This is a genomic window from Chitinophaga jiangningensis (assembly GCF_900142605.1).
In the GTDB taxonomy this organism is placed as follows: Bacteria; Bacteroidota; Bacteroidia; order Chitinophagales; family Chitinophagaceae; genus Chitinophaga; species Chitinophaga jiangningensis.
Genome location: NZ_FRBL01000008.1, coordinates 1 through 57,671 on the forward strand (window position 1 = coordinate 1; position 57,671 = coordinate 57,671).

Genomic DNA, 57,671 nt, shown 5'->3' on the forward strand with positions numbered 1-57,671 from the left:
TTTTAACCATAGCCGCCGTTGTAAGAAACGGAGTTCCTTACAACGAAGACCATCAATACAATATAAATAATTTGGTAAAACCATAGAAAACGCCTCGCAGGCGTCTATTCGCAGATAAATATAGCACCAGAAGCGCTACGCACTACTGGTGCTATATCAGCTCAACTTCTACGCTTCGTGCTTCAGCACTAAATTAATCATCAGTTCCAGCTGATCTTCATTGCTACCGTCGATACGGAAGTTTTTGAAAATAATCCTTCCCTGCTGATCCAGCAGGAAGTTGACCGGCGCAGCCTGACCATTGTTGAGGTTACCTTTGTTTCTGCCTTCCTGGTCTTCCAGCGGTGTGAAACTGTAGCCACTGCCCTTCATAAATGGCAGCACATAATCGTTTTGCGAAGAAACGATGTTGATGCCGACGTAGTCCACCGGCTGACCTTTATATTTCCTGATCACATTTTCGAAATGCGGAAATTCGCCCCTGCAAGGGCCGCAACCCGGAAACCAATAGGTAAGTAATACCACCTTCCCCTTGTAATCGGCAATGCTGGCAGGTTTGTTGGTGAAGTAGTTTCTCAGGCTGAACTCAGTAGCCTGTTTGGAAGAATCCTGCAGTAGTTTCCAGGTTTCATTACCTACCTGCGTAGCGGATTTACCTAACTGCTGACCGTAGCTGAGCATACCTGCAAACAGCTTGGTACCAGGCGTTTTCAGGAACTGCATCCTCAAACTATCGTATGCAGCGCTTTTGCTGGTAAGTGCGATCGCAGCCGCCTTCAGCAGTTGCACACCATCGCGGGCGGAGCTATACCAGGGCAGGTTCACCGTTTTCAATTGCGCAAGCGCCCCATTTGCATCGCCTGCTGCAACCAGACTTTTAGCTGCTACCAAGGCCTTTGCCATGCTTTCATTTTTTTCCCATGACTGGCTTTGCTCTCCCATTTTTGCGGCCATTTCACCCGCCAGCGTCACCGCCTTTTCAGGATTTTCGTCCAGCAACAGGTTGTAGTAACTGCTCATACCACTGGACGACCAACTGAACTTAGCCGGGTCATAACTGTTTTTCAGGAGCTCAAAAATTTTCATTTGATATGCGGCCCCTTTACCTCGTACTGCCAGCCAGTACAGGGCTTGCGCACCCCGCTCATGATCCGGAAAGCGCTTAGCCACATCCAGGATCATCGCCTCATGCTTTGCCGCATCTTTATCCCGCATACCTTCTGCGTAGTAAAATGCATACTGCGCATTCTTAGGATCCGCTTCGGTGGCTTTACGTAAATACTCCGTTCCTTCTTCAAATTTACCCCAGCGCTGGGCATCCGTCCACAGCCCTCCCCAGCCCTCTACATAGGTAGAATCAAGGGCTACTGTTTTTTCCAGGTACGGCTTAGCTTTAGGACTTTCTTCCTCCAGATAAGTGGCGGCCAATGCATAAGGGACATTTGCATTTTTAGGAAATTGCTTCATCCATTGCTGGTATTGTACTACTACAGCGGGGTTATCGATCCCGATGGCTTTGATGAATTCCTCATGGTATGAGAGACTATCAGGATGAGCCGCCACCGCAGCAGCCAGCTTTTTCAGTTCCGCGGCACTTACTTCCGGCTTGTCCTTTTTCTTCTGCCCAAAAACAATTCCGGGTAATACGAGGCTACCTGCGAATGCGAGTGCAAATATTTTATTCATGGTTGTTATTTTTGTAATTATTAATAAGGGTTTTGGAGAATCTGACCGTTGCTGCTGTTAATTTCTACCGTGTTAATCGGCACCACCATGCGCTTCGCATCCAGGATGTAGGTCTGCGGCGTATTTACATCGATGCCAGTGGCCGTCATGTTATAAAACTCACGCACCACTTTAATTTCATCACCTGTATAGTCGTTCACGCTAAAGCGGCGTATATCGTACCAGCGCATAGCAAAAGGCAGTTCCCTCCTGCGCTCCGCCAGTACCTGCTTTATCGCATCTTCCTTACCGCTGGCGGTAAGCGGCACATAGGTACTCATGCGACTCGCACGCAGTAAGTTCACGGCCGCCAGCGCATCGCTGCTGTTACCCTGTCGCGCCAATGCTTCCGCCTTATTCAGCAATACTTCGGCCCTGGTAAAACCTGCAGGTATATAGTAGCCGGTGTTAAAGAAGGTATAGCGTGTAGTCGCCGGCGTTACAATGGAAAACTCCCGGCCACCATTGGGAATGTACAGCAGTTTATAACGGAGGTCGTTAGCCGTATCGTAACTATTGATCAACGCAGTACTTGGGACATACCAGGATTTGTTATAGGTATATCGACAATAATACATCTCCTTCCAATACAGGTAGTTCAGGGCAGTCCAGGTAAACAGCTCGCTGTATTTCAGCGTGGCCGCCGGGTTGCTGTAATTCCTGGAGATACCGGGCTTGATAGTTTTAAAATCCACCAGCTGCGCGGTGGAGGATTGCAGCGCAACGTTTGCCTGCTCTACGGTTTTAGCATAATCCCCGATAAACAGGAAATACCTGCTTTTGAAAGCTGCGATGGCTTTTTTGCTTACCCGCCAGGCCCTGCGCGGGTCTACATCGTCGTAGGCCACTTTCTCGGCTTCAGTAATATCTCCCCAGATAAAATCATAGGTTTCTTTGAGTGTGGCACGCTTTAAACTCTCTGTATATTCAATTGTTTTCTTTAGCGGCAGGCCCGGCGATTGCAGATTCGCTTCGCTGTAGGGCGCACAGTAGTGGTTAGCGAGCACCCAGTAAGCCATGGCCCTGATGAAATATGCATCCGCCTTTACCCTGGCGCGGGTAGCATCGTCGCCGGTTACTTTGTCGATATTGTCGAGCACCAGGTTGGCAGTGAAGATTTTCTTATATTCTCCATTCCACAAATCATCGCTGGCTAAACTGGCTACCCCCTCCACACTGTTGATATAATATTGCAGGCCGTTGAAGTAAAAGGCGCCGGGATTCAGCCTGTATAACTCTCTGCTGATCTCATAGTCATCCGTAGAGTACACGGCGGTTTGATTGGTTTCATTGGCAAACTGGGTGGCATTGTCCACCAGTGCTTCCAGCTGCGAAACCGTTTTGATGCTTACCTGCTTATTCGGCTCTTCTGCCAGGTATTTTTTACAGCCGGCCAGCGAAATTGCTGCGGCAATGATCCATGCAGTTTTTTTCATCTTCATCATCATTTCAGGTTAGAATTGAAGGTTTACGCCAATGGTGTACGATTGCAGCGGCCTGTTTGTTCCCGGCAACCAGTCAGGGTTATAGCCGTTTTTATTGTCGGCCCAAATTAACCCGAGGTCACGGGACTGGATAAACGCTTTTGCATTAGCCAGGTGGATGGCGTTTGCCACTTTGCGGGAAAGGGCATACTCCAGCGTGAGCTCCTTACATTCGATATACGACGAACTTTCTACCAGCGAACTGAGGTAAGGCGCGTAGCGATCCCACAGGTACAGCTTAGGTTCACTGGGCAGTGCAAAACCAGGGATGGTCGGATCACCGTTCAGCACATCCTTTACCCAGCGGTTCACCGACAGTTTACCGGAACCTACCATCGAAGGATAATAGAATGTTTCATTACGGAACACACCTCCCATTTTACCCACGAAGATGGCGGTGAGGGTAAAGTTTTTGACCTGGAAGGTATTTACCCAGCCGAGTGTATGCGGTGGCGTAGTAGTTCCTTCATAATTCAGGAAAGGCAGGCCGAGGGCGGTGTTATACAACGACACATCGTTGAAACTAAACGGTGCGCCCTTAGGACCTGTTACATGAGGCACCCCATTGATCATACCTGCGTAGGTAAACGAATAGAGTGAATTAACCGGACGGCCTTCTACGAAAGCACCGCCCAGTATCTGGTAGGTATACAACAATGGATTATATAAGCTGTTAATACGGTTACGGTTATACGCATAAGTAACAGTAGTAGAATAACGTATAGGCGTACGCGGTATCTCCACATTTGCACCCAGACTCACTTCTATACCCCTGTTGGTGATGCCTGCGTTGTTAAACTTCTGGAGCGTGGTACCTGTGGCGGCCGGCAGGGCAATGTTACCGATGATACCGTCCCCTACTTTATTGTACACATCCACTGAACCGAAGATTTTATTACCAAACAGGGCGTAGTCGACTCCCAGGTTGGTGGTCGTCGTTTTTTCCCAGCGCAGGCCCGGATTGCCGTTATTGGCTACTGTGGCGGTAATGGTGCCGGTACTCGTATTCAAACTGCTGCCTACATTGAGCAGGGCCTGTGTGGAGGTAGAGCGTTCCACATTACCATTTTTACCGTAGGTGAGTCGGAGCTCCAGCCGGTCAATATTTTTGCTGCCGGCAACAAAATTCTCTTCCTTCATATTCCATTTGGCACCCAGCGACCACAGTGGAGACCAGCGCAACCGCGGATTATCCGTGATGAAATTGGAGGCATCACTGCGGATACTTCCCGACACGGAGTACTTGTAATTATAAGTATAGGAGGCATTACTATAGAAAGAGACATATTTGTCCTTCTGCCAGCCGAAGACTGGATTAGCACCTGCAATGACGGTTGGGTAACCGGTAAAATCCGTTATGGGCGACAGTGAGCCTCCGTAGCCATATGGCGGCACGGTAGCCTGCAGCTTATCCGCGAAATATCCATAAGTATACGGGTTAGCTACGGTGTTGGTGGTATACTGGGATAGTTCCATACCCGCTATCGCGGAGATGGCATGCCTGCGGTTAAACGTTCTGTCGAAATTGATTTGATTACGCAGCAGAAAACTTTCAAGATCGGATCGACTCACATCCTTATCTCCTACCTTATGGGGTTTGAGTACACCACCCTTAGGGATATACGATTTACCGATGGTACCGGTATTGGGATTGTATTCCGTCATACTGTTAACCAGGCTGCGTACATAGAAGGTGGATTCATCGTAGTAATCTGCATAATCGATCCTGTTACGTTCGTATTGTACACGGGAGTCGAAGGTGAGTCCCTGCATCAGCCGCAGTTTAAGCCCCGCCTGTATCCTGGCATTCAGGCTTTCGTTGGTAAGCTTTCGGCCACGTACTTCCTGCAGCAGGTTGTACGACCAGTCGCTATAAGGAAACTTTGCAGACGGAATAGCTTTCAGCTGTTCCCGGTTATAGCCGTTCAGGTTCACGCTGTAATGGCCATCGGGATTCAGCAGGGTTTCGTAAGGCGAGAGTCCGTCCAGCTCATCAATGGTAGCGCCGCTGGTTTCTGCTTTGCGGTATTGCAAATTAGCACCGATGCTGAACTCCGCGAATTTTGCCAGCTTAAAATCATTCTGCAGGTTGAGTATGTACCTGTCGTAACTATTTTTCTGAAAGTTCCCTTTATTGTTTTCATATAACATGGAGGCGTAGGTTTTAGCCCTTTCGCCGCCGCTGCGAATACTTACGTTGTATTGATTAAGTACGGCCCGTTGCATGAGGAGGTCGCGGATCTGCGGGCGGTTATTGATTTTACTGAGACTATCAAGTCCTGCGTTCATGGCCTGCTCGCTGATCAGTCCATCTCTATGGCCATAGATCAGTTCTTCCGCCAGGGTGAGTGAGTTGTTGATATCACTGAAGCCACCTGCATACGGATAAAACACCCAGTTATTTTTATAGGCGAGTTTTTCGTAAGCTACAAGGTCCGCTGCGCTGGCCTGGGTGGAGAGCTGGTTTAGATCGGCCATACGGGAAATGCGGGTAAAGGCGGAAGCGTCTACCTGTAGTTTGCCGGCGCTTTTTGATTTTTTGGTGGTGACCACAATCACGCCGTTGGCGGACCGGGCGCCCCAGATGCTGGCAGCGGCGGCATCTTTCAGTACGGTGACTGATTCCACATCATTGGGGTTGATATCTGCAAAATTGCTGCTGGATACCGGGAAGCCGTCTACTACCACGAGTGGGCGGCGGTCCCCGTAGAGGGAGGTGTTACCGCGAATAAGCAGGTCCATGGTACCGTCCTCGTTTTCTTTGGCCTGCATGCCAGCCACGAGGCCCTGCAAGGCGCTGGAGAGGTTGGATACCGGGCGGCGACTAAGGATATCATTGTTCACCGTGGTAAAAGCGCCGGTGGCTCTTTCCCGGGAGATGGTCTGGTAGCCCGTTACCATTACCTGGTTCAGTGCAGCTGCAGCCGGTTCCATGCGAACGTTCACGGAACTACCGTCAGGCGTTATTTCCAGGGGTTTGTACCCGATATAGGTGATGATGAGCACCGCATTTGCCGGTGCATTTTTCAGGGTAAATTCTCCGTTACCGTCTGTACTGGCAGTGGCATTGCCTCCTTTTACGCGGATGGTGGCGCCGGGGAGGGGATTACCATTTTCGTCCATGACTTTCCCTTTGATGATGGCGGCAATCGCTTCCGGGAGCAATAGCATCGGCTTGCGGGAGAAGATGATATCTTTTCCGTCTATCCTGAAGTTCAAAGGCTGGTCTTTCATGACGTTGGCCAGGAACTCGCCCAGTGGCTGGTTTTGTGCATGTACGGTTACCGGCCTGGTTTCTGCCAGCAACTCCTGATTATAAAATACAACGTAGCCTGTTTGTTGCTTGATCACCGAAAAAAGGCGCTGAATAGGCACGTTGTTGGCCGAAAAACTGATGGACTGGCTATAGCCCATCGCCTGGGCGCTCATAAAAGCGGCGGTCAGAAAAATGGAAGCGGTTAGTTTCATGACTAACGATTTTTTTAAGTAAGGCTTCCGGAATTTCGCTGCTGATGCCGGCCATGGGTGATGGCCGGGCATAGCATTCCCTCGCCACATAGCAGATTTTTGCATAACTTGCATTGTGTGGTTGATAATTAAATGACTTCCTCAAACGGTCAGAAAGTGTCTGCCACGTCAGGGCCTGGGTGCTGCAAACACCTGCGGCCTTTTTTTATTGGCAACACGCATGTAATAGTTGGTGATTATTTCATATTACCCTCCTGGATTTTGGTTAGTATTAAGCAAAAAGGTTCCTGACCGGCTACCTGCCGGCGTTGCGTGCTGTAAGTAATAAATAGAATTATGTTGGCCCTTATGGCAAAACTGTCAATTTGTTGCCTTCCAACCGGAAGTGCACTTCGTTATCTTTCAGCGCTGTAATGATCTGGTCCAGTCGTTTGCTCCTGCTTAATTCGCCGCCAAAGCGGATATCTTTTACGTTTCCTTCATATACTACCTCTATATCGTACCATCGTTGTAATTCATTTAATACCTGGTGCAGCGTGGCGCCCTCGAAATTGAAGTAGCCTTTTTTCCAGGCCAGGGTCTTTTCCAGGTCGGCATGTTCCACCACGGAGTGCGTGTTGGTTAGTCTGGATTCCTGACCTGGCCGGAGCACTACCGGGCGGATACCTGTCCGGATGCCGCTTACCCTTACTGCCCCGTCCAGCAAGGTGGTGCTGATCTGGCTTTCAGGCTCGTAGGCGTTGATGTTAAAGCTGGTGCCCAGCACCTCCACTACGGACCCGGCAGTGGCTACCACAAAGGGTTGTTGCGGATTGGCGGCCACTTCAAAATAGGCCTCACCTGCAACAGTAACTTTTCTTTGCGGGCCGGTGAATGTCGTAGGATAGCTGAGTGAGCTGGCGGCGTTTAGCCATACCCGTGTGCCATCCGGCAGTTTTACCTGGAACTGCCGCCCTCTTGGCGTGGAGAGCGTATTCATGCTGTTGGTGCTGCTGTTACCACCGGCATATACCAGCTCGTTGCCGGTTTTGCTGATGAGGGCACCCTGCTGCCGGATGGTTTGGTTACCTAAGCTATCTACTGCTACCCTGCTGCCGTCGGCCAGGGTGAGTGTAACCATTCCCGTTGCCGGCAAAATGGGCTGCTGCTTGGCCGTGGTGGGCGGCGTGTGCAGCGGGCGTTGCGTTGTTTGGTAATACAGGTAAGTACCTGCGCTTACCAGTAAAAGCATGGCAGCGGCATATTGTATCGCTTTTTTCCAGTTAATTGTTACTACTTTTCCTGCCGGCTTCAGGTTCCGGTAAAGGGCCGCCAGTTGATCCGGACTACTCCGGGGGCCAGTATAAGGCGCCTGCAGTATGCTTTCCCAAAGCTCATCTATAACGGCTGCGGGATAATGCGATTCTAACCGGCGTTGCAATTGCTGCATTTCTTCCGGTGTAATGGCATCATCCAGGTATTTTTGAAATAATATTTTGAAGTCCGTATCGTTCATGGTGGCTTAGATTTCAACTTCTATCAGTACAATGACGGAAGTGCAGGAAAAAGGAGAACATTATTTCTCAAAAAAAATTATGCGCGCAAAAAATAAACGGAAAGACAGAACAGTAAAGGACCTCCGCGTTCCATGATGTATTTGCGGAGGGCGGCCAGTGCACGAACCATATATACTTTTGACGACATAGGTGTGATATCGAGTGCTTTGGCGATGGCTTCATGACGCATTCCCTGGAGTCGCGCCATGGTAAATACCTGTTTCAGTTGCGTTGGCAGGCTGTCGATCGCTTCCTGCAGCAGGTGTTGCAGCTCTTTATTTTCCAGGAGGTGTTGTGGTGTAGACTCATGATAGGCCGCGTAGGTTTCCAGGTAACCGGCATTATCTTCCCTAAACACTTTATTTCTAAGGTGGTCATGAATCAGGTTACGGGAGATGGTAAACAGGAAGGCAGGAAAATTTTGCACGTCCCTGAGTTGTGTTCTCCTGGCCCATATTCTCGCAAAAGTTTCCTGGGCGATGTCGGTAGCCAGCTCCGTAGATTTGGTCAATCGAAGTGCAGCATGGTAGAGTTGATCCCAGTAATGATAAAACAATTCCTGGAACGCAGCCTCGTCATCTTCCGACAAGCGCCGGAGCAGTTCTTTTTCATTTACTAAATGTTCCATACAAGTCAGCCACTACACACAATTGGTTGGTTGAAAGCGTTAAAATTAGTAAAAAAAGGGTGGTTTTAAAATTAGTAAACTCCCGATGTGTAATTACAAAGGATTTTGTATTTTCATCCGGTAATAATCGACTATGAAAGGATTCTCATTTTTTTTCCTGTTACTTTTCAGTGTGGCGGCGTTCGCACAGAACTCTGTCAACAACTATAAGTATGTGCTGGTACCTGAAAAATTCAGTTTTCAGAAAGAAGCGCACCAGTATGGTTTAAATACCACTACCCAGATGGTGCTCAATGGTATGGGTTTCGAAGCCCTGATCGATGACAAGGAACTGCCTACCGACCTGGCAGGCAACAAGTGCAATGCACTGATTGCCGATGTGGAGCAGCGCAAAGCCGTATTTGTAACCAACCTGACGCTTACGTTGAAGGATTGTCGCGGTAACGTGCTGTTCAAAAGCAAGGAAGGTAAAAGCCGGGAAAAAGATTATGGCGCAGCTTATAATGAAGCCCTCAGAGATGCTTTGAGCTCCCTCACCACGCTGAACTATGCCTATAACGGCACCGTGCAGCCATCAGCGGCGCCGGCAGCGGCACCTGTGGCTACTGCGCCTGCGGCCACCACTTCCGCCGCCACCGTTACCACTGCTTCCTCCACCACTACGCCTGTAGCCACCGAACCCGCAGCTACTGTTCCGGTAGCAGCAGCTACAGCTGAAACCAAAAGTAATGGCCTCACGCTGTATGCCCAGCCCACTGAAACCGGCTACCAGCTGATTGACACTACGCCAAAAAAAGTATTAAGTCTCTATAAAACTACTGTAGCGGAATATTTCATTGCCGACAATGGTACCGATAAGGGTATTTTGTTTAAACGCAATGGGGACTGGCAGTTTGAGTATTATAAAAATGGGAAGCTGGTATCAGAAAAGATGCAAATTAAATTTTAATAGCTCCAATTCCCCGGCGCCTTCGGCGCCGGGGAATTGGAGAAAGGGGTAAAGGGCCATCGGCCCTTTACCCCTTTCTCCATTATAGAACAGCCTATTTATTAGTAAAATTGCTCTAATTTTGGCCGGATTCAATCTAAGAACGACAAAATGGGGTATAATAGCTTACAAGACTGCATCAATGATCTGGAACGGCACGGGCATCTGATCCGTATAAAACAGGAAGTAGACCCTTACCTGGAAATGGCGTCCATACATTTACGTGTATACGATAATGGCGGGCCTGCGCTGCTTTTTGAAAATATTAAGGGCAGTAAATTCCCGGCAGTATCCAATCTTTTCGGTACGCTGGACCGCTCTAAATTCATGTTCAGGGACACGCTGGAAAAGATCAAAACGCTTGTAGATATTAAGGGCGACCCCGTAAAAGCTTTCAAACATCCGTTCCGCTACCTCAACGTAGCCGCTACGGCCATTTCAGCCCTACCCATGAAAACGGGCAAAAATGCCCCTATCTCCTATGGCCGTACTAAAATCAGCGAACTGCCGCAGATCGTGAACTGGCCAATGGATGGCGGCCCTTTTGTGACAATGCCACAGGTATATACCGAGGATGCAGACAAGCCCGGCATCATGAATGCCAACCTGGGCATGTACCGTATTCAGTTGGCAGGCAACGATTACATCCAGGACCAGGAAATAGGCCTCCACTATCAGCTGCACCGCGGCATTGGCATCCATCAAACCAAGGCTAACGCTAAAGGACAGCCGCTAAAAGTGAGCATTTTTGTAGGTGGGCCTCCCTCCCATCCATTATCGGCCGTAATGCCACTGCCGGAAGGCTTGTCGGAAATGACTTTCGCCGGAGCGCTCGGCAACCGCCGCTTCCGCTATTTCTACGATGACGAAGGCTACTGCATATCTGCGGATGCTGATTTCGTGATTACCGGTACCGTGATGCCGCACGAAAACAAGCCTGAAGGCCCTTTCGGCGATCACCTGGGGTATTATAGTCTTACCCATCCCTTCCCGCTAATGAAAGTGAGCAGGGTATATCATAAAAAGAATCCTACCTGGTCGTTTACGGTGGTGGGGCGCCCGCCGCAGGAAGATACCAGCTTCGGGGCACTGATCCATGAGATCACCGGCAACGCTATCCCACAGGAGATTCCGGGCGTGCATGAAATTCATGCAGTGGACGCAGCGGGTGTACATCCCCTGCTGTTTGCCATTGGCAGCGAACGTTACACACCTTACCTGAAGGAACGCAAGCCACAGGAAATACTTACCATCGCCAATCATATCCTTGGCAGCAACCAGCTGAGCCTGGCCAAATATCTGTTCATCTGTGCCAGGGAAGATGATCCTTCACTGCATACCCATGATATCAGCAAGTTCATGGTGCATATGCTGGAACGTATAGACACTACACGTGATCTGCATTTTTATACCAATACCACCATTGATACGCTGGACTATTCCGGCAGCGACCTCAATGCCGGCAGTAAAGTTGCTATTGCCGCCGCTGGCGAAAAACGCCGGGAGCTCTGGCAGGAAATACCGGCCAGATTCAGCGTACCCAGGCCTTTCGGCGCCTTTAAACTGGCGATGCCTGGTGTGCTGGCGCTGGATGCACCTGCCTACGGCAGCGAAGCCGAAGCCGCAGCAGCAATAGCCATCCTCAATGATCACCTGAAAAATGAACAACTGGATGGGTTGCCCCTGATCGTTTTATGCGACGACGCCGGCTTTACCGCTGCCACTATCAATAACTTCGTTTGGGTTACATTTACCCGCAGCAACCCATCCCATGACATTCACGGGATCAATAGCTTTATCCGCCATAAACACTGGGGCTGCAAAGGGCCGCTGATCATTGATGCACGCATTAAGCCGCATCATGCACCCCCATTGATCCTGGACCCTGCCGTGGAAGCAAGGGTGGATGAAATGGGAAAAAAAGGTGGTGTGCTGCACGGGATTATTTAATATCATTTCCAGGATGCCGAAGGCATCCTGGAAAACATAAATTGGTGACGGCTACAGACCGTCACCAATTTATCTACTTAATATCTGGTATTGGAAATAGATACCCTCCAAACAATATCCACGCCCACAACAGCGTCCACAAAATATTAAACACCTGTGCGCCGATAAACGCAATCGCCGGGCGGCCCCCTTCAATCTTCACCAGGTCACCGAAACGAGCCTCCAACCCAATGGATACAAACGCAAGCGCAAACCAGATCGTCTGTAAGCTTTTCAGTATATCCTTTACCTGACCAATGGTTTCACCGGGTACTGCAAAGGAAAATAAGAGCGATGCTGCAATAAAACCCAGTACAAATTTCGGGAAGCGCTCCCATACAATGCCAAGTCCGGGCGACTTCGTTTGTTCATTACCGTTACCTTCCGCTTTTCCTCTGTAGCTCCACCAGATAGCAATGAAAAATGCCGCAATTCCAATGAGCACATTCTGCGAGAACTTGATGATCACGCCGGCTTTCACCGCCGCAGGCCCCACCAGCTGCGCTGCCGCAGCCACGGAAGCAGTAGTATCCAGCGTACCGCCAAGCCACGCACCACCTATAATTTCAGGGATATGAAACTCCCGGATCAGCCAGGGTTGCAGTACTAACATTGGAATAGCTACCAGCAGCACCAGCGTTGTGATATAGGAGAGTTTCTTCTTATCCCCCTGGATAGCACCGCTCGCCACAATCGCCGCCGCTACGCCACAGATAGAGACTGCGGACGCCAGAATAACGCCAAACTCGTCGTCTACCTTTAACTTCCTGCTCAGCCAGAGCGCAAAAAACCATACAGCCGCCACTACCAGTAACGCCTGTACGATTCCCGGTAAACCAGCTTTTATAATATCTGTAAAAAGAATACTACTACCTAAAATCACTAACCCTGTTTTGATGAAAAACTCAGAGCGGGCAGCCTTCTTCAGCCACTCAGGGGTAGCCCTGATGTTTCCTAATATAAGGCCGAGTACCAGTGCAAACACCACGTATTCGAGCCCGTAGTACGACAATGTTTTATTCCCTGCAATGATCAGGGAAGTTACTGCCAGCAGGTATAGCACGCTGAAACCTGCGGTATAGCGACTCATATCATCGCCCATCGACTTTACCGCGATGGCAGACAATACAAAAAAGATAACGCCGGTAAGTAAGATCAGCAGCAGGTTAGCGGGTGCAAGTACTTGGCCTGTGAGTTCGCCAGCATTGCTCCAGCCGTAGGCCGGCAGCGAAAATTTAAAGTCCGGCAACGCCAGCGCTATTCCAAGAATAGCAAGGATAATAAAGCCGCCGGTCAGCACGGCCCACCAGTCTTCCGTGAGGTTTTCCAGCCATGATTTTTGCAATGGTGCGATTGATAAAGGTTGTTGGCTCATCTGTATGCTTGTATTAGAAATGATCAATGAATTACTTTAATATCCTTTAATGCACGGATGGCCGCATGATAGCCACACATGCCGTGTACGCCGCCGCCCGGCGGTGTGCTGGCAGAACAGAGGTAAATGCCCTTTGCGCTGGTGCGGTAGGGTGATACGCTCATCACCGGCCTGGTAAATAACTGGGAGATGTCGATGGCGCCGCCATTAATATCTCCCCCTATATAATTCGCATTATAGGTTTCCATCGCGGTGGCGTTCATCACATGGCGACCAATAATACGCTCTTTAAACCCTGGCGCAAAGCGCTCCACCTGGTTTTCAATGATGCGTGTCATATCCGTAGTGTTGCCGTTAGGCACATGGCAATATCCCCAGGCTGTGTGCTGCCCCTGCGGTGCCCGCGTGCCATCAAATAAACTTTGTTGTGCCAGCAGTACAAAAGGTTTTTCGGATAACTGCCCCATCCAGGTGCCTGCTTCCGCAGCGGCAATTTCCTCGTAGGTGTTGCCGATATGCACTGTTCCTGCATGCCGACAATCCTCATTTATAAACGGAATAGGGCCATCCAGGGCCCAGTCCACTTTAAATACTCCGGGGCCATAACGGTAACGGCTCAACTTTTTTACGTAATTATCGCTCAGGCGATCACCGGCTATTTGCACTAATTGCTTCGGTGAAACATCCAGCAGCACTAGTTTTGCGGATGGCAACTGCGACAAATCATCAATAGGCACACCGGTTTCTATATCACCCCCGAAGGCGGTAAACAGCGCTGCCAGCGCGTCGGCAATGCCCTGCGATCCTCCTTTTACCAGTGGCCAGCCGGCCACATGGCCGGCGGTGCATAACACTGTACCAATTGCAGCACTGGAGAGGTAATCGAACGGCAGCATGGAATGTGCTGCCATACCGGCCCAGAGGCCACGCGCCTGCCGGGTGCGAAATCGTTTAACAATAGCATCTGCGGAGCGCAGGGCGGTAAGGCCAAAGGCTGCCAGCTGCAACGGGTGTCTGGGAAAATGCAAAGGCCCCAGGATATCCGGCCCCAGCTCCTGCCAGTGTTGTACCAGCGAGGATACAAGGCGGGTATAGGCGGGGCCGTCCGCACCCAGCAGGGCAGCCGTGTCTTCCACGCTGCCTTTGAGCACAGCGGCGCTGCCATCATCAAATGGATGGGCCGCCGCCACCGGCGGGTAGATCAATTCCAGACCGTAATCCTTCAGTTGCAGCTGTTGAAAAAAAGGCGACATGATCAGCATGGGATGTATAGCGGAGCATACATCATGACGAAAACCGGGTAATGTCAGTTGTTTGGTGCGGGTACCGCCGCCTATAGTATCCTTAGCCTCCAGCAACAGCACCTGTAAACCGTGCTGCTGCAAGGTGATAGCGGCTGCCAGCCCGTTAGGGCCGGCGCCCACTACAATGGCATCATAATCATTCGTGCTCCTGCTCATCTGAATTTTTCCGGTTTAAAAAGTACGGTACCATCGCGTTGGATGATCCAGGCAGTTACGGGGTTCAGGTGATACCCTCCCATATCTGTGCCACGCGCGTTTACCAACTGCTGAAGGGTGGGCTGTGTATAGCCCGTATCGTCCACTGCCCTGCTCATAATTTCTGTATTTTGTCCGTCCCAATACCAGCCGTAACGAAAAGCCGTATGCGCCTTGTCCAGCACCGGCTCCTGCAGGGTAGCCACATGCCAGTGTTTGCCGGCATCGGTACTTACTTCTACGCTGGTAATCTTACCACGGCCGCTCCAGGCAAGCCCACGAATCTCTATCCAACCCTTCTCCACAGTTTGCGGATAGCTGGGATAGGTGATAATGGAACGTGCATCCATGTCGAAACTGAACTGCCGGATCTTACCGTCTTTGATAGTTTCTGTGTATTTGGATGTTTCTTCACGGGTCATAAATGGCTGGTCCGACAGCTCAATCCGCCGTATCCACTTCACATTAGTATTGCCTTCCCATCCTGGTAAAAACAAGCGGGCAGGGTATCCTTGTTCAGGGCGGATGGCTTCGCCGTTTTGCGCGTAGGCGATCATGGCATCTTCCCAGCCTTTGCGCACAGGTATGCTCCTGGTCATCACAGCGGCATCGGAGCCTTCAGCGAGGAACCAGGTGGCTTTGGGACTCACCCCTACTTCCCGGAACAGGGTGCTCAGCATAACGCCGGTCCACTCGCTCTGGCTGGTGAGCCCACATATTTCCTGCGGCGTCATGGTGGTTTTGCCGGACCTGAAATTACCGGAGCACTCAATAAACGCGATGCGCGAGAGTGCCGGAAAACGTTTGAGGTCCTTTAAAGTGAACACCATCGGGCGCTCCACCATACCATGAATCAGCAACTCATACTTTTGGGGATCAATGCGCGGTACGCCGTTATGACTCCGCTCAAAGTGAAGGTCCGACGGCGTAATGATGCCGTAAAAATCCTGCAGGGGTGAGCGGGCGGAGATGTCGGAGGCCTTCTTTTGCGGTTGCTCGAAAGGTGACCTGGTCCCCAGCCTGCCCACGGGTGTACCCGGCACTTTCGTGGGGTCTTCCGGAGCGGCCTCCGGCATCTGCCGGGCCGAAAGGCCCGGTACTAAAGACCCTAACGCAGTAACTGCTGCGGCGCGCAATAATGTTCTTCGTTTTATCTGATCCTGCTTCATTTGATGCTGTTTAAAATCACCTGACCTCATTACCTCCGTGCCGGTCGTCGTTTACATACCACTTCCGCGCCGGCATAACAATATTGGGTAAGGTGCGTGCACTGATCACCCTATTGCTGTCGATCAGCTGATTGCTGTACAACAGAAAAGCAGTGAGGTGATATACTTCCACATTACTCAGCGAGCCGGGGGCGTTAAACGGCATGGCTCTGCGGATGTAGTCGTACAGCGTGGTGGCGTATGGCCAGTAGTTACCAATGGCTTTCGCATGCGTGGTATCATTGGGTGTGGCCACCAGCCTGTATTGCGGCACTTCCGTACCGGTAGGACCATGGCAGGGCGCGCATTTAGCAATAAACAGCGCCTTGCCTTCGGCTACATGGCCCACACCCGGCGGCAGTCCTTTTCCATCCGGCGTAATAGAAATATTAACTGAATCTATTTCCCGCTGTGTGGCCGGCCTGCCAAAGCTAAATCGCTCCGGTGGCCGGTTACAGCAAATTATTATGACTAACAGGCATGGTAACACGCTAATATTTACCCGCCTGCAGTTTACTAGGTTCCAGCGCATAATGTTTGTCTACCCGATCAAGCACCACATAAATTCGATTTTTCTTTTCATCGGTGCCGGTGAGGATGATATGATTGCCATCGGTGGTGTTGTATTGCACCACGAAGCGGTTACGTTTTTCATTTTTCTTTGCTGCGGCATAATCGCGGGCCCTGCGTGTAGAAAGTGCGATAGGCTCAATTTTCAGCGATTCGTCGCCAATGTTTTTCAAGGCAGCAGCGGGTATCCACTCTTCCTGTTTTTCATTTTCCTTCTCAGCTGTAACAGCAGTATCCGCACCAAAGTTGGCAGCAGTACCACCATCGCCGCCTACGCCGGCAGTCCTGTTTCTACGATCGGGAATAGCCTTGTATTTATCTTCGAGGTAGAGTGTATGATTGGTTTCATCCGCAAAGTAATGGAAGGCGCGCTGCCCGCCGGCCACACCGGTGATTTCAAAAGTCCGGTTTACATCCCGCTGCGGATCTCCGCCACCATTGGATAAATCCAGCGGATGCGGCTTATTGACCCGGTAGGTAAATGTGGACCAGTTTTCAAAAGTAGCTTCCTGCCAGCGTACCGTATCCAGCGGATTGTATGGAATCAGCTGGTCGTTGATCCGGAATTCGGTTACGTTATAGTTCCCGCGCAATTCCTTCACACCCGCTACAGCAGGCTGTTTGTACGGGTCATATAAAAAATTAATTAACTGGAGATAAAAGAGCACGCCGAGGAACAGGAAGATCGTCCCTGTTTTAAGGCTTACCCGCAGTACCTGCCCCGCTTTGTTTAACGTGGGATAGTAATGGAATGGTACAGTATATTTTTCCTGTATCAGCAGGCGATAAATTTTCGGCACATCATTCACGAGCAGGAAGGCCGCCAGCAATACAAAGTAGCTGCTATATACGTGTACACCGCCATCATACGCGAAGTTCACATACACAATATCCCCCAAAGCCGCCAGCAGTAAGATGGCGCCCAGGGTAGTTGTTTTACGGAAAAATAACAGGGTGCCTGCCGCTACTTCCACCACACCGGCAAACACCTGATACCAGGGCACAATCCCTATGGACAACCAGTAAATTTTTTGGGCAGTAAAATCGCCGAAATTGGTATTCAGCACGCCCAGCGAAGGATACGGCATCTGCAACGGCAACAGTTTGGTAAAGCCGAAACCGATGATACCGATGCCTGCACGGTAACGCACTACTACCCGCAGCCAGTAGTACAGGGTGTAATATTCCGCCCGTTCGGTTTTGCGCGCCTTTACAACGCCCGTCCAGAGCAAACCGCCTGCGGTAGCAATCAGCAAAGTGGTGATCCAGTTGGCATAGCCGAGCAAACTGGTGCCAAAAATAGTATTCCCAAAAAAGTTGATGCCTGAACCAAAACGCGCGATGTCGTACAGGTCGCGGTAGTTCAAATGAAACCAGTTCAGTGCAAACAGCTGCGCATACCATTCCGGTGTATTCGGAATCGAAATAGCGATGAAGAAGATGAAGGCGATACGAAACAATATCTTCTCGTATCCTTTCCAGTCCCGCTTTTCAGCAGGTGCCTGGGCTGTGGGTGTGGCCACTTTTGCGTTATCAGCAACGTTGGCATCCTGCACAGTAATTTCTGATATCGACATAAAAAATATTTTTAAGCAGTTTACAATTTCAATTTCCGTGTTCTGCTGCCACTACCTGCCGCTTCCTGCAGAAGGTATTTCTTTGGAAGCCTGTCCAGTACAACATACAGCGAGTCACCTGCGGACAGGATTACCTGCTGCGGCGTTGGCCTGCTATAGGTAAGCACAAACGAATCGGCCTTGTAATGCGGATTTTTATTCTTCAGCACCAGCTGCTGGCGGCCAGCATCAATGGCATAGCTGTAATAGCGGCGGCCATTGGTTCCTGTGGATTCATAGTTTCTTCCCTCCTGTGAGTTAAGCACCGTGTGTTCGTTACTGTTATCTATGATTACCGGTTCCAGGGTTTTTATGGAGATGGTATTCCAGCTTTCGAAAACGACGTTTTGCCAGCGAACGGTATCCACCGGGGAATACGGGATGGTATCACGGTGAAGCACGTACGTAGTAACATTGTAAAGCCCCTGTGCATCCGGCAATCCGGGCGTACCCGGATATTGATACGGATCTTTTTTGGCACCGATGCCTGATTTAATACCGTAGATAACGATGAAGTACAACACGAATGCCGATTTCAGCGCTATCCTGGCCACTCTCAGCCCATTACTAAACTGCGGCCGGAAAGTGTTGGGAGCTGTTGGCAATTGCAGTAGTAGCAATCTTGCTACACGGAAAAAATCAAAACTGAAAATGAAAAATGCAAACACAATAAGTTGCAGGCTATACACGGTATCTCCACCTTCATAAGCGATATTAGACACAAACACATTCCCGCAAAAAATAAGGAACACGAAAGCGCCAATGGAAGCGGTTTTGCGATAGAGTAAGGCAATCGCCAGTAAAATTTCCACCAGGCCCAGAAACAGTTCATAGCCGGGAACTATGCCCAGGCTCATTGAAAACAGCTTCCAGCGGTTAAATGCGCCATAGGCCGTATTTAGGTTGCTGAGTGATGGATAAGGCGCCTGCAACGGAAAAAATTTGATAAAACCGTATGCCAGTATGGCCAGCGCCAACCGGTACCGCACCAGCACCCGTAGCCAATACCAGAGCTGATTGTAGTCGGCCGCTTTATTGGCATCGCGGTACGTCCAGATGACGCCGGCGATGGTAGCGATCACCAGCAGTATGCCCCAGTCAGCAAACGTAGCCGGGCCGGCAGTGAACCGGGTGCTGTAGTGCGCCAGGTTAAAGATATCCTGGTAGGTAACATGGCCCCAGCTGATACTGCCGAGGTAGCGGTAAAAGGTCCAGTCGAGCGGCAGAACCTGTAGCAGCAGGTATACGAACACTATGCGGAAGAGCAGCTTCTGCTGCGGTTTCCATGGGTGTAGTTCCCCTGTTTGTGCAATGGTACTCATGATTGCTGATTAAAAATGTGATGTATTAGTATCCCAGGTTCTGGGTTAATTTTCCGTTTGATAAGCGTACTTCCTGTGCCGGGATAGGGAACAGGTATTTATTTACATCGGTTACACCGAGTACTGCCCCTGCCCTGTTGGTTCTTACCAAATCGAACCAGCGGTGCGGTTCCAGCGCAAACTCCACTCTTCTCTCATTTTCTATTGCCTGTAATACGGCTGCTTTATCCGGGTTGCTAAATGGGTCGAGCCCTGCTCTTACGCGGATGGCGTTGAGCGGTAAAAGTGCGTCTGCCGGCCTGTTCTGCTGCGCTAACGCTTCCGCATATATGAGGTACAACTCAGCAATGCGGATCAGGTAAGTCGGATCTGTAGCGGGGCTCCGATAGTACAGATTCCCGTACCATAGTCCTGCACTGGTTTTAGCGATGAGTGCACTGCGGTTACCCCCCACTTTCGGATCGTTGAGCAGCGTCACCAAAGCGTCTGCAGGGGCCCACTGGCGCGTACCGCCGTTTGCCGGCGGCTGCCAGTAGTTGCGGTGGCCGTTGGTATAGGTAGCGCTGTACGACAATTCCAGCACACTCTCTTTGGTAGCCACCGTGCTGGCTGGTGCAAAAAATGCAGAATAAGGTTGTTGCAGCTGGTAGTTTTTCAGGTTGGTAAGCACTTTGGATGCGTAGGTAGCCGCATCGCTCCACTGGCCCCTATACAGGTACCAGCGGGCTTTAAGTGCCCATACCGTTTCAAGGTTGGCCCTTACCGGGTTGGGGGTGGCAGGTGCTTTTAGCAGGGGTTCTGCGGCGTTGAGGTCCGCCAATGCCTGTGCATACACCTGTTCCTGCGTACTTTGGCGGGTGTCATCTTTATCGGTTGCGGTGAGTGTAGGCGTTAGCGTTATCTGTACATTCCCCCAGGTGCGGGCAAGGTCGAAATAGCTCAGTGCGCGGATGAACAGCGCCTCGCCTACGATCTGGTTCCTGTCGTCCGTAGTAAAAGTAGCATCTTTCACCAACGGTACTTTCGTGATCACGTGGTTGGCGCTGTTGATGGTGGCGTAAATGGCGGACCATACCGTAGCCAGGTTTCCGTTATCCGCCTGGATATTATGCGTGATAAACTGCTGGATCACTGACTGGGAGCCGGTCCACTGCACATTATCCCCCGGCAGGTAACCGAAAGTCTGGAACAGACTACCATAGTAGCCATCAGCGGCCAGCTTGCGATAGGTGCCACGCAATGCAGTTTGCGCGGAGGTTTTATCCACGATAGTTTGCTCGTCAGAAACGGAGTCCTGCGGCTTTACATCCAGGAATTTTTTGCACGACAACAGCGTTATCGCTATTGCCAAAATGCTGCTATATTTTATGAATGAGTTCATGAGTTGCTGGTTTTCGGTTAAAGGGTGAGGTTGATGCCGGCCTGTACACTGCGTGGCTGTGGTGGTGTACCCAGGTCAAGCCCCTGCACGGTTTGAATAGATGTTACGTTCGCTTCCGGATCAGGGCCGGTGTAGTTGGTAAGCAGCCAGAGGTTACTACCAATCACGTATACACGCAGCTGACTGATTCGCAGGCGTTGACTCAGACTTTTAGGAACGGTGTAGCTGAGTGATACCTGTTTCAAACGGAGGAAGGAACCATCTTCCAGGAAGCGGCTGTTCTGATCGATGGTGTAGTTGAGGCCGTAGGCGGTGAGTCGCGGTACATCTGTTACATCTCCCGGTTTCTGCCAGCGGTTCAGCTGATCGGCCATCAGTACGCGGTTGGCATCCCTGGTACCGCCACCTTCTCCAAAGAATTTATTCAGGTTATATACATCGTTACCATACTGGAAGGAGAACAACACCCCGAGGTCAAAGCCTTTCCAGGAGAAACTGTTGCTGAACCCACCGAAAAATTTAGGCATTGCATTGCCCATTACCTGCCTGGCGGAAACCGGCAGTTTACCATTTTGCGCGCCTTCAAAAATTACGTTACCGGTTTTAGCATCCACGCCCAGCTGCCTGTACAGCCAGAAGGAGTACATCGGTGAACCTTCCTGCATGATGATCCAGTCGCGGTTGTACTGATAAATAGGCGTAGGTAATTTTTCGATACGGTTTTTATTACCGGAGATGGTGAGGTTACTGCTCCAACGGAACGACTTACCCGCTACGTTGATAGTATTGATGCCGATCTCATAGCCTTTGTTGCTGATTTCACCGGCGTTGCTGTTGATGTTACCGAACCCGGTTACACCGGCAACGGGTAAACGAAGTAATACGTTGTTGGTGTATTTGTAGTAGAAATCGGCAGTGAGGTTGATTCTGCCATCGAGGAGGCCGAGGTCCAGGCCGGCATTGGCCTGGCTGGTGCGTTCCCACTGCAGGTTGAGGTTTGACAGCTGTTGCGGTGCGGTGCCGGGCTGATCCCCCGAGCTGCCGTCCGGATAGCCGAAGCCTCCACTCCACAGGCCTTGTGAGGCGAAGTTATCAATACCTGCCTGATTACCGGTGATACCGTAGCTGGCGCGTACTTTCAGGTCGCTGATACGGTTATCATTTTTAAGGAACGATTCCTCTTTAATACGCCAGGAGGCACCTACAGCCGGGAAGTAGCCCCATTTGGTGTCGTCCCCGAATTTGGAGGAACCATCTGCGCGGAAGCTGGCTTCCAGGTAGTATTTACCGGCGTAGTTATAATCGATGCGGGAGAAGAAGCTGGCCAGGTTTACTTTGGTCCAGGTTTGCCCCGCAATCCGTGTAGCCGCTGACGATATATTTTTATAGGAGTTGCTGGCGAAGCCGGTTCCCTGTGCTGACGTTACTGCGATGGTATTGCTTTGCAGGGTGTTACCTACCAGTATTCCCAGGAAGTGGTTGGTGCCAAGGCGTTTGCGATAGGATAATGTTTGCTCATTGATCCAGGCTGTATTTTGTGTGATGGCGGAAGTGGCCAGGCCATTGGTAGGCGCTGCTCCCAGCTGGGTTTGGTTGTTCCAGTATTCCGACTCGTTGTAATTATCATAGTCGAGGCTGAACGTACTGCGGAATTTCAGGTCCGGCAGGATGGTCGCATCCAGGTACAGGTTACCGATATAGCGCAGGCTGGTGGTGTTGACATCATAGTTATTGAGCAACACCTGTACGTTATCGAACCCGGCCCATCTGGCGGGCGTTCCATCCGCGTTTACTTCAGGGAGATAGGTAGGCGTATGAAGCGCGGCCTGTAAGAGTCCACCCTGTGGCCCGTCGCCAGCGCGACCCTGGTTGCGGTAGCTACGTGAAAAGCTGTTACTGGTACCTACGGTAATGCGATCGTTGACACGCTGATCCAGGTTGAGTTTGAAGCTCACCCTGTCGAATGCCATGGGTTTGAGTATGGACTCCTGCTTTGCGAAGCCGCCGCCGATATAGTATTTGGTTTCCTTGTTACCACCTGCCAGGGAGAGGTTATAGTTTTGCAGCCCTGCGTTGCCGAATACTTCACCGAGGCGGTCGTAGGTTTGTTGTTCCGACGGGAGGCCGCGCGGGGCGGGCGTTGCTGTTGGGTTATCTGTTTTGGACCGGAATGGCAGGTAGCTGTATTTAGCGATGCCGGCGGCATCACCTGCGGCCTGTGCATCAGCGAGGGAGTTGCGGTAAAACTCGTTGATCAGTTCCGCATGTTGCGGGCCGGTGGTAAGGTCCCATAGTTTGGGTGCCCAGGCTACGCCACCCGATACATCTACATTGAAGCGGGCTTTGGTGTTATAGTTACCACGTTTGGTGGTAATGATCACCACGCCATTGGCGCCGCGGGAGCCGTAAATGGCGGTGGCGCTGGCATCTTTAAGCACCTCGATATTTTCGATGTCTGCCGGGTTTAGATCTGCCAGTACGGAGGCGCTGCGACCGCCGGTGCTCACAGTCTGCAGGCTGGTGTTATTAATGAACACCCCATCTACGATATATAACGGGTTATTGTCTGCATTGATGGAGGTAGTACCTCTAACGCGCACGAATACACCGTCGCCCGGTACACCGGTATTAGAATTGATTTGCACGCCGGCCGCGCGGCCCTGTAGCTGAGCATCGAAGCTGGCAACCGGCAGGGTTACCACATCGGCGCCTTTTACAGAGGAGATGGCGCTGGTGAGATCGCGGCGCTTACGGGTGTCGTATCCTACTACTACCACATCATTTAATTGCTGGGAAAGCTCTGTCAGAGGAATGTTGCCGGCATTAGGATTGTCTACATAAATTTCTTTAAGCTGGTACCCCAGTGCTGAAATCTGGTAGATGACGGGAACTTTTTGTCCGGTGCGGAAGAAGAAATCGCCCTGTTGATTGGTTTGTACTTCGTGTGTAGTGCCTTTGATGTGCACCACTGCCCCTTCCAGTGGTTGAAGGGTTTTGCCGTCAATAATTTTTCCGGAAAGGGAGATGTTGTGCTGTACAATGGTACCCGACTTAGGTACAGGATTGGACTGTGCCCGGGAAATAATGGGCAATAGCAGTCCTAAACTGCATGCAATAGCAATTTTCATTATCTTTACTTTGGTATGAAAAAAATAAGGCCGGTGCATGTATTCACATACTGCACTGTTAAATGTCCCACAGCCTTGTTTGCCAGCCGGAACTGCTCCAACAGTTCCGGCTTTTTTATTTATTCAAGAGAATTTTTAACAACATCGGAAACCCGGATTTTCAAAAAGTTTCATTGCTGGTGAATGTATCATGGTAGTTCTGGTTGTGTTGCTCCACATGGTTGGGGCGGATGAAAATAGTATTGTTGGCATTCGGAATGCCTGCCATGATACAATAATACAATAATTTTCATAAAGTCTATAGTTTTAGTAGACTAATTAAAAATAATAATGGTATACCTACTAAAATTTACAGGTGAGGATTACATACAGACTTATTTATGATGGGATTATTTGGATTAACTGGCTCGGACCTAAAATTACATTTGACCTGCGAAAAAATATGTTATTGGTAAGAAAGTAAATTATTATTGTAAAGCGGCGGTTGTATCCAACAGATACAACCGCTTTTTTTATTGTTTACATAGTGATAGCGCTTTTTCCAGCGCTTGTTCGCTGGGCACTTCCACATCGGGTATGACACCTGTCCCCTCCCAGCTTTTACGCGTGCCCGGTAATACAGGTGCGGATTCAGATATGGAGATAAAGAGTTCCCGGTTGAGCGGAAACATGGCATTGTGATTAGCCGCGCCGGCAGAAGTTTCCCCAACTACTACCGCCCGCCCCTGTGCCTGCATTACATACGCAAAGGCTTCAGCGGCCGATGCAGTACGTTTGTTGATCAGTACATACACGGGATTATGGTAACGCTTATCTGCCGCCACCGGCATACTCACATCCGTTTGCGTGCTACCATTGCGGGCCGTAAAAGTGAGCATGGCCGTACCTTCCGGCAAAAATATGCTCTCCAGCACCGGACCTTTCAAACTACCGCCTCCTCCATTATTCCGCAAATCCACGATCAGTGCACGACTGTTTTTGATTCGGTCGATAGCCGCCTCCAACAATGGCATGCTTTCATCACTGATGTTGAACATACTGAGCTGAAGATAGCCAATATTATCGGCCAACATATTACTGGCCTTGATGCCGAAGTTGGCATCCCTGGCCTTTTGATTATGAAAAAAGTCTTCACTGGGACCCGCCTTTCCTTTATTTTCCAGCATGGCAATGGCCCGCTCCGGGCTGTAGCGGATATACAGGTGCCCATCGTGACTGCTTTTCCGCAAGATCAGGGTAGCAAGCGAATCATACTCCTTCCAGGAAGTCACGGTACTGAACGCGCCGTTACTGTGCTGGCGGCGAAGTTCGGCGGCAATTTCGGCTCCTTTGTCGGCATATACATAATGGCGCGCAATCAACGCTGCGGCGGTATCCGTCACATAACTGATCTCCGCGGGCGACTGTGCAGCAGCAGAGAGCGACCATAGCCCCAACAGCAGGCATATCAATGGTTTCATCCGTTTTTTTTGTAAAAGTAGGCTACACGGTGGTGAAAGAATAGTATAAAATTAGCGTGCTCATAACTGCCGGTATACTTTTGGCAGCATGCCCGTATGCGACTTAAATACCCGGATAAAATGGCTCTGGTCAAAAAAGCCGCAACGGTAAGCCACCTCGGTAAGGGAATACTTTCCGGTACGCAGCAGCACCAGGGCACGGTCAATCTTAATTTTACGGAGATAATACCCCAGCGAACAGCCAAAGTATGAAGGAAAATATTTACTGATGGTAACCGGGTGTACGCCAGCGGCAGCGGCCATTTCATCCAGACTAACGGTATCGGCCCAACGATCCTGTAGCAGCTGCGCTACTGTGGCTACCCATTGCGGTGGGATGTTAGCCTTTACCGCAGGAGCAGTAAAGATATTGTTTAACAGCGCATCCACCGCCGTGCCGGTATGCATATCGGCTATGGTTATTTCACGCAGCAACTTCAGCATGGCGTATTTTGCCTTGTCCTGCAATAAGGGTGAGGCAGTGAGTGTGTGAAACGAGAGCCCCCGTTCCCGCAACAGGACTTCCGGAATTTCCAGGTTGATATTTACAGAGGGATGCCGGGTTTTAGCATTACGATGCATTTCCCCGCTATGGTACCATAACAGGTTGCCGGCCATTACTTCCACACAGCTTCCGGAGCGCGATTCCTCGTTGCCTCCTTCCAGCAGCAGCGTCAGGTGCAGGTGCTCATGGCAATGCCAGCCTTCAAACACGGGGGCGTGATAAGCCGTGCGGCTGATCATCACCTCATTCACCGCAAATGAAGTACTGGTTTGACCAAGAAAATGTCCTTTGCTGAGTGTAAGCATATCCTCAAGTTACTGCTTTAAAGCGCAGAAAAATGTTAAATGCTCTGAGGGATGTTATCGTATAAAATTACCAGCAGCACTATCACCGGGTATATCCACGAAAAATGCTTTCTGGCTGTAAAAAATTTCCTGGATGTGAAAAACAGGCTGATCAGGCACACCAGCCACAAAATGGGCAGCAGCAAAGGTATTGGGAAGAAAATAAGCAGCAATATATGCCCAAACTTATCCGTACCATAGGCATCATTGTACTCCCTCTTCCATAAAGGGTTCAGCCCCTGTGCCTTGATGGCAGCCTTCCAGGCGGCCTCGTTATCAAAACGCTGAATGGTGTTATTATTTTCGTTGATAATGTAATGCAGGGAATCGTCCGTAGCAATGGTGCAGCCTTTGTAGAAATAGAAATGCCTGAACATTACCTCGGTGGTATCCAGGGTTAAAGTTATCCAGCCGCCGGCAGTGCCATCGTAATAGATGTTGTTGCCTTTGGGTGTTTTCTCTTCCCAGGCGGACATGCCGCCGGCGAAGGCTTGCAAGGTAAGCAGGAGGGCACACAATAATTGAAGAAAATTCCGTAGGTGCATACAGGTTATTTGGCGGCGAAGATATAAATTTTACCACGCTCACCACAAAAGGGCCGGCTCAACAGCCAGCCCTGAATCAAACATCATTACTAACTGCTATTTATATGATCAGGCCCATTTAATCGTATACAGCTCTGCGATATTTTTCGGCCGCGTTTCATTGCCGCCGGTATCGCCGGTTTTGGATTGCTGTAGCGTATTGATAACGGTTACAGACCCGGCATTACCGCCCATGCTGGGCTGGTTAGCGGTCCATGACAACGGGTGGCTATGCTTCAGAAACATGTCTTGTTCCAGGGTTCCTGCATGGTCGCCGGTAACGGTGCCGCCCAGGGCGGTGCGCTGCCCCGCATCGGGGTCGTTAGGCGAGCCATTGTTCCAGGAGCGACTAAAATACCCCCGCATATCCGGCGTCATGGAAAGCCCGGTGCTACTGCTGCCGAAGCGACCATTCAGCACCGAGTTAAGGCGGGAATAGCCTTCTCCCAGCGAAATGGGCGCCTGACAAAGCGAAATTTCTTCCGCAGGCGCGGTTTCCGTGGCGATATACTGCCGCCTTTCACCGATGATGCCCTGCACCATGGTGGGCAGACTAATAATCGCCACTTTACCTACGTTTGCATATACCTGGGAAATTTTTAGCCGCACATTGGGCACTTTACATTCTACGGACAGATATACGCCGGTCGCATTGTCGTTGACCTTTAGCTGCAGATCAAATTGAACGTCGCCGGCTGTGCTCCTGGTAACGGTGTCTCCATCAATGTTATCCGTAAGTGTACAGCTTACCGGGTAGTTACCGGAGATGTTCATGATCACAGTCGCCGATACATAGCTCCCCTGCAGCACCACTTGCCAGCGTGGAAATTCATGTATTGCCTGGCGAAATACTGTGGGTTCCGTGCTACCTCCGGTATTAATATAGCAGCTGTTGGAAGCCACATCAAAACCTACGGTTCCAAACTGGCCGGGATTTTCAAATACCCAGCCATCCGGACAATTATAGGTAATAAAACCACCAGCCATTACCTGGTTACTATAGTAGCGGAAATCGCCATTGTACACCAGGTTACGTTGTTGCATGGCGTATAACAGATCGCTGAGCGACGTGTTACCATTCTCCCAATTTTCCATAGGATTGTCATTAAAAAGGAGGCCTGCAAAAGGCCTCCTACGGGTTATATAATAGTGGAAATCAGAGTGCCGCTTCAATGTAAGCAATATCAGGCCGCTGTGCGCTCATGGAGAAATTACCGGTAGGCAGAAATTTACCTGAGTCACTGTCGTATGCAACAGAGATGGAGTTAATACCACCACCATAATTCAGCTGCGTCATTGGGGAGGTCACTGTGGTTACCACTGAATTGCTTTTTACCTGGGATTGCAACCAGATGTAAACAGTGGTGTAAGGAGTCATTACCGCCGTGCTCATTTTCAGTACTGGCACCGCTGAAATAGCGTTACCAAGGATATCTACACCATTTACATTCGCATTCTGGTATAAACCAACCGTCATATAATCCTTGCTGCTATAAGTATTCAGCAGTGAAAATGCGTTTGGCTGACCTCCACTGGCCGGGCCGGAAATTACGCCAGAATCCTGCAGGGTGTAGAGTTTGTTCATGGCTGCACCTACTGGTACATTGGACATTTGAGAAAGGGTAGCCCCGTTGGTTACACTGCTGGTGGAGGCGTAAAGACCATACTGCTCGTCCCAGGAAAGCTGGTTAGCCATTAACGGTTTGAATACCTGCCAGGCCACATTAGGGTTGCCTGAACCTGAGGGTTTTGCTACTACCACGTTGGTTCCAGTAGCGTATAATACCTGTAACTGATCGTTGGTAAAACCAACGTTTAAACTGTAGTCTGCCATTGTTTCATAGTTTAGTATTGATTACCTACTCTGTTAAGGCTTTTCGGTTTCCGCCCGGTATCAGTCGTGGAGCTCCGTTTGACTTGATACCTCAAAACTACAATGGCAGCTGCCGTATTCCTATTTCATCATATTTCATTTAGTTTTTTTCCGGGAGATGTAAAACTCACTTTGCAGTATTGCCTTGTAAGGGCACGAGCCACATAGGCGTGAGCGCATGGTATGCCGTCACTTCTTCTCTTAACCCCAATGCTACCGGCACTTCGTACAATCTGCCGCCGCCAAACCTTGGCCGGAAAGCGCGCAAGCCCGGGGCCATCACCTTTACTACCGGCAGGCCTGCGTCCGGCCGGGTGAGGTTCACCACGATCGTTTCTATATGTATGGTTTGCAGTCCTGCTATTATTTGCATGGCCATTTCTTCCGCACTGCCCTTTACAACAGCGGCTTCAAAACGCTTAGCTCCTGTATGCGGGCGGAGGTAATCCGTATCCAGTCCGGGCGGAGGCACCACCGGCTTCATGATAGCACGGATCTGCAACAACTCCGTAAAAGCCCGCAGCATGGCCTCTTCCATGGAATAAGTGCAACCATATCCTGTCAGGTACGCGCCGGACAGCTCTCCTACTGCGGCTACCACGTATACACCGGTGTCAATGGTGAGGTCCAGCAGCTGTATGTTCCATCCTTCCGTTGTTAAGGCGGTCCACTGCTCCTGCCACCATTCATTGCCATGGAGTAATGCCAGCGGCGCTTCCGGGCGTTCCAGCCGGTTAAACCACCAGATGGCCACGGCATCCCGCTCGATCAATTCCAGCAGCCCCTGTAAAATGGCTTCCGGCAGTGTGCTGCCTGCGGCCATACCGTTGGACTCAAACACAGCTGCCCTGCCATCTCCCGTAACTGGCAAATTATATAATACTATATCAGCGGGTATATACCGCCTTTCGTTGTGCGTAAGCGACCATCCCGGCAACCAGCGACTCACCGCCGTGGTATCCGGTACCGGCCCCAGTGCGGGCGTATCCTCCGGCCATTGCAGTTGTTGCGGTGCAGGATGCTGGACGCTGCCAGGTGAAACGGTATAAGGTTGTAATTCTTCTGCGGTGGCCAGTAGCAGCGGCTCATCCCCCCGCCAGCAGGCACTCCAGCGCTCTATTGCCTCACAAAGTGCACTTATCATCGCCGCCGTTTCCGTATAGCCCTTACCGTAAGCCGGCAAAAAAGTAAAAGGGGCTGCATCCGGTATTAAAGCACGATAGGTAAATTCCCCCAGCTTATCAAACTGCCGTACAATCCCGGTCACCGGGTTAATATGGTGACTCCATTTTTCCCAGGTTACGGCCGGCGGCTCCGCACGATATATAGTACGTGTATCCGTTAATATTATGGGCATCTGCATCTGTTTCGACAAGGCATGCCTGTCCCCGCAAACCTCACATTCAGGCCGGGGGTGTAAGCGGTACTGGTGCAATTGATAAGCCTTGCCTACATGATAGTATTCTCCTGCCGTCGCCCCTGCCTTTAGGTGCAGCAAGGCCTCCCGCACAGCATCCGCCAATTGCGACGGTACTCGGAGGTCTTTTGGCACAACGGCTTCTACGTCTTCCTGACCATACCTGTCCATCCGCCTAAACATACACTGCGGGCAAAACTTGCTATCGTTTTTAAAAACAGGACCAATGATCGTATACCCGTTTCCGGTAGTTACCGGAATCCAGTACTTCCCTGCCGCTATCGCTTCCCGCCACGCTGCAACTGCTGCTGACAATGCATTGCCATCTGCCTGAAAAATTTCATACTTATGATCAGCAATAGTAATGTCGGGTAATAAAACATAAGCGTTTTCCATCATCTGCTGACTGGTAAACACGCCGGCCGACTTCAGCCGATCCAGTTCCACCAGCAGCTGAGGCACGGGAAAGGTAGCCTGCAGTTCCTGTATGCAACCAGCAATGGATATGGACTGCTGCTGTATCATTTTGATCAGCGCCACCGGCAACTTCCCTGAAACGGGAATAATACTGCTACCCAGCACCAGGCCCGCCACTTCCCCCAACGGGAGGAAGCGCGAACCAGGAGCAAGCAGCAATAACTCATCCATGGATTGTAATGCCATCTGCTAACTCTTTTAATGCTATGAAGCGTTGAATGTTTTGCTCCGGAGAAGTGGAGCCTATCATGGTCAATACCCGCTCCCTGAGCGGCACAGTGGCTTTTGAGCCAGTGAGCGTAATCCCCGGTACACCTTTACCTTCCAGGAACTCCTGCGAAGTAATGGGTGGATCCAGCTCTTTTAACGGGGAATACAACAGCATGGGCTCCGAAGCCTCAAAAGTGCCCATCAGCATCAGCTGTTCGGACACAGCAGCCTGTTCATCCAGCTGCCGCTGTGCAGACATCAGTGTAACCGCCACCAGCACAGGTTTTACATGCGGATCACCATTACTGTTATAAATCCCGTTCACCAGCGTACCGGTGAAGCTTTTCTTCGTATCAGGCAGCTCAAAATCCGCCATGCGATAAACTAAGGCTTCAAAGGCTGGGCCCTCGCGCAACTTCAGCAGCCATGTGTCGAAGTTATGCGGTACAAACCCGGTAGTGACCTGCACCGGGTAAAAAGCCACGCCGGATAAGGTAACATCTTCCGCCGCCATCAGCGCCCATAATTCCACCACCCTGCCGGGATGATCCGGCGCCGGGTAACTGCACATCCAGCCAAACAGCTGGCTGTGGGCTGCATCCCGGTACATCTCTATAAACTGCCCGTGATGGCCCTTTTGAGTAAAAAATGAATATTGCATATGGTACATTTTATCAAAAGCACATACAGCAGCAAAGCATTAACGGCTTCTGAAGGGTCAGCAGATAAGAAAGATCAGTAGAGCCGGGTGGCGGTGGTGGTACCAGTGGCACTTTCAGCGTAGTGGGGGTAGCAGGAGGATAATCAAAAATACTGATCGGAAATTCCGGGAAGTTCGAAAAATTGCCATCGGTCACTTCCTTAAACTCCAGGGTGATGGTGTCCGGATAAGTGAAATTAACCGATTGCAGCGCCAGCCGTGAATCACGCAGCAATAGCGGCTTAAAATCAGGAACAGTCCAGGATAATTGTAAGGCTTCATAATAGGCTGCCAGCCATTTGTTGGATAATTCAGGGTTCATATACTTTGGTTTTAAAGTGCGTGATTCATATCAGCGTGTATACGTTGCCGTATTAGCACAGCCTGCTGGGCATTCGCAATATCACTGGCTGTTTTCAGGTGTGTTGCCGCCAGGGCGTCATTATTTTTTCCGGCATGTAAAACTGCCAGCAGCCGGTGAATTTCCGCATGGTACAAGGCGCCATCCGCTTCACCTATCAGCAGCAGCGATGCCGTAAGCCGTTGCAGCGCAGCCTCCTGCTCGTTTACGTGCATCTCAATTTCTGCCACCACCGCATTCCAGAAACTATTCATCGATTGTATGCCTTTCTGCGCCTCCTTTTCCAGCGCCGCTTTGGCAGCAGCTAAATCATGATTAGCCCAGGCCTGCAGCATCGCCCCGTAGTTACCAAACATATGCAGCTGGCTCGATTCGTTGACCTGCAATAACGCCGTACTGTAGTGATTTACCTGTTTCCTGTTGCGCTGATAAAAATATACACAGGCCAGCCCCAGCCAGGTAGAAGCCGTGGTATGGGGATGCGCAATGGCCTCCACCTTCTCGATGGCCCGCTTAATCATTGTTTCCGCCTTACTTTCCTCTCCTGCCAGTGTGTATACACAGGCCAGCGTACTGCTCGCCAGCGCTTCCTGGTCCAGCCCGAACTCATAAGCCAGACTACTATGCAGCGCCGGATCATAGAGTGCCAGCGCCTCTTCCATCATAGCGGCAGCATTGCGCAGCTCACCGTTGTTGAAATATTGCAGCCCCAGAAACACGGACGATACAATGCTGTACTTGAGATTTTTAGTGGAATGCGCAACAGTATGCAGGTGCTGCGCCGTAGCAGTGGCCTGCTTCCAGTTGCCCGTCATCGCGTAATAATTACAGTACATCAGCATCGCCGGCAATATCTCTTCATTTGCCTCACGGCACTGATACAGCGCCATCAGTATATCCAGCTGCTCCTTCACGGCGGGCGCTCCGTAGCTTTCCAATACCACCAGTACGGATAACATGAGATGTCGCACCATTACCTCTTTCTGCGTACGAATTGCCTCTTCCGGCAGCGTATATAACCACTTCAGCGCCTGCTGACAAAGCACCAGCGATTCCTTCCCAGTGATCCCTCCCAGCATCAGCTGCACGCTTTTGATCTGCCAGTCCACCGCCTCCATGCAATTACCGGCATGATAGAGATGCCGCGCAATGGTGGCGGCATGATGCGGATCGTTGGGGTTTTCTTCCTCCAGCAGTACACCGGCTATGCGGGCATGTATGCGTCGCCGCATATTCAGCAACAGGCTCTGGTAAGCCACTTCGCAGATCAGGGCATGCCGGAAAACATATACCAGGCCTTTTTCCGTATGCAGCCGGTAAATGATATCCTGGGCCTCCAGCATTTGCAGGTGTTGTTGCAGCATCTCCTCTTCCAGCGAGGAAATTTGCCGCAGCAGCTGCCACGACACCTCTCTGCCCACACAAGCGGCCAGCTGTGCGGTTTCACGGGCATTGCCCAACACATCCAGCCGCGCTATCAGTATTTCATTTAGTGTAAGCGGCACCGTTAGGGGCAACATACTGTCCGCAAACCGGTAGCGGATGCCATCATACACCAGCAGCTCTTTAGCCAACAGGTAGCGGGTAAGCTCTTCTATAAAAAACGGGATACCGTCCGTATGCTGTAGCAGGTACTGTATACACTCCTGATCCGCGCCTTTATCCTGCAATAGCTCATGGATCAAATCAGTGGATGCGGCATGATCCAGCGGATCCAGTTCCAATAAGTCACAGCCTTCCCATCGCCACTCAAACGCAGGCCTGGCCGATAACAGTAACAGCATACTTTTACACAGCTGCCGCTCTGCTATTTCCTGTAACACCACCGCACTCCCGGAATCTATCCAGTGCAGGTCTTCAATAATCACGAGGTATTTTTTTTCCAGAGAGATGTGAGTCAAACATTGGATCAACGCATGCACGAGCTGGCGGCGCTGGGCTCCCGGCGATAACAGCGATGGCTGAAATTCCGCTGTAAACGCCATACCCAGGCACGACAGGAGTATAGGCATGACCGTAACTTTGTCCAGCTCCGCTACTTCCAGCATATCCGACAGCAACGCCAGGTTGGTTTCGGGTGGTAAGTCCGCCCGGAATCCGTAGTGCTGCTGCAATACGCTGAAGATGATATATAAATCCCGGTGCCGGTATTCCGGCATACAACGCACTTCAATCAGTTCATTGCCCGCTGCCCGGGATGCTTCGTATATCAGTCGCGACTTCCCCATACCCGCTACGCCGCGTATCAGCAGCATGGCTCCGTTGCTTTCCCAGGCCTGCTGAATTACCTGCAACGCTTTTGTACGGCCATAGAGGCCTTTGTGCTGCCCCTCCCGCAGTCGGGCGAAAGCGCTGCCACGGCGTTCCTTTACCATATAGGAGACATCCGCAAATTCTTCCGGGAGATGCAGGGGACGCTCAAATACCGCCAGGTGCGATAGTAACTGCTTCGTAGCCACGGAAACGACTATACGCTGATTTGCAGCATAGGACAGTTGTCGGTAAGCGTAGTTGGGAGCAGTGCCTTCCGGTATGCGCTGCGGGCGACAAATTACACTCCCGGTATGAATACTGATGCGGGTTTCCAGCTGCAGCCCATACTGGCGCTGCAGGCGTTTGCTACGTGCATCCGTAGCTGTTAGTATTTCAAATGCTGCCTTACCTGCCAGGTAGGCCGCATTCCCTTCTGAAGTGGGATAGCCAAAGTAGATCATAAACTGATCCGCAAACACACCTTTCAGAAAGCCGCCACTGCGGGTAGCAATATCGATGCAGGCCGTCAGCTGGGCTTTCTGGATTTCCTCGAGAATGTCCTCGTCAGCAGTGGCATCGGGTGTTTGCAGCAGTCGCACGCTGCCGCACAGGATGGTGATCTGTCGTTTTTCTTTCTTTTCGTACATCCATGCCAGTGAGTTATCCTGAGTAGCATTGCTGCTGTTCTGCAATAATTCCGTTGAGGCCAGTTGCGGTTGCAGTGTCGATAAATCCAGTTGCTGAAAACGTTCAAACAAGGTGTGCACGTTGCTGAGGCGATCGCCGGGATGCTTGGCCAGCACTGCCTGCAGCAGATCATGTATCGGATGACTTTTCAGAAACGCCGGAATCGGAATTGGATCAGGTCCCAGTTGCTGGTAGTAAATATCTGGGATGCTGTTGCCCTGAATGGCGGCGCAGCCGGTTAAACATTCGATGAGTATGAGCCCCCATGCATAGAGGTCCGCACGGGTGGTAGGCGGCTCTCCGCGCAACTGCTCGGGAGCACAATAAGCCGGTGTGCCCATGGCATCAGTATGCTGTATATCCTGTACAAACGTACTGATGCCGAAATCAAGGATCTTCACATGCGGTCTGGCGCCGGAACGGATAATGATAATATTGTCCGGTTTCAGGTCGCGGTGCGCTACTCCATTGGCGTGTGCGCAACAGAGTGCATCCAGGAGTTGCCCCATCAGTGCCTGCGTTTCAGCAACAGAGAGCGCGCCGCTACGCTGCAGCTGCTGCCGGAGTGTAAGTCCTTCGAGGAACTCGAAAGCTACAAACGGCGCACCATCGGCGGTAGTGCCCTTGTCGAGCAGCTTTACAATATACGGATGACTAATACCTGCACATACCTTAGCCTCACGCTCAAAGCGGTTCAGCTGAATGGATTGCGACAGTACAGGCTTCAGTACTTTCAGCGCCACCAGCTGCCGGGTATGTTGCTGTATGGCTTTGTACACATGACAGGTAGCGCCTTCGCCGGCTGCTTCCAGCAGTTCATAGTTACTAACTACCGGAAATCCGGCAGTCAGCATGGTTTCATTTTTCATATACAGGATTATCGGAGGGATGTTACATCTGCCTCTTTATGGTTTCCTTTGATGATACTGAAATACGGATGACCCAGGCGAATTTCACCTGATCTTCTCTCTATAATATTACTGAACAGGTATCCTATTTCAGGAATTTCACATAACTGTTTGCGTAAGCGGAAAATCTGGAGGTTGAGGAAATAAACATCTATTTCTTTTTGCATTTCACGCGACAGGTCTTCGGTTATTTCATCGATGGTACACCAGCCCTGATCTGCATCAGGGAGTTGCCGAAGGTGGTCATTATAACGTTTACGGGCCAACGATAACAACAGGTAATTATGCGAGCGGCTGCCCAGGTCCAGCGAATGATGCGGGTTCAGCTGCAGCTCCATCCGGATATGCTCTTCATTCAGGCTGAGGTAAAACATCAACCTGGCGCCGGCTATCAGCGATTGCTGGTCTACCGTATCCTCCATTTCGGTAATGGATACGAACTCCCATTCATCATCTGCAAAAACGATCTTATGTCCATGTGCCAGGGTGTTTACGTTGCCTTCCCTTTCATATACCCAGCCTTTCTCCGGCAGGAAATAGATGGCGGCCTCGTGCTGCACCTGGTCGGGCAACGCGGTAGCGAAAGATAAGCGGATGATATGATTGCGGCGGTTGAGCGACTTCAAAAAAGGAAAAGGTGGTTCCAGATCCATCAGTTTCCATTTCGTTTGTGCATCGCTGCCAAATTGAAGCGTGTGATTTTTAGTAAGCCTGACGGTGCGCTGCCAGATATGTTCGCCATCCAGCAAGGTGCCGTTGCGACTATGATCCCGGAGCTGCCAGCCCTCCCTGGACCATAACAAGGTAGCGTGGGACTGGGATACGTCGCCAAAAGACAAGTGCAGGTTTACCAGACTTGCATTCCGACCTACGGTAAATAAAGGGGTTAGAACGATCAGTTCTTCTGTAACCACATTGATGATGCTCGCCATGTAATCTCATTGAGGATTCCGGTGGTGATAATGGTCATTTCACAGGTATACGTTGTGCGGAATAAGGACAGGAATAATAAACAGGCCTCGTGGCCCCTAATTTTCAGAATGGCAGTCGAATTTACAAATGCATTCTCAAACTGCAAAAAATATTCGTAGAAGGTTCCAGTAAAAGATGGGTGACCAGGAAAGCATTTTTTTCGCGGAAAGAGTTGATTATGTAGGTCTTTTTTGCACGCAAAGCAGCCAAGCAGGTAAGCAGCAAAGACTTGTTTTATGTTTTATGTTTTATGTTTTATTATGTTTTTTGATATTTATTTAAAAGGAACTTTCGTATGTTGTACAAAGCTTAAAGCTCGTAATAAAAAAATAAGCGACCAGCAAACCGGTCGCTTATACTATTATTAAATATGAAACTTATAAAATACACTACAAAAACACAAGCCTTTGCTGCTTACCTGCTTGGCTGCTTTGCGTGCAAAAAAGATCGCTCCTGGCGCCGAAGGCGCCTAAAGCCCACTAAATCTTTGCAAGCTTAAAATCCTTACGCCTCTTTGCGAGAAAAAAATTACTCTCTATCGATGCGGTACAGGCGGCCTTGGTCCGTAATGGCATACAAGGCGCCGGATTTGCCCTGGATGATGTCACGGAAGCGCTGCCCTTCGCCCGCCAGCAGTCGCTCCTCCCCAATTACCTTGTTATTGCTGAATACCAGGCGTACTATATGCTGGCCTGACAGGGCACCGAGGAAGAGATTATTTTCCCATTCCGGCACGCGTTTACCTGCATAAAACGTCATACCGCTGGGGGATACGACGGGATCCCAGTAATATACCGGCTGTTCCATCCCATTTTTCTGCTGAATGGCATCGCCGATGGGTTCGCCACTGTATTCAATACCATAGGTGATGATGGGCCAGCCGTAGTTACGGCCAGGCTGAATTCGATTTACTTCATCACCACCGCGCGGACCATGTTCGCATTCCCATAGTTCACCAGTAACCGGATGAAAGGCCAGGCCCTGTGGGTTGCGGTGGCCAATGCTATAAAGTTCCGGTAATGCGCCTGCGCCTTCAAATACAGGGTTCCCTGCTGCCGCCTGCCCGGTTTTGGTAATCCGGATAATCTTTCCTAACACGGCGGTAACAGATTGGGCCAGCGGCCGTGTATCCAGATTGGAACCTTCTCCGGTGCTGATCACCAGATTGCCGGTTTTGTCGAACAGAATGCGGCTGCCATAGTGCAGACTACTGGTGCGGCGCGGTAGCGCATGGTAGATAACAGTGGCGCCCTCGATAGTTTTTTCATCTGCGGCTAAGCGGCCCTTGCCTACCGAGGTGAGGTTGCCGCCGGCTACAGCTTCTGAAAAGGTCCAGTAAACGGTGCGATTGGTCGCGAAATCAGGGTCCAGACAAACACCTAACAAACCACCCTGACCAGCAGCGTTTACCGCCGGCAGCCCCATGATCTGACCACTCACCTCTCCAGTAGTTTTAACGATGCGCATGTTGCCGGCTTTTTCTGTTACCAGCAGTCGTCCGTCAGGCAGCTCTGCAATACCCCATGGACTTGTTAACCCGGAGGTGAGGATTTCCTTTTTGATTTTAGTTTTTGTAACGGCGCCATTAGCACGTGTTTGACCTGCAAAAGCGGGCTGGTACTTCGTGTTGGCCGGATTGGTTTCCACTGGAGGAGCTGTTGGCGTGCCGGGGCCTGGCTCATCGCGTGAGCAGGAGGCCAGCGCCAGCAACATACCTGCCATCAGCGCATACGATTTCATGTAATTCATGCTGAGGATAGTTGAGAGGTTTATAAATGCTTACAGTAAGGTTAATATGCTACCACAATTAAAATACCAGTTTGTACAGTAACACGTTTAAAACGCTTTACAGCCCGCTTTCATTGCAGTACCGGCTTCACAATATATTTTTCCATAGGGATTACCGTTAGTGCACGCTACACCGGGCAGGTAGGTGCAGGTTACCATCTCCCTAAAAAACTATTATACTTGTTGATTCTCAGATCAGCAATTCCACTTGCGTATTCACAACAGCTATGCGTTTGAAGCACTTATTTTTACTTAGTATCTCAATTGTTGCTGCTACTTCCCTTACCGCTCAAAGCCCGGATGTAGTGTGGTATAACGGTAAATCCCCTGTTACTTATTCCCTGCAGTCATCCGGTTCGCCTATTATACAGGTGGCCCTGGATATGTTTCGGGGAGATATAAATGCGGTTACGGGTCGTATGCCCGCCCCCGCAACGGGGAAAAACAGCAACATCCGCATAGTACAGCTCAGCCATAGTAACAGCCGGGAACTGAAGCAACTGGGAGTGCCTGTCGATAGCCTGGCTGGCGCCATGGACGCCTTTTTCATCAAAGCCACCCATCAACAGCTGCTGGTAGTGGGCAGCGATGCCCGCGGTACGGCCTATGGCATCCTGGAATTATCCCGCCTCGCAGGTGTATCGCCCTGGATATGGTGGGGCGATGTACAGCCTGAAAAAAAATCGCGGTTGCAGGTGCCAGCCACCTACCGGAACTTACAATCGCCTACCGTAGCCTATCGTGGCATTTTCATCAATGATGAGGACTGGAGCCTGCGCCCATGGAGTTCAAAACGTTATGATCCGCAGGTGGATACAGGAATTATTTCAGCACAAACCTATAAGCAGGTGTTTAAGCTGTTGCTTCGACTCCGTGCCAACACCATCTGGCCGGCCATGCACACGGGCACAGTGGCGTTTTACTTCACGAAAGGCGCAAAGGAAATGGCTGACAGCTGCGGCATCGTCATCGGCACATCGCACTGCGAGCCACTGATGCGCAATAATGTAGATGAATGGAAAGAGAGTCAGCGCGGGCATTTCAGCTATATCGATAACCATGATGCCGTGATCAATTACTGGATAGAGCGGCTGAAAGAAGTGAAGCTCTCTGAAAACTTCTTCACCATTGGCATGCGCGGTATACACGACGGTTCTATGGAAGGCGTGAAAACACTGAAAGAAAAAACCGATGCCCTGCAAAGTGTTATCTATGAACAGCGCGAGCTGCTTAGCAAATACATCAACCCGGACCTTAAAAAAATCCCACAGCAGTTTGTACCCTACAAGGAAGTGCTGGAAATTTATGAAAACGGGTTGCAGGTACCCGATGATGTAATGCTTACCTGGTGCGATGACAACTATGGTTACCTGACCCGCCTGAGTGATGCGCAGCAGCAACAGCGCAGCGGCGGAGCCGGCGTGTATTATCACCTCAGCTACTGGGGCCGCCCGCACGATTACCTCTGGCTCACCACTACACAGCCTGGCCTGATCTACAATGAAATGCGGGAAGCCTATGATCACAATGCCAGGCGTTTATGGGTGGCTAATGTACACGACCCTAAAATTGCCGGGTACGATCTGGAATTTTTCCTGGACCTGGCCTGGAATATCCATGACATCTCCCCTGCTACTATTAATAACAAAATGCGCAGTTACCTGATACGGGATTTCGGACAGGCAGCGGGTGAACAGTTATTTCCTGCCATCCTGGAATTTTACAGATTATGTGGCATACGCCGTCCTGAATTTATGGGCTGGAGCAAGGTTGAAGAAGATAAGGCTAAATACCCGCGTGGCTGGACGCCTGTGGTAAATACAGCTTTCAGTGAAACTGAATTTGGCGGAGAGCTGGATCGGTATTTAAACAGTTATGAGCAAATAAAAAAAACCTTGCAACAGGTGGAGCAAAAGCTCCCTGCTCACCAGCAGGATGCATTTTTTGCCCGTATCAAATATCCTGTGTACGGGGCTGCAGCTATGGCTACCAAATGGCTGGAAGCACAGCGTGCGCGCAGGCTGGCAGCTGAGCCGCTACCCGACTCCATCGCTTTAAAAAATGCCTGCTACAAAAGTCAGCACGCTTATGAGGAGATTGTTAAGTTAACGAATCAGTATAACAACGTAATGGCCGGTGGCAAATGGAAATATGCGATGCATGCGGAACCGCGTGATCTCCTTGTATTCCGTGCACCGGAGCTGCCACTGAAGGACGTTAAAAATATCACAACAGCAAATGCGCCGGATTTAACGTTAAAAACCAAAGGTGTAATAGCTGCTAACGCCGCCGACTACACGAAAGCCACTGGTAACCTTCGGATCATACAATCACTCGGCCACAGCATGGAGGCGGTATCATTGCCCAAAGGGGCCAGCATCAGCTTCGACTTTGAGGTGGAGCAGTCAGGGCCGGCCGTGCTGCGCACAGCGGTAATTCCTACGCAGCCGAATGACCGGGGAGATATTCGTTTCAGTGTAACGATGGACGATGGCAGGCCGGTGGTATGCTCCTTTAAAGAGCCTTACAGGTCGGAAGGCTGGAAACAGAACGTTATGCGGGGACAGGCAGTAAAGGTAACCCAACATCAATTATCACAAGGCAGGCATACACTCACTATTACGGCGTTGGATAACCATGTGGTGGTGGATCAGTGGATGATTGATTTTATGCCGGATCGGCAATTTTATATGTTTCCTGTCGGGAAATAATGTCGAAAGGGCTATTCGCCCTTTCGACAGCTACCACACCAGCCTGCGCGGTGCTGGTGTGGTTAATACTTGATGCGCAATACCTGCAGTGAATTAGGCGCCAATGTAAGCGCTACCGATTGTTTATTAACGGCTACTGCTGTTTCCACTGGTGCCACCGGTTGATTGTTAAAACGATTCACCGCTACCGGGTCGTTTCCTGCGAGTGTAGTAAGGGTGGCAGTTTTAGAGAGATTATTTTTCCCCTGCAACTGAATTTTACCCGTCACGGCCTGTTGGCTCACATTCACCACTTTCACAATGATTTCCTTTTTCTGCTCATCAATAACAGCAGATGCGTACAGGCTATCCTGACCCGTTACAGGCTTGTTGGCCGATAACAGGGGTAGTACATGGGTGCCTTTGTTCAACGAATAAAGTTTCTGTACCTGATAACTGGGCGTGCCCACTACCTGCAGGTTATTTACCCAGATGAGGTCGGGCGCCCATTGCCAGGCTTCTGCGCTGGCGAACAAGGGCGCATAGGAAGCCATGTGCACTACATCTGCATTTCGTTCCAAACCTGTCAGGAATGCCGCTTCCGCAATGGCTGCCCGCAGCGTATTACGATCGGACCCTACAAAATTTTTGTCTTCATGTGCGGCGTATTCCCCTGCAAACACTTTGGAGCCGTTGCGCGGGTAGTTATCATAGCGGGCTGCGTTGGCGAGGAACCATTCCGGGCTGCGGTAATAGTGTTCGTCGATGAAGTCGGCATTCATTTTACGCAGGGTATCGTTCAGGAAATCGAAGCGGGCACCGTTAGGGTCAGTGCCGGAACTGAATACCAGTTTAATTTCCGGATGTTTGGCTTTGAGTGCGGCAGCAAAGGCGCGTGCACGTTCAATGTATTGCGGTCCCCAGTTTTCGTTACCTACACCGAGCATGGTGAGGTGAAATGGCTCCGGGTGGCCCATATCGGCCCGTACTTTACCCCAGGTGCTGGTGGCAGGACCGTTGGCAAATTCCACGAGGTCGATGGCATCCTGGATATAGGGCTGTAAGTCTTCCATCGGCACCAGTTCGGCGGTGTTGAACTGACAGGCCATGCCGCAGTTGAGGATGGGCAGCGGTGCTGCGCCGATGTCTTCCGCCAGCTGGAAATATTCGAAGAATCCCAGTCCGAAGCTCTGGTAGTAGTCGGGCGTAAGGCGATGATTAAATTCGGTATTCCAGCGATTGATAATGAGTTCGCGGTTTTCAACGGGGCCTACTGTTTTCTTCCATTGGAAGCGGTTGGCAAGGTCGCGCCCTTCCACGATGCAACCACCGGGGAAGCGGATGAAGCCGGGCTTCATATCAGCGAGCATCTGCACCATATCTGCGCGGAGGCCTTTAGGTCTGTTCTTCCAGGTATCGCCGGGAAACAGGGAGATCATATCGAGGTCGATGGTGCCGTTGCCTTCCAGCCACAGGGTGAGTTTTGCGGAGGTGTCCTGTTCGGCGGCAGTAAAGCTCAGGGCTTTTGTTTGCCAGTCGCCCGTACCTGGAGCTGCATCAAATGCCGTATGCCCGATTACTTTCCCTTTGGCATTCATGAGCTCCGCATGAATGGTGATGCCGGGCTTGGCGGTACGGTACATCATAGACAGCTGGTAGCTAACACCGGCGCGGATGCCCATGCCGCGGAAGCCTTCATTGGTAAGCCCCCACTCTCCCTTGCGGCGGTTGTGGACTTTCAGGCGCAGGAAATTGGGATTGGCTTTGTTGTAGGTGTGGCTGTTGAGTACGAGGAGGTCGCCTTCCTCTTTTTTGCCATTCACCGTCCAGCCCATCAACGGGTTATTAAATTCAAAGGAACGGTTTTTTACCAGTTCAGCGTAAATACCACCGTCGGCCCCCATGTTGATGTCTTCGAAAAACACGCCGTACATGGTAGGCTGAACGGGCGCCCCCGGCCGGGAGGCGTTTACGATAAAAGTTTTTTGTTGGCTGAAGGCTGCCGTGGCTAAGAGCGACAGGCAGCAGGATACAAATAATTTATTCATAACGGAAATTGCTGAGATACGGGCTACAATTTATGAATATTAATTGTCATTTTAACAATTAATAAAATAAACTACACTTGTGTTTAAATTTTGCCTGACAGCTCGCATGTGGCGGCGCTGGCGGCGGATCGGCAGCATTTTGCGCATACCGGTTAATACATGCAGAAGCCATACGGCTTTTACTTTTAAAAACTTTCCTGGCAGCATTGGCATCTCCTTAAAATTAATAATAACAAAAATTTGCAAAACGCCCCTGCAAAATAATTTTATTATAACGCTGCCAGCACAATTTTTAAAGGGTGCCGTTAAATTTTTATTACGCAACCGATGGCACAAAAAAAGTTCAAAATTTTTACGCGTCATTTTGACAATTAAAAACTATATTGCGGCGGGGGGCAATAAGATTATCCATTTTTACGATTTTATTATCCATCGGAGCCACGTTTATTGACAATTAACTTAGCCAAACAGTAAGTCCAACTAAAATCTGAAAAACTAAACATTCCCGTATGATTAAGTACACCGGGGTGAGCATCTCACCACCTGCCTGGGCCAGGCATGCGATTCTTTTATTTTTTATCCTCTGCACGCTCGCAGTAAATGCACAGAAAAAAATTACAGGTAAAGTAACGGAGGATGGCACCAGCCAGCCTGTGTTCGGGGCTTCCATCCAGGTAAAGGGTACCACCCGTGGCGCCATTACGGATGAGAAAGGCCAATTCTCTCTCTCCGTAAATCCGGGTGATAAATTACTCGTTTCGTCGATGGAATTTGAATCCCAGGAGGTCACCGTTGGGGCAGAAAATACCATTCATATAGTTTTGAAAAAAAGCACTGCCGGCCTTAATGAGGTAGTGATCATCGGTTATGGTACCGTTAAGAAAAAAGACCTGACGGGTTCCATCGCAACTTTAAAAGGCGGTGATATTAAAACAGAAGGCGCCAGCAACGTGAGCAGGGCCTTGCAGGGCAAACTTGCAGGTGTTACCGTGGAAGCCGCCGGCGGTGATCCGGGAGCAGGCATGCGAATACTGGTACGTGGTGTAGGTACTTTTAACAATGCTAATCCACTCTACCTGGTAGATGGTGTGCAGGTGAACAATATTAACAACATTGCACCCGGCGACATTGAATCCATGGATGTACTCAAAGACGCCTCTGCCGCCGCTATCTATGGCTCCCGTGCTGCAAACGGCGTAGTGCTCGTTACTACCAAGTCCGGCAAAAACGGCCCTCCTGTAATCCAATTCAATGCCAACTTCGGTTCACAAAAACTGATTAAGAAATATGATGTACTGAATGCACAGGAATGGGCAACAGTAAGTAATATGGCGCATGATAACGCTGGTTTAGCTCGACTGGATATTGCTGCTAACCCCAATCAACTGGGTGCAGGTACCGACTGGCAGGATGCCATATACAGAACCGCCATGATGCAGCAATACAACCTTTCTGTAAGCGGCGGTACGGAACATACCCGTTATAGCTTCTCCGGTCAGTACAACGATCAGGATGGTATCGTAGACGTAACCGGTTATAAACGCTACGGCATCCGCGAAAAAACAGAAACAACCAAAGGCCGCCTCAAAGTGGGCCAGTCCCTCATCCTCACTCGCGAAAACTGGACTAAAATGCCAGGTGGCTGGGGTGGCCAGGGCGGTAACCCGGTTGGTTCTGCAGTGAAAATGATCCCGGTGTTTAACATCTATGATGAAAACGCTATAGGTGGCTACTCAGGCGCCAGCGGCCCAGTAGTAAACGTGGCTAATCCGGTAGCTCAATTGCATCTGGAAGACATCACTACCAACGTGACCTCTATCATTGCCAATGCGTTTGCGGAATTAACCATTTTGCCTGAACTCAAATATAAATTCAACCTGGGCTACACGGATGCATTTATTTCTCATAAAGATTACACCAGGCGCTACGAAGTGGGTGGTCTGTTTGCCAATCCTACCAACAATCTCGCCCAGGCCAGTAACAGGTACAACCTGGTGATGGCGGAAAACACACTGAACTATGCCAAAGACTTTGGAAAACACAGCTTCCAGGCGCTGGCTGGTTATGCTTACCAGAAATATGTAAGAGATTCCTCTGCGTCTGCAAAAAATGACCTCGCTGATGGTATCAGTGAACTGGATAATGGTGCAATAATCTCCGCTGTAAGCGGCAATAAACTTGTAAGCACACTCGTTTCTCTGTTGGGACGCGTGATCTATTCTTATGACAACCGCTACCTGCTTACTGCCAGCTTCCGCCGCGATGGCAGCTCCCGGTTTGCACCAGCTTATCGCTATGGTAACTTCCCTTCCATCGCAGCAGGATGGAATATTTCCAATGAGAAATTCTGGTCCCTATCTCCAGCTTCCGTTTCTATGCTGAAACTACGTGGTAGCTACGGTATATTGGGCAACCAGGAATTTGATGACTATGGCTATGCCGCGGTTATCAACTCCAACATTAATTATGTTAATGGAAATCAGTCCAAATGGTTTGGCGCAATCCAAACCACCTATGCATCTCCGTATTTAAAATGGGAAAATACTGAAACCGTTGATGTAGGTATTGACGCTGCTTTCCTGCATGATAAATTAACGCTCACTGCTGACTACTTCCGCAAAAACACCACCGACCTGTTGCTAAAGGTGCCTATTCCCGGATCTGCCGGTTCCGCTGCCGACCCATTTGTAAACGGAGGTAATATCCTCAATAAGGGTGTAGAAATGGGCATTGGCTACAATGATAAAGTTGGTGCTGTCAGCTATAGCGTAAGAGGAACCTTTTCTTCAATCAAAAACAAAGTACTGGCACTGGGAACCGGTACACAGCAAATCGCCGGTGGGCAGCCTACACACCATGGTGCGGATGCAACACTTACGCAGGCAGGTGGCGAAATCGCTGCTTTCTACCTGATCAAATCCCTTGGCATTTTCCAGTCACAAGAAGAAATTGATGCCTATAAAGGCAAAGATGGACAGCTAATCCAACCTTCTGCCAAACCTGGCGACATCAAATTTTTCGATGCCAACGGAGACGGTACTATCAGTAATGCCGATCGCCTCGATATGGGCAGCTCTTTCCCTTCATTCGAATACGGCCTGGGTATCAACCTCAATGCGTATAATTTTGACCTAAATCTGTTTTTACAAGGCACCCAGGGAAATAAAATTTATAATGGCCTGCGCCAGGACCTGGAAGGCATGAACCTGGAGTATAATTATGCCCGCACTACACTCAATGCGTGGACACCGACTAATACCAATACAGACATGCCACGTGCGGTGATAGACGATCCAAACTTCAACGCCCGGACCTCCTCCCGCTTCCTGGAAAACGGTTCTTACTTTAGATTTAAAACCTTACAGCTGGGTTACACAGTACCGACCAGGCTGCTGGAGCGTGCTAAAATAAGCAGTCTTAGAGCCTACCTGAGCGCCGACAATCTGTTTACCATCACCAAATACAAAGGATTCAACCCGGATATTGGCAGATCCGGCAGCATTCTGGACAGAGGTGTAGACTTTGGTCACGTCTCCTATCCGCTTGCCCGCACACTTTCTGTTGGTATACAACTGTCCTTGTAATTACGTAAAAATTCAACGCATGAAAAAGATATTGATTTCGGTCGCGGCCACGCTGGTATTTGCCAGCTGTTCACGCGATACGTTAGACCTGACTAATCCGAACCAAATTACTACTGAAACTTTCTGGAAAACAGAGAGCGACGTCAAGAGTGCACTGGCAGGCACCTATGGCCTCTTTAAAAATGTAAACGGAGGCTTATGGGGTGTTCGCGGTGTAGAATTATCCAATGGCCGCGGGGATGATTTTTTCATCCGAAACGACGTGGCAGCGCTGTATCAACTGTCGACTTTCACCAATACGCCCGACAACGGGGTATCTGAAGGTGTTTATAACGTGTGCTACCGGGCAATTTTCCGCGCTAACCAGATACTGGAAAACGTTAGCAAAGTGGGACTGGAAGCTGATAAAGAAAAAGCATATATAGCGGAAGCTAAGTTTCTTCGCGGCCTTAACTACTTTATTCTGGTAACTAATTTCGGAGATGTAGCCATACGTACCAAGGTGCCTGTTGTAACTGATGACTATTTTGTTGCCAAATCACCTGAAAAAGACGTTTGGGCTCAGGTTATAAAAGACTTTACAGAAGCAGCAGCAGACCTCCCAGTAACCAACTATGGCAGAGCAACCAAAGGGGCTGCACTCGGTATGCTCGGTAAAGCCTACGTATACACGAAGGATTATGTCAATGCAGCAACCATTCTGCAATCGCTCACTATGGCGCCATTCAACTACTCACTTACAGCCAATTATGAAGACAACTTCAAAGAAGACACAGAAAACAACAGTGAATCGCTCTTCGAAATTCAACTGTCAGACGTAGGTGGTACCAATCCTTGGGCGGGTGAAAACGCCAACGAAACACTGGGCGTTACCACCGCACAGGAATTTGCCCCCGGGGAGGTGGCTGGTTGGTTTGAAGTTAGTCCTACCGACAAACTTTTTAACGAATTCCAGAAGGAAAAAACCACTACCAATGAACTGGACCCACGCATGTACGCCACATTGATATGGGATTATCCGGGTGCTACTTTCTATAACAAACCATTTACTGCTTTCAAACTCCAATTCGGTTTTAAATCCATGTTTAAAAAATACCAGAATTATACGCAGAATAATGAGTTGAAAGGTAGTAAAGGTGGCGACTATACCTCGAGTATTAACGAACGCGTACTGCGTTATGCGGATATTGAACTGCTCCTGGCAGAAGCACTTACTATGCAAGGCAGAACCGGTGATGCTTATTCTTATTTACAGGATGTAAGGTCCAGAGCTAAACTGGGTCTACTTGCCAATGGCCTCGGTCAGGATGCCATGATGGCTGAAATCAGACACCAGCGTATGATTGAGTTTGCCCGTGAAGGACAACGATTTTATGACCTGAAAAGATGGGGACTGCTACAGCAGGAAATCACCAATAGTGATAAAGTAGGTAAACAATATTTTGTGAACGGGAAACATGATTACTTCCCTATTCCACAAAGTGAAATCACTACCAATGCGAAAATGGAGCAGAATGAAAGATGGAAATAATATTTTATTATTAAAAAGTAACCGGGTCCACAGGCCCGGTTACTTTTCAAATTAACCAGCGCACAATTGCACGTTAATTTGAAAGCATACTGATTTTAGCTGTTTTTACATGTTGCCCCTTCACTGTTAACTGTATGTCGCCCGACTTCTTCGCTGACTGCACCACCACTACCAACTTCCCGCTAAACGTTTTCATGGTTGGCAAATGAAATAATTCCAGCGAGGTAGCATCGCCATTGCAGGCCGCACGAAACCTACCGCTACCTGTTACAGAAAATTCCAGCTGTTCTGCCGCATCCGGGCAAACATTCCCTTCCTTATCCAGTACTGTTACGGTAACAAAGGAGAGGTCGTTACCATCGGCCTTCAGCTGCTTCCTGTCTGGTTCCAATAACAACTGATAAGGCTGGCCTGCCGTTACAATGCTTTGTTCCGCAGCAGGTTTACCATCTTTCCCAAAAGCCACTACTTTGACGGTACCTGGCTCATAGGTTACGTTCATCCACATGAGTCGATACCTGTTTTGCGGGGAACTGCTGTCTTTCTTCTGTATCCCTTTACTTTTACCGTTGATAAACAGCTCGGCGCTGTCGTAGCTGGTATATACAAATACCGGCGTGGTTTCCCCTTCCCTGCCGGGAAAATTCCAGTGTGGCAATAGGTGTAACGTAGGCGATGTTGTATTCCATACACTCCGATACAGGTAATAACGGTCCTTGGGAATCCCTGCCAGGTCGCACAATCCGAAGTAGGAACTGCGGGAAGGCCATTTATCATCATACGGTGTAGGCTCGCCAAGGTAGTCGAAGCCCGTCCATACAAACTGGCCGATCACCCATGGTTTATCCTCCTGTAAAATAAAATCTTCCTCCGGCAGATTAGACCAGTTGCAATATTCCATATCATAGGAGGAAGATTGCAGGTCCTCGTACTGCTTGTCTTTTGCTTTCACCACCGGGAAATGATAGATCCCCCGGGAACTCACGGTAGATGCAGTTTCGGAGCCGAGCAGGAGCCCCTGGGGAAATGCTTTATACGCTTCTTCGTATAGGTGTGTGCGGTAGTTTAATCCGGGAATGTCCAGCACTGCACCAAAGCCGGAGGTCATGGTAGCTTTTACCTGGTCCATGCCCACGGTCACCGGCCGGGTAGGATCTTCGCGATGGAAGATATCCTGCAGCCACCTGGCCCGTTTAACTCCTTCGGATCCCCATTGGTCGGGCACTTCATTACCGGAGCTCCACATCACAATTGACGGGTGATTGCGGGTGGCATGGATTAAATTGACCACATCTTTTTCTGCGTCAGTATTGAAAAATCGCGCGTAACCGTTTTTAACTTTGGGCTTTGCCCATTCATCAAAGGTTTCGGCGAGGAACATAAAGCCCATTTCATCTGCCAGTTCCAGCTGCTCCCGTGAAGGCATATTGTGGGAGCTGCGGATAGCGTCGCAGCCAAGGTCTTTCAGTATCTGCATTTGCCGGCGTAAGGCTGCCTTATTAACGGCGGCACCTAATGGCCCCAGGTCGTGGTGCAGGCATACCCCTTTAAATTTCCTCACTTTGCCATTCAGGGAAAACCCGGTGGCGGGATCGTATTTAATAGCGCGTATCCCGAATACAGTGGTCACGGAGTCCTTCAGCTCCCAGCCCTTATACAGTTTGGTTACGGCTTTATACAGTATAGGCGTTTCCGGACTCCATCGGGAGGGATTTTGTACAGAAATATTCCGGTCGAACTCATTTCCCCATGCAGTATAGGCCGTATCAGCGGACACAATAAATCCTTGCGGATGCAGGATTTGCGTAACCAGGGTAAGGCCTTTACCACTTACCCTGGTTTTGATATTTACTTTTGCAAATTCATCTGTAATAATCGGAGTGGTGATGTAGGTACCCCATTCATCCACGCTTTCCGCATTTTTTACAATTACACTTACATTGCGGTACAGGCCTGCGCCCGGGTACCAGCGGGAGGATTGTTCTTCATTTTGCAGGTGTACTGCCAGCAGGTTATCCTTTCCAGGCACATAGAGGTCCGTCACATCCAGGTAGAAATAATTGTACCCGTAATGCCACTCTCCTGCCTTTTTTTCGTTGAAGTATACCGTAGGTTCGCTCATGGCACCTTCAAACAACAGGAGTACCTTTTGTCCTTTTTTGTAGTTGGGGAGATGAAATGTTTTCCGGTACCAGCCTTCGCCAATATAGGGCAATGCACCCGTGCGCCCGGTTTTCTCGGAAGACACCTGCTCGTTATTCTGCGTGATAGCCACGTTTTGCTTGTCAATTTCCTTGTCGAACGGACCGTAAATAGCCCAGTCATGCGGCACCGACACCGTTTGCCAGCTTTTATCATCGAAGTTCAGCTGCCAGGCGAGGTCATTTTTACCCCTGGAAAATTTCCAGCCATCATGCAGCTCCGTTACTTCCCTCACTTGCGCGGAAGCGATATTTACCAGTAATAATTGCAGAAGAAGCAGTTTTTTCACACGGGAAAAAGGCATAGTGTATTAATTAATTGTTAGCCTGACAATTTATAAAATTATTAGCAATGCAAGGGCTATAAGCTGGTAAAAACTTACATTTACATACCATGACAACCATACAGCAGATCAGGCGATTATACCAGCTCCCGGAAGTCCCGGAGCAGGGCTATACTTCCGAAGAAATGGCGGCATTCGGATTTACATTACCGGCAGCCTTGCGTAACTATTACCGCACACTGGGAAAAAACGATATTGTAAACCGCTCCCATAACCAGCTGCTGACGCCGGAGCAATCAGGCTTTTCGGACGACCGCTATTTTGTTTTCTACGAGGAGAACCAGGTAGTGGCTTACTGGGGCATTAAAGAGTCAGACCTGTTGGCCGATAACCCGCCTGTATATGGGAATTACCATCCGGGCGGCACGGAATGGTTTATGGACGCGCCTACAGTAGACAGCTTCCTGCTGCTGATGGCCATTTACAACGGTACATTGGGTGGCTTGACCTACAACGCCAATAGTTTCGACACAGTATCGCCGGAAGTGAGGAGTTACATTGAAAATAACTGGGAAGAAGTAAAGGGCATCACTTTACAATCACAACGGATCTTTACGGATAATTTTGAGGAGGTGATCAGCGTGTCTGTGGACGAGCAAGGCCAATGGTCGGGCATTTTCATAGGCACGCAGCAAGATGAACGCTTCGAAGCTTTACTCGAACGCCTGGATATTGACTGGGATTACATCTCTACAGAAGATGAATAAGCGTACAGAAATGTACACCTGCCTGGCGTTTTCTATGGTTTTGCTGAATTATTATGGCGATTTATTGGCCATTTTAATCCGCGAAATATAAACACCCCCTGAGATTTTCTGTGGTTTTGCTGAATTATTATGCCGATTTATTAACCATTTTAATCCGCGAAAAATATACACCTGCCTGGCGCTTTCTATGGTTTTGCTGAATTATTATGCCGATTTATTGGCCATTTTAATCCGCGAAAAATATACACCCACCTGGCGTTTTCTGTGGTTTTGCTGAATTATTATGGCGATTTATTGACCATGTTAATCCGCGAAGTAGAGACGCCTCGCAGGCGTCTATTTGAGTAAATCTAATTCACCATCTCCGCTTTAATCAATTAGATATAAGCGGAGATTATGTTTGATAGACGCCTGCCAGGCGTCTCTACGCGGGTATGGAAAAATCCTGCGCAAACAAATTTATACCCCTCTCGACTTCAGCTCCTCTCTGATCTTTTTCAAGTTAGTGATATTGAGGATTAAAATCGGCAGCAACACTACAGGCATAATGTTCATGGTAATGGTGCCTTTTTTACCCCACATCACGATAGATAAAATAATGATGGCAAGCAATACGACACCCAGGCCAATGGATGCTCCTTTTAATACTTTCTCTGTTTTTTGTAATTGTGCGGTGCTCTGTTCAGAAAGGTTCATACCAGGTTTATAAATAAGGACACTACAAATATGCAATTTCCGGCTCGCGAATGCAAGCAGTCAGTTTTTTTTGACTACAGATGCGGCCGCTTTGCAGGAAGGGGAACACAGGCATGCAGTATTTTCTACAATTTTATTTCAGGCAGATGTCAGACTAGCATATTTACCAGCATTTTCGTACCTGTTGCAAGTCCATCAACAGCAGCACACTATTTGTAATAACTCCTAACTGGAACTCCTTTCAACACATGCGGGAACCATTGCACTAAAACAAAAATTTATGAAAGGCATATCGACCCAGGCCATCCACGTGTATACGCTCTTTAATAAAGCCATCCCCAAGCCACAGGCGGCATTTCAAATCGGCACCCTCCAATATGAGATAGTCCAGGATGCAGGAGACATCTGGTTGTTAACCACCACTTCCACCTCACATCGGGTGGCCTACCGGATAATCCACTCCGGCGCTCCCAGTCTTCGCATTACGGCACTTGACAAAACGAGAGGGGAAGTAACCATCCAGGCAACCTGCGATGCGGGTGTTTACACCGCGGTGCTAACTTGTTTTACGGACGAAACTGGCTGCCACCTCAGCACTACCTTCTCCCCAACTTATGAGCAATATTTGCAGCCATGGGGAAGAGACGTATACCCGTTACCGTATGATAACAGCATCACTGTTCCCGCTGGCAGCATTCACTACAACCAGGTTGCTGCCAGAACAGGCTTACTGTTTTTCAGTTCCGGGGAAACGCCGGAAACACTGGTATTATACTGGCAAAATCTCAGCGCCCTCTCGCCTTACTGCGAGGCAACGCAAACCAGCGTAGCCGGCACGGTTGGCGGAAACTGGCCGGAAGTTGGATTTCTGCTGCCCGGCAGCGCGGAGCACCTGCTGCAACCCGGCACTAACTACATCATCAACGATGCTTATATATTGAGCGAGCCAGCAAACGGAGCCGACACCGAAGCAATTAGCGCCGCCTTCATGCATATGCTGGCAGTGTTATACAAAAAAATCCCACGGCCGGAACTGGGTTACTTCCATTGGCCGGAGATTGCGGACTGTAGCCTGAAAGAGCTGGCACAAAATCACGGCTGCTGGCAAAATGTGAAAGATAAATCTTACCTGAATGCTTACTACTGTGATTACGACAATCCCGCTGAAATCATGGTACAACTGGCTGTACTGCGGCCGCTGAAAGAATATAGCCAGTATAAGGGGATGAATATTCCCCTTATCAATGACCTCTGTGACAACGTATATACGTTTTACGATGAACGGCTTAAAACGTTGGTACGGTGGCTCCCCAATATGTCGGACCAGTTGAAAAACGATGAGGATCATAAGGAGCCGGAAGTGATGGACAGCTGGTACCTGTACCATCCGATGATGCACCTGCTGGCCTGCGAGCAGATGGGCATTCATCTTCCTGATTCACAAACGCGAAACATGCTGGAATTTGGCATGCGCGTAGCCAGGCACTTTAATTACGAATGGCCGGTGATGTATAATATCTACACGCTGGAAGTAGTACGGGCAGAGGCCCGGGAAGGCGAAGGAGGCGAAAATGATGTACCTGGCTTATATGCCTACGTCATGTTAAAAGCCTGGGAATTATACCAGGAGGATAAATACCTGAGAGAAGCCTATCAGGCAGCCGGAAAGCTTTTCAACAAAGGCTTTAAGCTCATGTACCAGGCAAACAATACCGCTTTTGCAGCGGTGGCAGCGCTGAAGTTATACCAGGCTACCGGCGAACAGCGCTTTGCTGCGGCAAGTGTGTCCTGTATCGCAGCTTTGTATTCGAACATGTGGATATGGCACTGCGATTATGGACATGGGAAAAATTGGAATTCCTTCTTTGCCGTATTTCCGCTCAGGGAAGCGCCATATACCGCCGCGTATGAAGAAAATGAGGTGATGATGGCATTAACAGAATACCTGGAGCTGGCCACAGCACTGGACATCCAGGAAGATGTACTTTTTATGGTTTGTGAATTTCTGAAATATCTGCCAGGACGCTGCTTTTATTACTATCCGTTTAACCTCCCTGAAGATATGGTGTCCGACAAACCGAAGGAAGGGCAGCCCATGCGCCATATTTATATTCCGCTGGAGGATTTGCAGGAAGGCTGGAATCAATCCGGCACCGTGGGTTTGGAAATTTATGGTGCGGGTATTCCTTTCAGTATTTACACCCGGTACTATCATCAGTTGCCGGACAGTGGCATACTTATATATGCTGCCCTGCCCATTAAAAGTACTGTGGCCGCTGCAAATGGAAAATATACCATTACTTTTTATGGAACGGCCGACAATACAGGAATTTGCAGGCTGATACCCGCCGACTCGTCCGTGACGCTGCGTGCGACGATCGCCCGTGCCGGTGCCGCGGTTGCATACAGTACTACCCCTGAAAAGCACCTAAAATTTGAGGTGAGTGGTAGTGATGAAATTACGATTACGTTACAGACAGATTTATAGCTTTTGATTCAACGGCAACACCTGGCTCATCATGGTATTTACATACCAGGGCTGTGTGAGAATAAACCATACCATCAGCGCAATATCTTCGCCATGGATAATGGTGCCTTCTTCCAGCATTTGTGTACGTTTTTCCTCAGGCATTTCATGGAGGTCCGTAGATACCAGACCAGGTTCCACCAGTGACACTTTAACAGGTTTGTCTTCCACCTCTTTGCGTAACGCCTGCACAAAGGCCCGAATACCTGCTTTAGTAGCCGTATACACGGAGCTGTTTTTATCTTTCACTTCCGCACTCATGGAACCTATGAAAATCAGTTGTGCCCTGTCTTTAAAGCGGGCCATGGCTTCGTGTGTGCAGGCCATGTATGAGAGGAGATTGGTTTTAATCACATAGTCCCATTCCTCATAACTGCCTTTGTCGACCCCTTGAAAAGGCAGGCCCACGTTGTTGATCAACACATCCAGTCCGCCCAGCTCCTGGTCTACTTTCGCAAAAACGGTGGCTATGCCGGCAGCGTTACCGGCATCTGCAATAAAACCTTTTACGAGCTCCTTGCCGGTACCTTCATTGGCTTGTTGTAAGGCATCGTTGAGCTCCTTTTCGTGGCGACCAAAGATCAATACCTGTGCACCGGCCTGTGCGAGCATTCTGGCGATGGAGCGACCTATACCGGTGGTGCCGCCGGTGACCAGCACACGTTTGCCGGCAATATCGCAATAAGTGAAGCCTTGCGGCATTTGGAGAGTTGTACCTGTATGCATCATAACCTATAATTTTTGATAAATACAGGTACTGAAATCGTGCCGGAGTGCAGTCAGGGTCAGGCATTCCGGCCATTGCAATTACTCGTTGGTACGCAACAAAACAATACCATGTACCGGTATTTCAAATTTGCGGACCTTACCAATTTTCCCCAGGTCTGCCTGTTTCCACAAGTCGCGTATTTTTGTTTTTTCGGAGAGATTAAATTTGCCTGGGGTAAAAGAGTACGTTACCGGTGCATCACTTCTATTCAGTATGGCTACGGCGTGACCTTCATTTAGTGATTGCCCCAGCCGGCGGGTCCATACTTCGATTTTTCCGTCAGTAAATACGCGGCGGGCCTGTTCAAAGCCAGGGTCCTGGTTGATGGCGATAACTTCTTTGTTTTTGAGTATGCTAAGTGTTTGCGCGGACATATTCCGCAGATCATTGCCTGCCAGCAGTGGGGAGTTGAGCATACACCACATGCTGAAATGTGTTTTATCTTCTTCGAAGGTCATACCGCGGCCTACCTGCAACATATCCATATCATTGTAATGCCCGGCAGAAGAGTATTTATACAAATCTGCGTTGAGGTCGATGATGTGCATGATGGAGGAAAACTTTGCACTGATATCGCCTGAAATCCGCCAGGAGTCGGCCACTTTAATGGCCCAGTCGCCCGGAAACTGCCAGCGGCAGATGTTGAATACGATATCCTTGTTGAGGGTGCTGATTCGATCAATGATTTTCAGGTACTCAGTTTTCTCATCCAATCCCATTTTTTCACCACCACACCAGTCCACTTTCAGGAAGTCGTAGCCCCATTTAGTGAAAAATGATTCGCAGTCCTGGTCCAGGTAGGCATACATTCCCACGCCGATTCCTTTTTTATCATTATCCCAGATGGAGCCGCATGTGTTACGTCCGGCATCAGAATAGATACCAGCTTTCAGGTGTTTGCTATGGATATAATCCGCCAGTGCTTTCATACCGGAAGGGAACTTGGTGCTATCTTCATAGAGATAGCCGGCGGCATTGCGGCCACCGAAATAACCATCGTCAATATTGATGAAGCGGTACCCGACATCGTATAATCCCGAAGTGATCATTGCGTCCGCCTGTTCGCGGATCATTTGTTCGTTGATATGTATTCGAAAGTTATTCCAGCTGCTCCACCCCATGATCGGTGCGCGGGCATGCTGCGCGTGGAGATCCGTTACATTCAATAATAATCCGAATGTCAAAACGGCGAAAATTCTTTTCACGATACTCATTGTTCAGTTTTCTAAGCTATAAAGATAAAAAAGCAGGTGGTAATCTTCCGGGATGTGGAAATTATTCGGTAACTTCAGTAACATGCGCACCGGAAATTGTGCGTGAATTGTAACCCCATCATTGACCCCAATCTGATCTTATGTCGCAGCATGTTGTTTCCGAACATCAGGCGCAGCCCGTAACAGCAGCCGCTAACCGGGAAATTGCCCACAACACAGATGAAACTGATCATACGGAACTAACTGTCAGGGAATTTATTCCTATACAGTTTAAACTGTCGTTAGGCAGTGTGGATGATCCATTGGAAGCGGAGGCTGACCAGATGGCGGACCGTGTTATGCGGATGCCGGAGGGTAGCGATGAGAAAGAGCAGGAGCAACGCAAGCAGGCAACGCAGATCCAGCGTAAATGCTCGGCGTGTGCGGAGGTGCAGGTGCAGCGCATGCATGAAGATGGCAATGAGGAGGAGCACGTGCAGCAAATGCCGGCAATGAAAATCCAGCGTAAATGTGCAGCGTGTGAGGAAGAAAAGGTGCAGCGAATGCCGGAAGGTGACAATGAGGATGAGCAGGTACAACGCAAGCCGGCAACGAAAATCCAGCGTAAATGTGCAGCGTGTGAGGAAGAAAAGGTGCAGCGAATGCCGGAAGGTGACGGTGAGGACGAGCAGGTACTGCGGATGTCAGCAACGAAAATCCAGCGTAAGTGTGCAGCGTGTGAGGAGGAACATGTGCAGCGCATGCATGAAGAAAGCAAAGACGAAGAGCAGCTACAGCGCCGGCCTCAAATGCCGTTCCTTCAACGAAAGGAATCCGGACCAACGGCGGTGGACAGTGGTACTGCCCGGGAGATCAACAGCAGCCGG

General features: G+C 49.8%; 38 protein-coding genes (1 of these 38 running past the window's edge). 8 read left to right on the forward strand and 30 right to left on the reverse strand.

Features of this window, described 5'->3' with window-relative positions; genetic code table 11:
• Nucleotides 1–168: 168 nt before the first annotated feature.
• The 5 genes from BUB18_RS20720 to BUB18_RS20740 all read right to left on the reverse strand — a co-directional run bounded on the left by BUB18_RS20720 (nucleotide 169) and on the right by BUB18_RS20740 (nucleotide 8,840).
• Nucleotides 169–1,686, reverse strand: coding sequence for a TlpA disulfide reductase family protein (locus BUB18_RS20720; protein WP_073084772.1), 1,518 nt, complete (start codon nucleotides 1,684–1,686; stop codon nucleotides 169–171).
• Nucleotides 1,687–1,706: 20 nt separating this feature from the next.
• A complete protein-coding gene (locus tag BUB18_RS20725) occupies nucleotides 1,707–3,161 on the reverse strand; it encodes a RagB/SusD family nutrient uptake outer membrane protein (protein WP_178372168.1) in 1,455 nt (484 codons plus the stop codon).
• Nucleotides 3,162–3,179: 18 nt separating this feature from the next.
• Nucleotides 3,180–6,677, reverse strand: coding sequence for a SusC/RagA family TonB-linked outer membrane protein (locus BUB18_RS20730; RefSeq protein ID WP_073084776.1), 3,498 nt, complete (start codon nucleotides 6,675–6,677; stop codon nucleotides 3,180–3,182).
• Nucleotides 6,678–7,023: 346 nt separating this feature from the next.
• On the reverse strand, nucleotides 7,024–8,172 hold the full coding sequence (locus BUB18_RS20735; protein ID WP_073084778.1) for a FecR family protein: 1,149 nt from the start codon (nucleotides 8,170–8,172) through the stop codon (nucleotides 7,024–7,026).
• A gap of 77 nt (nucleotides 8,173–8,249) precedes the next feature.
• Nucleotides 8,250–8,840: an RNA polymerase sigma factor gene (locus tag BUB18_RS20740; RefSeq protein ID WP_073084779.1), complete on the reverse strand. Its 591-nt coding sequence runs from the start codon at nucleotides 8,838–8,840 to the stop codon at nucleotides 8,250–8,252.
• A gap of 133 nt (nucleotides 8,841–8,973) precedes the next feature.
• Here BUB18_RS20740 and BUB18_RS20745 point away from each other — a divergent pair, with 133 nt between their 5' ends.
• The gene (locus BUB18_RS20745; protein WP_073084781.1) at nucleotides 8,974–9,789 is read left to right on the forward strand and encodes a hypothetical protein; all 816 of its coding nucleotides are present in this window, start codon (nucleotides 8,974–8,976) and stop codon (nucleotides 9,787–9,789) included.
• A 150-nt stretch (nucleotides 9,790–9,939) separates the two neighbouring features.
• Nucleotides 9,940–11,778 carry a UbiD family decarboxylase gene (locus tag BUB18_RS20750; protein WP_073084783.1) on the forward strand — a complete coding sequence of 613 codons (1,839 nt, stop codon included), beginning with the start codon at nucleotides 9,940–9,942 and terminating at the stop codon, nucleotides 11,776–11,778.
• Nucleotides 11,779–11,851: 73 nt separating this feature from the next.
• Here the strand turns inward: BUB18_RS20750 and BUB18_RS20755 are convergent, their stop codons facing one another.
• From BUB18_RS20755 to BUB18_RS20845, 19 genes are all read right to left on the reverse strand, one after another.
• Entirely contained in the window at nucleotides 11,852–13,192 is a 1,341-nt protein-coding gene (locus BUB18_RS20755; RefSeq protein WP_073084785.1) for a YeiH family protein, read from the reverse strand.
• A gap of 23 nt (nucleotides 13,193–13,215) precedes the next feature.
• Nucleotides 13,216–14,652, reverse strand: a complete 1,437-nt coding sequence (locus BUB18_RS20760; protein WP_073084787.1) for a phytoene desaturase family protein — start codon at nucleotides 14,650–14,652, stop codon at nucleotides 13,216–13,218.
• Nucleotides 14,649–15,860 carry a sulfite dehydrogenase gene (soxC, locus tag BUB18_RS20765; RefSeq protein WP_143160028.1) on the reverse strand — a complete coding sequence of 404 codons (1,212 nt, stop codon included), beginning with the start codon at nucleotides 15,858–15,860 and terminating at the stop codon, nucleotides 14,649–14,651. The genes BUB18_RS20760 and soxC overlap by 4 nt, the downstream gene beginning before the upstream one ends.
• Before the next feature lie 16 nt (nucleotides 15,861–15,876).
• Nucleotides 15,877–16,431 (reverse strand): c-type cytochrome, encoded by a 555-nt coding sequence (locus tag BUB18_RS20770; protein WP_143160029.1) that lies wholly within the window; start codon nucleotides 16,429–16,431, stop codon nucleotides 15,877–15,879.
• Nucleotides 16,391–18,046, reverse strand: coding sequence for a hypothetical protein (locus BUB18_RS20775; protein WP_073084791.1), 1,656 nt, complete (start codon nucleotides 18,044–18,046; stop codon nucleotides 16,391–16,393). The genes BUB18_RS20770 and BUB18_RS20775 overlap by 41 nt, the downstream gene beginning before the upstream one ends.
• 20 nt (nucleotides 18,047–18,066) lie before the next feature.
• Nucleotides 18,067–19,407 (reverse strand): hypothetical protein, encoded by a 1,341-nt coding sequence (locus BUB18_RS20780; RefSeq protein WP_073084793.1) that lies wholly within the window; start codon nucleotides 19,405–19,407, stop codon nucleotides 18,067–18,069.
• Between the two features lie 25 nt (nucleotides 19,408–19,432).
• Complete coding sequence (locus tag BUB18_RS20785) at nucleotides 19,433–20,788, reverse strand: RagB/SusD family nutrient uptake outer membrane protein (protein WP_073084795.1); 1,356 nt, start codon at nucleotides 20,786–20,788, stop codon at nucleotides 19,433–19,435.
• A gap of 17 nt (nucleotides 20,789–20,805) precedes the next feature.
• The gene (locus BUB18_RS20790) at nucleotides 20,806–23,916 is read right to left on the reverse strand and encodes a SusC/RagA family TonB-linked outer membrane protein (RefSeq protein WP_073085294.1); all 3,111 of its coding nucleotides are present in this window, start codon (nucleotides 23,914–23,916) and stop codon (nucleotides 20,806–20,808) included.
• A gap of 512 nt (nucleotides 23,917–24,428) precedes the next feature.
• Entirely contained in the window at nucleotides 24,429–25,376 is a 948-nt protein-coding gene (locus tag BUB18_RS20795) for a S41 family peptidase (RefSeq protein ID WP_073084797.1), read from the reverse strand.
• Nucleotides 25,377–25,436: 60 nt separating this feature from the next.
• On the reverse strand, nucleotides 25,437–26,225 hold the full coding sequence (locus tag BUB18_RS20800) for a helix-turn-helix domain-containing protein (protein WP_073084799.1): 789 nt from the start codon (nucleotides 26,223–26,225) through the stop codon (nucleotides 25,437–25,439).
• Between the two features lie 35 nt (nucleotides 26,226–26,260).
• Entirely contained in the window at nucleotides 26,261–26,809 is a 549-nt protein-coding gene (locus tag BUB18_RS20805) for a hypothetical protein (protein WP_143160030.1), read from the reverse strand.
• A 108-nt stretch (nucleotides 26,810–26,917) separates the two neighbouring features.
• On the reverse strand, nucleotides 26,918–27,943 hold the full coding sequence (locus BUB18_RS20810; RefSeq protein ID WP_073084803.1) for a hypothetical protein: 1,026 nt from the start codon (nucleotides 27,941–27,943) through the stop codon (nucleotides 26,918–26,920).
• 61 nt (nucleotides 27,944–28,004) lie between these two features.
• Complete coding sequence (locus tag BUB18_RS20815; RefSeq protein ID WP_073084805.1) at nucleotides 28,005–28,682, reverse strand: hypothetical protein; 678 nt, start codon at nucleotides 28,680–28,682, stop codon at nucleotides 28,005–28,007.
• 166 nt (nucleotides 28,683–28,848) lie between these two features.
• Nucleotides 28,849–30,801 (reverse strand): TOMM precursor leader peptide-binding protein, encoded by a 1,953-nt coding sequence (locus BUB18_RS20820; protein WP_073084807.1) that lies wholly within the window; start codon nucleotides 30,799–30,801, stop codon nucleotides 28,849–28,851.
• Nucleotides 30,779–31,486 carry a hypothetical protein gene (locus tag BUB18_RS20825; RefSeq protein ID WP_143160031.1) on the reverse strand — a complete coding sequence of 236 codons (708 nt, stop codon included), beginning with the start codon at nucleotides 31,484–31,486 and terminating at the stop codon, nucleotides 30,779–30,781. The genes BUB18_RS20820 and BUB18_RS20825 overlap by 23 nt, the downstream gene beginning before the upstream one ends.
• 13 nt (nucleotides 31,487–31,499) lie before the next feature.
• Entirely contained in the window at nucleotides 31,500–31,847 is a 348-nt protein-coding gene (locus BUB18_RS20830; protein WP_073084810.1) for a hypothetical protein, read from the reverse strand.
• A gap of 11 nt (nucleotides 31,848–31,858) precedes the next feature.
• On the reverse strand, nucleotides 31,859–35,695 hold the full coding sequence (locus tag BUB18_RS20835; RefSeq protein ID WP_073084812.1) for a TOMM system kinase/cyclase fusion protein: 3,837 nt from the start codon (nucleotides 35,693–35,695) through the stop codon (nucleotides 31,859–31,861).
• Between the two features lie 8 nt (nucleotides 35,696–35,703).
• Nucleotides 35,704–36,666 (reverse strand): FHA domain-containing protein, encoded by a 963-nt coding sequence (locus tag BUB18_RS20840; RefSeq protein WP_073084814.1) that lies wholly within the window; start codon nucleotides 36,664–36,666, stop codon nucleotides 35,704–35,706.
• Between the two features lie 568 nt (nucleotides 36,667–37,234).
• Nucleotides 37,235–38,455: a PQQ-dependent sugar dehydrogenase gene (locus BUB18_RS20845; RefSeq protein WP_073084816.1), complete on the reverse strand. Its 1,221-nt coding sequence runs from the start codon at nucleotides 38,453–38,455 to the stop codon at nucleotides 37,235–37,237.
• Between the two features lie 272 nt (nucleotides 38,456–38,727).
• On the opposite strand from BUB18_RS20845, the gene BUB18_RS20850 reads away from it, so the two are divergent.
• Nucleotides 38,728–41,205 carry a glycosyl hydrolase 115 family protein gene (locus tag BUB18_RS20850; protein WP_218588072.1) on the forward strand — a complete coding sequence of 826 codons (2,478 nt, stop codon included), beginning with the start codon at nucleotides 38,728–38,730 and terminating at the stop codon, nucleotides 41,203–41,205.
• Nucleotides 41,206–41,267: 62 nt separating this feature from the next.
• Here the strand turns inward: BUB18_RS20850 and BUB18_RS20855 are convergent, their stop codons facing one another.
• Both BUB18_RS20855 and BUB18_RS29445 read right to left on the reverse strand, forming a co-directional pair.
• Nucleotides 41,268–43,232, reverse strand: a complete 1,965-nt coding sequence (locus BUB18_RS20855; protein WP_073084819.1) for an alpha-L-arabinofuranosidase C-terminal domain-containing protein — start codon at nucleotides 43,230–43,232, stop codon at nucleotides 41,268–41,270.
• Between the two features lie 51 nt (nucleotides 43,233–43,283).
• Entirely contained in the window at nucleotides 43,284–43,595 is a 312-nt protein-coding gene (locus BUB18_RS29445) for a hypothetical protein (protein ID WP_143160032.1), read from the reverse strand.
• 146 nt (nucleotides 43,596–43,741) lie between these two features.
• Here BUB18_RS29445 and BUB18_RS20865 point away from each other — a divergent pair, with 146 nt between their 5' ends.
• Both BUB18_RS20865 and BUB18_RS20870 read left to right on the forward strand, forming a co-directional pair.
• On the forward strand, nucleotides 43,742–46,816 hold the full coding sequence (locus tag BUB18_RS20865) for a SusC/RagA family TonB-linked outer membrane protein (RefSeq protein ID WP_073084823.1): 3,075 nt from the start codon (nucleotides 43,742–43,744) through the stop codon (nucleotides 46,814–46,816).
• 19 nt (nucleotides 46,817–46,835) lie between these two features.
• Nucleotides 46,836–48,347, forward strand: coding sequence for a RagB/SusD family nutrient uptake outer membrane protein (locus BUB18_RS20870; RefSeq protein ID WP_073084824.1), 1,512 nt, complete (start codon nucleotides 46,836–46,838; stop codon nucleotides 48,345–48,347).
• 73 nt (nucleotides 48,348–48,420) lie between these two features.
• Here BUB18_RS20870 and BUB18_RS20875 read toward each other — a convergent pair whose 3' ends face one another.
• Nucleotides 48,421–50,853, reverse strand: a complete 2,433-nt coding sequence (locus BUB18_RS20875; protein WP_073084826.1) for a DUF4982 domain-containing protein — start codon at nucleotides 50,851–50,853, stop codon at nucleotides 48,421–48,423.
• Nucleotides 50,854–50,942: 89 nt separating this feature from the next.
• On the opposite strand from BUB18_RS20875, the gene BUB18_RS20880 reads away from it, so the two are divergent.
• Nucleotides 50,943–51,599, forward strand: a complete 657-nt coding sequence (locus BUB18_RS20880; protein WP_073084828.1) for a hypothetical protein — start codon at nucleotides 50,943–50,945, stop codon at nucleotides 51,597–51,599.
• A 459-nt stretch (nucleotides 51,600–52,058) separates the two neighbouring features.
• On the opposite strand, the gene BUB18_RS20885 is transcribed toward BUB18_RS20880, so the two are convergent.
• Nucleotides 52,059–52,295, reverse strand: a complete 237-nt coding sequence (locus tag BUB18_RS20885; RefSeq protein WP_073084830.1) for a hypothetical protein — start codon at nucleotides 52,293–52,295, stop codon at nucleotides 52,059–52,061.
• Between the two features lie 280 nt (nucleotides 52,296–52,575).
• Between BUB18_RS20885 and BUB18_RS20890 the strand changes: the two genes are divergently transcribed.
• Nucleotides 52,576–54,783: a hypothetical protein gene (locus BUB18_RS20890; protein WP_073084831.1), complete on the forward strand. Its 2,208-nt coding sequence runs from the start codon at nucleotides 52,576–52,578 to the stop codon at nucleotides 54,781–54,783.
• Here the strand turns inward: BUB18_RS20890 and BUB18_RS20895 are convergent.
• Both BUB18_RS20895 and BUB18_RS20900 read right to left on the reverse strand, forming a co-directional pair.
• The gene (locus tag BUB18_RS20895) at nucleotides 54,778–55,551 is read right to left on the reverse strand and encodes an SDR family oxidoreductase (RefSeq protein WP_083550410.1); all 774 of its coding nucleotides are present in this window, start codon (nucleotides 55,549–55,551) and stop codon (nucleotides 54,778–54,780) included. The two genes, BUB18_RS20890 and BUB18_RS20895, sit on opposite strands and share 6 nt — an antisense overlap.
• Nucleotides 55,552–55,629: 78 nt before the next feature.
• Entirely contained in the window at nucleotides 55,630–56,796 is a 1,167-nt protein-coding gene (locus tag BUB18_RS20900) for a glycoside hydrolase family 27 protein (protein WP_218588073.1), read from the reverse strand.
• 149 nt (nucleotides 56,797–56,945) lie between these two features.
• Here BUB18_RS20900 and BUB18_RS20905 point away from each other — a divergent pair, with 149 nt between their 5' ends.
• On the forward strand, nucleotides 56,946–57,671 hold the start of the coding sequence (locus BUB18_RS20905) for an eCIS core domain-containing protein (RefSeq protein WP_073084834.1). 1,356 nt of this gene lie beyond the right edge of the window; 726 of the gene's 2,082 nt are visible here — the first part of the coding sequence; its start codon is at nucleotides 56,946–56,948; its stop codon lies beyond the right edge, outside the window.

Coding starts and splice junctions, on each gene's coding strand:
- BUB18_RS20785 (WP_073084795.1), bottom strand. CDS start 20,788: ATGAACTCATTCATAAAATATAGCAGCATTTTGGCAATAGCGATAACG.
- BUB18_RS20755 (WP_073084785.1), bottom strand. CDS start 13,192: ATGAGCCAACAACCTTTATCAATCGCACCATTGCAAAAATCATGGCTG.
- BUB18_RS20810 (WP_073084803.1), bottom strand. CDS start 27,943: ATGGAAAATTGGGAGAATGGTAACACGTCGCTCAGCGATCTGTTATAC.
- BUB18_RS20855 (WP_073084819.1), bottom strand. CDS start 43,232: ATGAATAAATTATTTGTATCCTGCTGCCTGTCGCTCTTAGCCACGGCA.
- BUB18_RS20730 (WP_073084776.1), bottom strand. CDS start 6,677: ATGAAACTAACCGCTTCCATTTTTCTGACCGCCGCTTTTATGAGCGCC.
- BUB18_RS20725 (WP_178372168.1), bottom strand. CDS start 3,161: ATGAAAAAAACTGCATGGATCATTGCCGCAGCAATTTCGCTGGCCGGC.
- BUB18_RS20870 (WP_073084824.1), top strand. CDS start 46,836: ATGAAAAAGATATTGATTTCGGTCGCGGCCACGCTGGTATTTGCCAGC.
- BUB18_RS20845 (WP_073084816.1), bottom strand. CDS start 38,455: ATGAATTACATGAAATCGTATGCGCTGATGGCAGGTATGTTGCTGGCG.
- BUB18_RS20830 (WP_073084810.1), bottom strand. CDS start 31,847: ATGAACCCTGAATTATCCAACAAATGGCTGGCAGCCTATTATGAAGCC.
- BUB18_RS20795 (WP_073084797.1), bottom strand. CDS start 25,376: ATGAAACCATTGATATGCCTGCTGTTGGGGCTATGGTCGCTCTCTGCT.
- BUB18_RS20790 (WP_073085294.1), bottom strand. CDS start 23,916: ATGAAAATTGCTATTGCATGCAGTTTAGGACTGCTATTGCCCATTATT.
- BUB18_RS20820 (WP_073084807.1), bottom strand. CDS start 30,801: ATGGCATTACAATCCATGGATGAGTTATTGCTGCTTGCTCCTGGTTCG.
- BUB18_RS20740 (WP_073084779.1), bottom strand. CDS start 8,840: ATGGAACATTTAGTAAATGAAAAAGAACTGCTCCGGCGCTTGTCGGAA.
- BUB18_RS20805 (WP_143160030.1), bottom strand. CDS start 26,809: ATGCACCTACGGAATTTTCTTCAATTATTGTGTGCCCTCCTGCTTACC.
- BUB18_RS20890 (WP_073084831.1), top strand. CDS start 52,576: ATGAAAGGCATATCGACCCAGGCCATCCACGTGTATACGCTCTTTAAT.
- BUB18_RS20825 (WP_143160031.1), bottom strand. CDS start 31,486: ATGCAATATTCATTTTTTACTCAAAAGGGCCATCACGGGCAGTTTATA.
- BUB18_RS20780 (WP_073084793.1), bottom strand. CDS start 19,407: ATGAGTACCATTGCACAAACAGGGGAACTACACCCATGGAAACCGCAG.
- BUB18_RS20735 (WP_073084778.1), bottom strand. CDS start 8,172: ATGAACGATACGGACTTCAAAATATTATTTCAAAAATACCTGGATGAT.
- BUB18_RS20800 (WP_073084799.1), bottom strand. CDS start 26,225: ATGCTTACACTCAGCAAAGGACATTTTCTTGGTCAAACCAGTACTTCA.
- BUB18_RS20865 (WP_073084823.1), top strand. CDS start 43,742: ATGATTAAGTACACCGGGGTGAGCATCTCACCACCTGCCTGGGCCAGG.
- BUB18_RS20840 (WP_073084814.1), bottom strand. CDS start 36,666: ATGGCGAGCATCATCAATGTGGTTACAGAAGAACTGATCGTTCTAACC.
- BUB18_RS20895 (WP_083550410.1), bottom strand. CDS start 55,551: ATGATGCATACAGGTACAACTCTCCAAATGCCGCAAGGCTTCACTTAT.
- BUB18_RS20720 (WP_073084772.1), bottom strand. CDS start 1,686: ATGAATAAAATATTTGCACTCGCATTCGCAGGTAGCCTCGTATTACCC.
- BUB18_RS20880 (WP_073084828.1), top strand. CDS start 50,943: ATGACAACCATACAGCAGATCAGGCGATTATACCAGCTCCCGGAAGTC.
- soxC (WP_143160028.1), bottom strand. CDS start 15,860: ATGAAGCAGGATCAGATAAAACGAAGAACATTATTGCGCGCCGCAGCA.
- BUB18_RS20745 (WP_073084781.1), top strand. CDS start 8,974: ATGAAAGGATTCTCATTTTTTTTCCTGTTACTTTTCAGTGTGGCGGCG.
- BUB18_RS20775 (WP_073084791.1), bottom strand. CDS start 18,046: ATGTCGATATCAGAAATTACTGTGCAGGATGCCAACGTTGCTGATAAC.
- BUB18_RS20885 (WP_073084830.1), bottom strand. CDS start 52,295: ATGAACCTTTCTGAACAGAGCACCGCACAATTACAAAAAACAGAGAAA.
- BUB18_RS20815 (WP_073084805.1), bottom strand. CDS start 28,682: ATGGCAGACTACAGTTTAAACGTTGGTTTTACCAACGATCAGTTACAG.
- BUB18_RS29445 (WP_143160032.1), bottom strand. CDS start 43,595: ATGACGCGTAAAAATTTTGAACTTTTTTTGTGCCATCGGTTGCGTAAT.
- BUB18_RS20835 (WP_073084812.1), bottom strand. CDS start 35,695: ATGAAAAATGAAACCATGCTGACTGCCGGATTTCCGGTAGTTAGTAAC.
- BUB18_RS20750 (WP_073084783.1), top strand. CDS start 9,940: ATGGGGTATAATAGCTTACAAGACTGCATCAATGATCTGGAACGGCAC.
- BUB18_RS20875 (WP_073084826.1), bottom strand. CDS start 50,853: ATGCCTTTTTCCCGTGTGAAAAAACTGCTTCTTCTGCAATTATTACTG.
- BUB18_RS20770 (WP_143160029.1), bottom strand. CDS start 16,431: ATGCGCTGGAACCTAGTAAACTGCAGGCGGGTAAATATTAGCGTGTTA.
- BUB18_RS20760 (WP_073084787.1), bottom strand. CDS start 14,652: ATGAGCAGGAGCACGAATGATTATGATGCCATTGTAGTGGGCGCCGGC.